The organism is Kribbella sp. NPDC026611 (assembly GCF_040638345.1).
Classification (GTDB): domain Bacteria; phylum Actinomycetota; class Actinomycetes; order Propionibacteriales; family Kribbellaceae; genus Kribbella.
This window is the reverse complement of record NZ_JBEZYC010000003.1, coordinates 987,537-1,039,384: the sequence shown is the minus strand read 5'-3', so window position 1 is coordinate 1,039,384 and position 51,848 is coordinate 987,537. Positions and strand designations below refer to the sequence as shown.

Here is a 51,848-nt window from a genome sequence, read left to right as displayed (position 1 = left end):
GCGCAGGTGGTGGCGCAGGTGGTGGCGCAGGTGGTGGCGCAGGTGGTGGCGCAGGTGGTGGCGCAGGTGGTGGCGCAGGTGGTGGCGCAGGTGGTGGCGCAGGTGGTGCGGACGGCGCCGGCGGTAGCGGTGCGGGCGGCGGTGCCCGCGGCGAGGACGGGGTCGCGGGCGGTGCCAGCGAGGCGGGCGGTGGCGCAGGCAGTGGTGGCGGTGTGAGCGGTGCCGCAGGCGGCGCGGGTGGGGGGTGGCCGACGATCGTTTGTGCGCAGGTGGGGAATGTTAATACTGGGGCGTTTGATCCGGTGCGGGAAGTTTGTGAGGTGGCGCATGCGCGGGGGGCGTGGGTGCATCTGGACGGGGCGTTTGGGCTTTGGGCGAGGGTTAGTTCGGCGCTCGGGCAGCTGGCTGATGGGGTTGAGTTGGCGGACTCGTGGGCTACTGATGCGCATAAGTGGCTCAATGTGCCGTATGACTCGGGGCTGGTGTTCTGCCGGCATCCGGAGGCTCATCGGGCGGCTATGTCGATCAGGGCGGCGTATCTGATTCAGGATGAGGATGGGGAGCGGGACAGTCTCGACTACAACCCGGAGTTCTCCAGGAGAGCTCGCGGGATTCCCGTGTACGCCGCGATTCGGGCGTTGGGGCGGGAGGGGATCGCGGACATCGTGGATCGGGGGCATGCGATGGCGCAGCGGTTCAAAGACAAGCTGACCAGCCACGGCGTCGAGGTGCTCAACGACGTGGTGCTCAATCAGGTGTTGGTCAGGTTCGGTAATGACGCGCGGACCAGGGACGTGGTCAAGGCGGTGCAGCAGGAAGGGACCTGCTGGATGTCCGGGACCACCTGGCAGGGCAAGGCCGCGATGCGGATCTCGGTCTCGAACTGGACCACCGACGAGGACGACGTCGACCGCTCGGTCGCCGCGATCCTCAAGATCCTCGAGAGCCGCGACCCGTCCTAGCTTGCAGGTCGTCGATCAGCTTCGACGCGTCCGCCTTCGACAAGTTGTCCGGTACGCCGACGCCCGCCTCCTGCGCCAGCGTGTGCAGGTACGACGCCTGTGGTCCGGTCATCGGCTCGTCGCCCGTCGTCCACTCCGCCGGGTCCTTCTCCGGTACCGGCTGCACGTCAGCCATGATTCCTCCTATCGAACGTCTGCTCGATTATACCTCGGCCAGCTACCCTGTCGATTTCGCCCAACCTCGTTCGACGCCCAGGCAACGGACCAAAGGAGACCGACATGTCCTTCCAGGCGTATCTGGACAAGATCGAAGAGAAGACCGGCAAGACCCCCCGGCAGCTGGTCGACGAAGCCAAGACCAAGGGGTACGACGCGCCAGCGATCAAGTCCGGCGTCATCCTCGACTGGCTCAAGGAGGACTACGAGCTCGGCCGCGGTCATGGGATGGCGCTCGTGCACGTGATCAAGAACGGCCCGCAGATCAGCGACAAGCACGTCGGCAGCGGTGGTACGCACGCGGACCCGAGCAACATGCTGTGGCTGGACGGCAAGGCCACCAATCCACTCGCGTAGTGTCGGGCGGGTGGAAGGAAAGAAGTCGCCGCGGGACAAGTGGATCACCGTCTACGGGCGGAAGCCGGTGCTCGAGGCGTTGCAGGATCCCAAGCTGTCGGTGGCGAAGGTCGTCGTCGCGGACAACGCGACCGGCGGCTCGCTACACGAGATCCTGCGCGCCGCCGAGCAGGACGGCACCCCGGTCGAGCGGGCCACCGCGAGCCGGGTGAAGTGGCTGGCGGGCAACGGCAAGCACGACCAGGGTGTGGTCGCGGACGTCAACGCGCCGCGGATGACGCCGCTCGAGGAGTTCATCCGCGAACGCGGCAAGCGCCCGACGAACGTGTTCCTGCTCGACGGCGTCACCAACCCCGGCAACGTCGGCATGATCCTCCGGACCGCGACCGGCGCCGGCTTCGACGGCGTGATCCTCCCCCGCGCCGGTACGCCGCACGTCGGTCCGCTGGTCATCAAGGCGTCCGCCGGCATCGCGTTCCAGGCGCCGATCGTGAACACCTCGACGGCCAAGGCCGCGGTCGACCTGCTGCGTACGGCGGGCTACCACGTGTACGGGCTGTCCGCCCGCTCCCAGGACTCGCTCTTCAAGACCGAGCTCGCCCCGCGCGCCGTCTACGTGCTCGGCGGCGAGACCAACGGCATCACCGTGAAGACCGACTCCGACCTGCAGATCCCGCTGCAGGCGGGCGTCGAGTCGCTCAACGTCGCGGTCGCAGCGGCGATCGTCGCTTTCGAGGTCACCAACCGCTGATGCAACCGAACCCGCGCCGGGCACGTTTATTGCCCAGCGCGACGGTGAGGAGGCAGGCGTGGACAGTAACGCGGAGAGCGAGTACGTCGCCTTCGTGACCCATCAAGCCGACGCGATGTGGCGGACGGCGTACCTGCTCTGCGGTGACCGCCGCCGGGCCGAGGACGCGACCCAGGACGCGCTGCTGCGGCTGTACCGGCGCTGGCCGAAGCTGCACGGCACCGGCCTGAATACGTATGCACGCAAGGCGGTCGTCTCGGCCACCCTGGACGGGCTCCGGAAGAGGTCCAGCACGGAGGTCGTCGGCGGCGAGTCGTACTTCGCTACCGAGGCCGACCCGACCGACCACCTGGGCCGGGCCGAGCGCCGGCTCGCGATCACGCAGGCGCTGGCGGAGCTCCCCGATCGCCAGCGGGCCTGCGTCGTACTGCGGTACTTCGACGACCTGTCCGTCGACGAGACCGCCGATGTCCTGGGGTGCCGGCCCGGGACCGTGAAGAGCCAGACGTTGCGCGCGCTCGAGAAGCTGCGCCGGCACCCTGCGCTCGCCGGATTCGACCTCGCCGGACTGGGAGGCTGACGTGACGAACCAGCTCAAGGAACTGATGACGGACGCGCTCGAGCACGAGGCACCGTACGCCCCCGACCTGACCGCCCTCGTGAGCACCGGCCGCCGGCAGGTACGGCGCCGCCGGCTGGTGACAGCAACCGCGACCGCGGCCGCGATCTGTGTCGTGGCAGCCTCGACCGTGGTTGCGTTCAAGACAATGGACCGCGCTGACGAAGCACCGGTCGCGCCCGCCCCGACGACGTTGCCGTGGGGGCTGCCCTCGATGCCGCCGGGCGGCAGCACCGGCGTCTGTACGACGGCGGACGGCGCGACCGCGTCCGCCTGGAACTGGCCGCTCGTCGTCTCGGTCAACGACACCTTCGGCTACGCGATGGTGCGAAAGCTGCCCACCGGACCAGCCGCGTTCTGCACGACCGAGTGGGGCAATGGCGCGCGGCTTTCCGTCGTACCTGGCCGCTCCCCCGCCCTCGTGCTGCGGAAGAGCGCAGCCGAGGGCCGTGGAGCAGCCCCAAGGTCAAGCGTGACCTCGGTGTTCGGCCCAGCACCCAAGGGACGCGCGCCGAAGGTGACCGTACAGACGGCCGACGGGTACGTCGGCGTAGCCACCGTACGCAACGGGTACTTCGTCTACCGCCGGGTCGAGCACTCCCCGTGGCCCGGGCAGGCGCCGCATGCGATCGTGCGGTTCCAGTACCCGGGTCAGCACCCGTACGTCGCAGCTAGCCGGTGATTTTCGCGGCGAGGTCTTCGGCCTGCTGCTTCGTGTAGTTGCCGGAGATCTCCAGCTGGCTGCCCGTGATCGGCGAGCTGATCGTCGGCGCGGTGACGACTTGGTTGCCGACGACAATGGCCAGTTGATTGGCCGGCGGTTGTTTACCGGCCAATGACGTCGTCAGCTTGGTGAACAGATTGGTGCCCTCGGCATCTAGTTTCAGACCGACGTACCAGGTGGTGTCCCGCTGCTGCGCGCGAGCTTCGGAGATGTGGCTGCCGTCGAGCTCCACGGGCCCGAGCAGGTACGCCGTCCCGTCGGTACCGCAGACCATCTGCGGCGCCGGCGTACTGCACGTGCCCGCCGTCGCCTTCAGCACCCGCCTGAATTGGACCACCTGCGCGGTGTGCGGCTGCGCCGGCTTGTGGTCGTCGCGCTTCAGAACGAGGACGACACCCGTTGCCACCAACGCGATCAGCACCACGACGAGCGCGATCACCACGACCAGCGGCCCTCGTCCGCGGTTCGGCGCCGGCGGCGTGTCCCACGGCTGCTGCGTCATACCAACCGATCCTACGTACCCGCGGAGTCACGCAGCCGAACCGCGAGCTCGGCGTTGCGTTGGGCGAACTCGCGCCACAGCTCCGGCGTACCCTCCACCCGCTCCCGCGCGGTCGTCTCCGACGCCGCCCGCTGCGACCACGTACACATCCGGCCGGCGCGCATCTCGAAGTGCACGAGTACGCCGTCCGCCCAGCCCCACACGTCCAAGTCCTGCGGCTCCAGCCGCGCCACCTTCTGCTCGGCGACCAACCATTCCAACGCCTCGAGCTCCCCCTGCACCTTCGCCGCGAACTCGTACCGCAGCTGGCCGGCCGCCAGGTCCCGCCGCCGGACAAGCTCGCCGCGCAACGCCGCGACCGCCGATGGATCCCGCGAGAGCACAGCCATCGCGGTCTGCACCAGCCCGTCACGATCCGCCGGCCCGACGCCGAACAGCCGCCCGAACTCCTGCGCCGACGAGTCCCCCTCGACCGCGTACTGCAAGGGCAGCACCCGCTGCAGCCCCGAGATCGCCTGCCGGATCCGCAGCCCACCCAAGTACGGCCCGAAGTGCCGCGAAGCACCGCTGACCGTGTGCTCGAACCGCAGCCCCGGCTTGACTCCGTCCTCGAACCGGATGTACCCGACGACCTCGGCCCCACCCTCGGTCCGGTTCCAGCGCGGCTTGGTGTGCTCGAGCAGATTCCGCTCCAGGAACGCGGCCTCGTGCTCGGAGTCGCACCAAACCCCTTCCACCCGGGCGATCCGCCGTACCATCCGGGCCAGGTGCGGACGGTCACCGAGGTTGACCCAGTAGGACTGGACGCGCCGGCGCAGGTTCCGGGCCCGGCCGATGTAGAGCACGCGGCCGTCACCGTCACGGAAGCGGTACACGCCCGGACCACCGGGTAACGCTCGGACGCTCGAAATCACTAGCCCAGTGTGCACAGGTGAATCGGGTAGGTGACGACCGGTCGCGTGTTTGAAACGAATGTCGGATTGGTCTTGCGCGGGCGCCGGAGCGGAAGTCATGCTGGCGGGCGTTCCGGTGCCTGTGGGGGCTTGTGAGGGCAGGGCACCGGCTTCTTTGCCTGGGGGCATCATGAAGGTTTCCGCCACGCTGGTGCGTCGTGTGCTGGCCGCGTTCTGTGCGTTGATCCTGCTGCCACTGGTGGTGATCGACTCGGCACGGGCCGCGGTCACACCGCCCGGATTCAGCGAGCAGGTCGTGTTCAGCGGTCTGACCAATCCGACGAACGTCGCGTTCTCGCCGGACGGCCGGGTGTTCGTGGCCGAGAAGAGCGGCCTGATCAAGGTCTTCGACTCGCTCGACGACCCGACGCCGAGCGTGTACGCCGACCTGCGCACCGAGGTCTACAACTACTGGGACCGCGGCCTCCTCGGCATCGCGCTGCACCCGAACTTTCCCACGGACCCGCGGATCTACGTGCTCTACACGCACGACGGCCTGATCGGCGGCCCGACGCCCAAGTGGGGTACGGCGAACACGAACGACGACCCGTGCCCGTCGCCACCCGGTCCGACCGGCGACGGCTGCCAGGCCAGCGCGCGACTCTCGGTGATCAACCGCAACGGTGCCGAGCAGGTCCTGGTCGAGGACTGGTGCCAGGTGTACCCGAGCCACTCGATCGGCTCGATCGAGTTCGGTCCCGACGGCATGCTCTACGCCGGCGGCGGCGACGGCGGCAGCTTCAACTACGTCGACTACGGCCAGGACAGCTACCCGGCGTCCGACGAAACCCCCGACAATCCGTGCGGCGACGGTACGACGCCGGTCGGCACGGCTCCCACCCTCCCGACCGCCGAAGGCGGCGCGCTCCGCGCCCAGGACGTCCGTACCACCTCCGACCCGACCGGTCTGGATGGCTCGATCATCCGCATCGACCCGGACACCGGCCAGGCCGCGCCGAACAACCCGCTCGCCGCGAGCACCGACCCGAACGCCCGCCGGATCGTCGCCCACGGCCTACGGAACCCGATGCGGTTCGCGTTCCGCCCGGGCACCAACGAGCTGTGGATCGGCGATGTCGGCTACTCCACCTGGGAAGAGATCGACCGCGTCGTCAACCCGACCGCGGCGGTCACGAACTTCGGCTGGCCCTGCTACGAGGGGCCCAACCGCCAACCCGGGTACGACTCCCTCAACGCCGGCATCTGCGAGTCCCTGTACGCCGCCGGCTCGTCCGCGGTCGCCATGCCGTACTACGCCTACAACCACGCCGATCACGTCGTACTGAACGAGACCTGCACGGTCGGCAGCTCGTCGATCGCCGGCATGTCGTTCTACCACGGCGGTAACTACCCCGCGGAGTACGACGGCGCGCTCTTCTTCTCCGACTACAGCCGCCGCTGTGTGTGGGCGATGATGCCCGGCTCGAACGGGCTGCCGGACCCGGCGAAGATCCAGGTCATCGCGTCCGGGTACGGCTCGACGCGGTTGCAGAGCGGTCCGGGCGGCGACCTGTTCACGGTCGACTACGACAACGGCCGCATCTGCGCTACGTGTACGACGCCACGAACAACCCGCCGACCGCGGTGATCCAGGCCGACCCGTCGAGCGGTCCGACGCCGCTGACGGTGACGTTCGACGGGACCGCATCCAACGACGCCGACGGTGATCCGCTGACGTACGCGTGGGACCTCGACGGCGACGGCCAGTACGACGACTCGACCGCGGCGACGGTCCAGCACACGTACACGACGGCCGGCGAGGTGATGGCCCGGCTCAAGGTGTCGGACGGGCACACCACCGGTACGACCTCGATGCAGATCAACGTGGCGAACACCGCGCCGACCGCGCTGATCACGTCACCCGGTCCGGTGACCACGTGGAAGGTCGGCGACAAGATCAGCTTCTCCGGCTCGGCCACGGACCCGGAGCAGGGCACGCTGCCGGGTTCGGCGCTGACGTGGACGCTGATCATGCACCACTGCCCGAGCGACTGCCACACGCATACGATCACGTCGATGACCGGGGCGAGTGGCTCGTTCACCGCGCCGGACCACGAGTATCCGTCGTACCTCGAGCTGAAGCTGACCGCGACGGACGCGCAGGGGCTGACGGACGTCAAGAGCGTGCGGCTGGACCCGAAGACGGTGGCGCTGACGTTCGCGAGCCAGCCGTCGGGGCTGCAGGTGACGTACTTCAACAAGACCGTGAAGGCGCCCGCGGTCGGTACGACGATTGTCGGCTCGAGCACCTCGGTGTCGGCGGATCCGTTCCAGGCCTCGGCCAACCTGCTGTACCGGTTCGCGTCCTGGTCGGACGGTGGCGCGCGAAGCCACAACCTCATCGCGCCGGCGACGCCGACAACGTACACAGCGACGTACGGCGTGAAGCGCAATCTCGCCCGTGGCAGACCGGCCGTTGCCTCGAGCGTCTACCTCGCCGGGCGGGAGGCGGCGAAGGCTGTGGACGGGTCGATGTCGACGGCGTGGTCCAGCGCGCGGCGGGATCCGCAGTGGTTGCAGGTCGACCTCGGGTCGGTTCAGGTGGTCAACCAGGTGCTGCTGAACTGGCTGTCGACCTCGTACGCGAAGGCGTATCAAATCCAGGTGTCCGGGTCCGGCCGCACGTGGAAGACGGTCTACTCGACGGCCGCTGGTGACGGCGGGACGGACAGCCTGCTGTTCAGTCCCAACTACGCGCGCTACGTACGGATCAACGCGACGGCGCGTGGCGTTGCGGGGTCGTACTACTCGCTGTGGGAGTTCGGGATCTTCCAGGACACCGGCGCGGTGACCGGGATCGCCAACCAGTGCATGGACGTCTACCAGGCTGCTACCGCGGACGGGACGCCGGCGATTCTCTATACCTGCAAGGGATCGGCGAACCAGCTGTGGACCCCGTCGCCCGAGGACGGGACCGTGCGGACGCTGGGGAAGTGCCTGGACGCGCGGGGTACGGCGGCGACGCTGTGGACCTGTGACGGGAGCATGCCGCAGAAGTGGACTCCGCGGACGGACGGCACGTTGGTGAACCGGGCCACGGGGCTGTGCCTGACGCCCACGGGTGGGGCGAGCGCCAACGGCACTAGGCTCATCGTCGCCACCTGCTCGACGGCCGTCAGCCAGAAGTGGGTGCTGCCGTAATTCGGTCGTGCTCATCGGTGGGCGCCGCTTAGGCTGCCCACCATGGGCGGTTGGGTGGACGAGGGGTTCGGCGCGGTCGCGGACACCTTCAAGGAGAACTTCTCGCTGTTCCCAGAGGTCGGCGCCGCGGTCACGGTGTACTCCGGTGGTCGCAAGGTGGTCGAGCTGTGGGACGGGCAGGCCGCACCGGGACGTACGTGGTCGGCGGAGACCGTCGTACCAGTGTTCTCGTGTGCCAAGGGGCTGGTGAGCGTTGTCATTCACCTGCTCGCGCAGTCGGGGCAGCTGGACCTGGACGCGCCGATCGGCACCTACTGGCCGTCGTTTGTTGCTGAGGGCAAGGACGAGATCAGCTGCCGGATGGTGCTCGGGCACCGCGCGGGGATCCCGGTGCTGGACCGGACAGTGCCGTTCGCGGAGATCGCTCGCTGGACGCCGGTGGTGGCGGCCGTCGAGGCGCAGAAGCCGTTGTGGGAGCCGGGTACGGCGTACGAGTACCACGGTCACGTCTTCGGCTTCGTGCTCGGCGAGGTCGTCCGGCGGATCACCGGCCAGTTACCGGGGGCGTACTTCCGTTCTGTCGTTGGCGATCCGCTCGGGCTGCGGGCGTGGATCGGTCTGCCGGCCGACGAGCTCCCGACGCTGGCCTGGCTGGAGGAGGCCGAAGGGCGGCCGCAGTTGCCGCCCGATCACCTGCTGACCCGCATCGTCACGATGAACGGCGTGCTGGACTTCCCGGGTCTCGATTCGCCGCACGGCTGGAACTCCTTCGACCTGCTGGGCATGGAGCTTCCCGGCGCCGGAGCCGTGGCTTCCGCGACCGGCCTCGCCGGTGTGTACGCCGCTGCGTTCACCGGCATCGACGACACCCCGCGGCTCCTGACGCCGGACACCGCCACCGATGCAGCCCGGGAGATCTCCGCAGGCAAGGGCTACCTGGGGTTCGACGCGGGCGCGCGCTGGGGGTCAGGTTTCCTGCTCAACTCCGAGAGCTTCCGGCCGACGCTCGGTCCGCGCTCACTGGCCAACGACGGCGCCGGCGGCCAGTTCGCGTTCGGCGACGACGAGCACGGGATCGCGTTCGCCTACACGACCAACAAGATGATCGGCCACGGCGACGCCCGCGCCACCCGCCTGGTGTCGGCCCTGCTGAAGTCCCTCAAGATGGGTGGATGACGATCGAGGATCAGGTGCGGGCGGTTGCCGCTGAGTGGGATCGGGTGCTGATCGGCAACGACGCCGAGCAGGTCGGGCGGTTCATGACCGACGACTGGGTGTACGTCGGACCGACCGGTGTGGTGACGCGAGCCGAGATCCTGGAGTGGATCGCGGACGGGCGGCTGGCGCATCACAGCATGCGGGTGGTCGGCGGCGAGCGGGTGGCCGTCGCCGGGGATGCCGTCGTACTCACGGCACGGAAGGCGAGCACGGGTTCCTGGGAGGGTGCGTCGTACGCCGCCGACGAGTGGATCAGCCAGGTCTACGTACCGACGCCGGCCGGGTGGCGGTGTGCGTTCAGCCAGAAGACGGATGTGACCTGAGTCACGTCACACATCAGGCCGCGGCACCGTCAGGTGTTTGTCGAACAGAGGCGAACACAAAGGACGAATGATGAGCGCAACGCTTGAGGGGTTTGGTGGCGAGGTCGTTCGGCCCGGCGACGAGGGGTACGACGTTGCCGGCCGGACCGTGCTGGTGGGTGGGAGCCCGGCGTACGTGCTGCGGCCGGTGAGCGTCGAGGACGTGCGGGCGGCGGTGCGGTTCGCTCGCGACGAGGGCCTGCCGCTGGCGGTCCGGGGTGGCGGGCACAGCTTCCCGGGGTTCGGGACGAATGACGGCGGGGTCGTGATCGATCTCAGCCGGCTGACCGCGGTCGAGGTCGTCGACAAGGACAAGCACTTGGTGCGGATCGGCGGCGGCGCGACGTGGGGGCAGGTCGCGACCGCGCTGGCGCCGCACGGGCTGGCGATCTCGTCGGGTGACACCCGGAGCGTCGGCGTCGGCGGGCTGACGCTGAGCGGCGGGATCGGCTGGAAGGTCCGCAAGTACGGGCTTGCGATGGACAGCCTGGTCGCGGCCGAGCTGGTGACGGCGGCGGGTGACGTCGTACGGGCGAGCGCCGACGAGCACCCGGAGCTGTTCTGGGCGCTGCGGGGTGGCGGCGGGAACTTCGGGATCGTCACTGCGTTCGAGTTCACCGCGCACCCGACAACGGACGTGTTCTTCGGCAAGGTCGCGTTCCCGGCGGCCGAGGCGGCCACGGTGCTGGCCGGCTGGGGCGAGTACATGCGGACCGCGCCGGAAGAGCTCACGACGATCGCGAACCTGGCCAACCCGTTCGCGGGCGGCCCGAACGCGCCGGTCGAGATCCACCTCGCGTACGACGGCGACGACCTCGACGCCGCGAACCGCGCGATCGACCCGATCCGCGCGCTCGGCACGGTGATCGCCGACGACGTCGCGCTCAAGCCGTACGCCGACGTCCTGGTCGACGGGATGACTCCCCCGCCGGGCATCCAGCTGACGACCCGCAGCGGTTTCGCCAACGCCGATTCAGTGGCCGACGTACTGCGGATTCTCGCCGGGACGGCTGTCACCGAGGCCACGCCGATCATCGCGATCCGCAGCGTCGGCGGCGCGGTGTCCCGGGTCGCCGGAGACGCCACGGCGTACGCGCATCGCGAGGCGGAGCTGATGTTCGCGACCACCAAGATCGGCCCGCCGCCGGTCATCGCGGCCGCGAAGCCGGATCTGGACGCGCTGTGGGCGGAGCTCGCTCCGTACGCTGTTGGTGCCTACGCCAACTTCCTGGCCACCGCGACCGACGACGATGTCGCGGCGGTCTACCCGGCCGCGACGTACGAGCGGCTCGCTTCGGTCAAGGCGGAGTACGACCCGACCAACCTGTTCGCGGGTAATCACAACGTGAGGTGACCCGGCTACTCGGAATACTGCGGCCATGCGACGTTCTGGATTGCTGGCCGCAGTAGCCGGGTGTCTGTTACTGGTGGTGGCTCCGCTCACCGCCCAGGCGCAGGTAAGTTCTCAGGTGGTGAAGACGCTCACGTTCAACATCCACCATGGCGCCGGGACCGACGGCAAGCTGGATCTCGAGCGGGTGGCGCAAACGATCGAGGCATCCGGCGCCGAGATCGTCGGCCTGCAGGAGGTCGACCGGTACTTCGATGCCCGCAGCAACTGGGCGGACCAGCCGGCGCTGCTCGCGGCGCGGTTGAAGATGAACTACGTGTTCGCCGCGAACCTCGACTGGGACCCGCCGGCGCCGGGCCGGCCGCGGCGGCAGTACGGGACGATGGTGCTCTCGAAGTACCCGATCGTCGACTCGCGGAACACGCTGCTGCCGCTGCACCCGAACAGCGAGCAGCGCGGGCTCCTCGAGGCTTTGATCGACGTGAACGGTACGCCGTTGCGCTTCGCCGACACGCACCTGACCACGATCAACGACGGCGAGCGGGTCGAGCAGGTGAACGCGATCGTCGGGCTGCTCGCGGGCGCGTCCGAGGCGACGCTGCTGGTCGGCGACATGAACGCCGTACCGACGTCGGCAGAGATGAAGACGCTGACGGCGCACTGGACCGACACCTGGCCGCAGAAGGGCCTCGGGCTTGGGCTGACCAGCCCGGCGCCGCTGCCGACCAAGCGGATCGACCACCAGCTGCACACTCCGCAGCTGGTGCCGACCGCGGCGTCCGTACCGATCAGCTTCGCCTCCGACCACTGGCCGGTGGCGGCGACCTACACGTTGTCCTGATCCAGAAGGCGTTCGTAGACGTCCGGCGACCAGCTGGCCGCGGTCTTCGTGACCAGCTTGGCGCCGAGACGTTCGTAGAAGCGGTAGCCGGCGGTGTTGTCGATCTTCAGTCCCCAGCCGATCGGGAGCCGGTCGGGCAGCGCTTCCTTCGCCAGTGCGAGCATCAGCTGCCGACCGACGCCGCCGTCGCGGTACTGCTCTCTTACGTAGAGGTCGTCGAGGGCCAACTGGTCCCCACCGACCCAGAGGTATGGGCGTCGCAACGAGGAGACGTAGCCGGCTGGCTCACCGTCTACTTCGGCCAGTAGGACTAGGACCTCCGGTTGGGCGAGGAAGCGTTGCCAGTCCTCGGCTGTCGACTGCACGTACTGTTGCTGGTCCTGGTACGTCGCCAGCTCGAGCAGCAACGTCAGAACGGTCTCGGCGTCGGCGACGGTCGCTCGCCGGATCTCAGTGGACATGAGCTGCTCCTGTCGAAGGCTTGAGCGCCGGTACGACGATCAGCGCGAGGACGGCCGCGATTGCGGCGGTGATCGCGGCGAACGTGAATCCCCTGGTGAACCCGGTACTCACCGTCCCGGCCAGGCTCGCCGCCGCCACGCTCGACACCACGGCGACCCCGATTGACGCACCGAACTCGTGGAACGTGCTCAGGATCCCGGACGCCAGCCCGGCCTCGCGGTAGTCGATCTGCGCGAACGTCGTCGTCGAGGACGCGACGAACGCGGCTCCGACCCCGATCGTCCCCACGGTCATCCCGATCACGATCACGGTTGCACCTTCCCAGATCGCGGGAGCAGCCAGGCCGAGCGCGGCGATCGCGAATCCGGCCATCGCGATCGGCCTTGCCCCGAGCTTTCCGACCAGGCGGCCGGCGGTCTGGGCGCCGACGATCGCGGCGACCGCGACCGGGAGGAACAGCAGGCCGGTGCGCAGAGCGCCGTACCGCTGGAAGTGCTGGAGGTAGAAGGAGCCGAGGAAGAACATCGCGATCATCAGCGCGGTCGCGACCAGGATCATGAAGGTGCCGGCGGCAACGGTTCGGCGGGCGAGGATGCGGAGGTCCATCAGCGGGGACTTCACGGTGCGCTGGACCGCGGCGAAGACGCCGTACAGGGCGATCGCGCCGGCCAGCGTGCCGAGGGTCGCGACGGAGAGCCAGCCGCGGTCGCCGGCGTTGATGAGCGCGTAGATCGCCGTACCGGTGCCGGCGGTGACGAGGAGGGCGCCTGGTACGTCCAGTCGGCCTTGCTGCGTGGTCGGGCGGTCCTTTGGCAGCATGCGGAGCAGGAGGGCGAACACGATCAGGCCGATGGGGACATTGACGTAGAAGACCCACGGCCAGCCGGGGCCGGCGGTGAGCAGACCGCCGAGGAGTACACCGATGGCGGAACCGCCACCGCCCATCGCGGACCAGATGCCGAGGGCTTTGTTGCGCTCTTCGCCGTCGAAGGTCTTGGTGACGACGGACAAGGCAGCCGGGGACAGCATCGCGGCGCCGATGCCTTGCGCGACACGACCGGCGATCAGCAGCTCGGGACCGTTGGCGAGGCCTGTCGTGAGCGAGGCCGCGGTGAACACGAGCAGACCGGTCAGCACGACGCGACGCGAGCCGAACAGGTCCGCGGCGCGACCACCGAGCAGCATCAGGCCGCCGAACATCAGCGTGTAGGCACTCACGACCCAGGTCAGCGTCTCGCGCCGGAGCCCGAGATCGGTCTCGATGTTCGGCAGCGCGATCGCCACCACGGTGACATCCAGAATCAACATGAACTGCGCAACAGCAAGCAACCCCAGCAACCGCCACCGCCGGGGGTCGGGTTCAGTCATGAGCCTCATCCTTAAGTCGAACAGCCATGTACGGGTTATGCTCGCCACCGTAACTCGTACACTGATGTTCAACAAGAGGAGGTCTCGTGGGTGTGACGAGAGTCAAACGGGACGACGCACCGGGGACGACCACCGGTGCGAGGCCGGCGGACGCGGCGGGGAAGCGCACTGGGACGAAGCCGTCGGACGCGGAGGACAAGCGCGCCGAGGAAAAGCCAACGGGCACCGGGCCGAACCCGTCGAACGCCGAGGGGAAGCGCGGCGAGGGGAAGCGCGGCGAGGGGAAGCCGCCCGGGGCGCCGGGGAAGAGCACCGGGGGCAAGCCGACGGACCCGCAGCGGAAGAACGCTGGGGCGCAGCCGTCGGACGCCGGGGCGAAGCCGGCGGATGTGCCGGGGGCGCAAACCGGGACGAAGCCGGCAGACACTCGAGCGAGGCCCGCGGATAAGCGGGGGAAGAGCGCCGGGTCGCAGTCGGCGGACGCGGGGGCGAACCCGTCGGGCGCGGCGGGAGAGGAGAAGCGCGTGGATGTGCCGGGGACTAGCGCGGTGGAGAAGCCGACGGATGCGCGGCGGAAGAGCGCTCGAGCGAATCCGGTGGACGCCGCGGGAGAGAACACCGAGGGGAAGCCGGCGGACGCCACGGGGAAGGACGGTGGGGCGAAGGCGTCGGATGCGGAGGGGAAGGACGGTGGGGCGAAGGCGTTGGACGCGGTGGGGAAGGGTGGGGGTGGGGGGAAGCGGGCGGATGCGCAGCGGAGTATTGCGGCGATTTTGAGGGCGGCGGCGGAGTGCTTGAGTCGGGATCCGGGGGCGAGTACGTCGGAGATCGCGAAGGCGGCCGGGGTCGGGCGCGTGACGCTGTACGGTCACTTCCCGTCGCGGGCCGAGCTGGTCGACGCCGTGGTCGTGTCGGCGATCGAGCTCGGGGAGGAACGGCTCTCAACCCTCGACCTGACCGGCGATCCGCGGGACGCGCTGGCGCGGTTGATCGAGTCGAGCTGGCAGTTGGTGGATCAGTTCGCCGCCCTGCTCCTCGCGGCACAGGACGCGCTGCCGCCGGGGCGCGTACAGGAGTTGCACGCCGACCCGATGGCGCGCGTGGAGAAACTGTTGGAGCGCGGGCGGGCCGAGGGCGTGTTCCGCTCGGACCTGCCGACGTCATGGCTCGTCAGCGTCATGCACAACGTCATGCACGGCGCCGCGGGCGAGATCCACGCGGGCCGGCTCACGTCGGACAAGGCCGCGGCGTACATCACCGCGACCCTCCTGTCCGCGTTCACCCCAGCCTGATCACGCCGCCTGGTACTCCGGCCTGATCACGCGGCCGGATCACTCCAGCCAGATGGTTTCGAACGTCGGGTTGGCGTGAATATGAATCGCCTCGTACCCCTCGGGCCCGGTGCGGAACTTGTGCGGGGTGTCGGCCGGAACCACCAGGATCTGGCCCGCCGTACCCACGATCTCGTCCGTACCGACAGTGAACGTCGCCGACCCGCGCCGGATGATGAAGGTCTCGGCGTACGGATGCTTGTGCAACCGCGGCCCCGCGCCCTCCTTAGTCGTCGACTCGAGAATCAACGAAACCCCGGCACCGCCGGGCAACTCCGTGTAATTCTCAGTCCACTCCTCCCCGTCCTCACGGCCGTCGGCCCGCTTGATCACCACAGCCCCAGACCCAGCAACCTCAACCATTCCCACACCCCTTTCCTCGCATCCCCGCCACCGTAACCTCCCCCCAGGTCCACCCCACCAGCCCCGCAGCCGCCCCACGCGTGCTACGCAGTCGCTCTGTCGTCGCTCCGCTCCTCCTACGCGCCCACTACGCCCGCTCCCACCCACCCTCCGGCTGGCGCCGGCTTGCTGCCAGCTGCCGCTGGCGGGTTGCGAGCTACCGCTCGCGGGTGACTACCGCGGGCTGGCGTACTACTCGTCGTACTGCTGTTACCGGGTGCTGCTGGTAGTCCGACCGCGGTGCTACGCACGGCTCCTTCGTCGCCGAGCTACGCGCCGCCCCACCCACCCTGTTTGTTCGGGGCGGGCGCCCCGGTGTTCCCGGCTGGCGCCGGGGGTTCGCTCGCTACGCTCGCGGAATTGCTCGCTGCGCTCGCTGTTGCGAGCTGCCGCTCGCGAGCTTCCGGCTACCGCCGGGACTTGCTCGCTGCGCTCGCGGTGACTACCCCGGGCTGGCGTCCCTCCGTAAACGAGTGCTGTTACGGGTGCCGTTGACAGCCCGACCGCGGTGATTCCCGACACCCGGCTGGTCTGGGCCTGGATACGCACGGCTCCTTCGTTGCCGAGCTACGCGCTACCCCGTCCACCCCTGTTTGTTCGGAGATCGCGCCCGTGTTCCCGGCTGGCGCCGGGGTTCGCTCGCGGGCTTCCGGCTGTCGCCGGGTTCGCGGCTGGCGTCGCGGAGTTGCTCGCTGGGCTCGTGGGTCACCACTCGGGGCGGGCGTTGGTTCGTGAACGGACTGCTGGTGCTGGATGTTGCTGGTCGTCCCATCGCTCGCTGGCTGTCCAGGGCTACGAGGTGGTCAAGCTGGCGGGGGCTGCAAGTGGTCAGGCTGGGTTCACGGGTGGGGTGGCCGGCCCGGCGCTGCGCTCTGATGCCGCGTGAGCGTGTGGCGCGGCGGGTCGTCGAGTACGTGGCTTATGTCCTCAAGTGCACCGGGTCCGGTCTGTTGGGGGCCGGGTGCACGAGGGATGAATTGGTTGTGTGGGTTGGGGTACGTGGGGTGGGACGGGTTGAGCAGATAGCCCTAGCCGGCCTTCGGTGCGGTTCTGCCGGAGGCCGCCCGTCACCCGTCGCGCAATCGACCACCTCGGACCCGAAGCACCCACCTCAGCCGTGACGGCCACCCCGGTCCTCTCGACGTCCGAGTACGCCACCACCAGTCGCCGGCTGTCCGACACCCCTTACCCAGGCACCCCTCTCCCCGCATCCAGCACCCTTACCCCGGGCAGCCAGCACCAGGGCAGCCCCGGCAACCCGTGGCACCCGTCACCCCGGCCACCCGCTCACCCCGGCACCCCCCTCACCCGGCAGGGTCGGGTTTAGAACGGGCTGGCGGCCTTCAGTTTCTGGGCGACTGGGGTTAGGTCGGCTATTAGTTGGTCGATTTCGTGGGGTTCTAGGCATTCGTACGCCGGTGCCGCGAGTGTGTCGGTCAATGTTTCTATTTCGGTTCTCAGGGTTCGGCCTGCCGGGGTGAATTGGGCTTCGTTGTCTACCAGGCCGCGGATTCGGAGGCCGTTGATGACCTCTTCTAGCTGGGCGTCGGTGAGGGGATCCAGGCGGCCGAATTCCCGCGGCTTCATGCCCGAGTACAACGCCTGGAGGACGTGTGATTCCTGGCCGTCGATGCCTGCCGCGACCAGCGCGGTGGTGTGGCCGTCGCCGCGGTGTTCGCGGAGGAGGGTGGCTGCGTGCCAGAGGCGGGCCAGGGGTTCTTCGGGTACGGGGAGGGAGCGGAGGCCGGCGTACAGGAAGCGGCCCTCCATCGGCGCGTACAACGCAGCTCTCATGGCGAGCTCGGCGGAGCGGGCGATCGCGGGGGTGTCCGCCAGGTCGCCGAGGATTCGGCGGAGGGCGGTGACGCAGCCGCGCTCGCGGGCGGCGAGGACGGCTTCGGGAGTGGCGGTCTCCCACACGCTCGGGATGCACGCCGCGACCTCGCCGGGGACGAAGTTGTAGAAGAGCGCGTCCACGACCTCGGCCGGTACATTCCCGAGCGGCGCGGACCGTGCGGCGAAGTACCCCGGCCAGTAGCCCTCGTACCCGAGTGCCTGCAGCTCCTCGGTCGGCTCGTCGGCCATGTACGCGACCTCGTGGATCGGTACGAACAGCTCCTTGAGTCGGCGCGCGACGCTTTCCATCGAAGTACTCCTAGTGGTCGAACCGGCCGGTCACCGGTCTCTCACTGTGGCTACGATCGGGCCGGTCACGTTTCGACATCACGCTCGGGAGTTTCTTCGACCAGCTCGACCGTGGCCGCGTGCCGCTCGGCCAGGGCGTGGTAGACGGCGGCGTTGTGATCGACGAACAGCTTCGCCATACCCTCCAGCGGCACGATCTTCTTCGCCGGCGACCCCATCGCGACGGACTCCGGCGGGATCACCGCACCGGGAGTGACAGTCGAGCCGGCGGCGACCAGCGCGCGCTTGCCGACGACGGCACCGTCCAGCACGATCGCGCCGTTCCCAACCAGTGCCTGCTCGCCGATCGTGCAGTCGTGCACGAGGCACTGGTGACCGACTGTTGCATTCGGCCCGATGTCGCAGCCGTTGTGGCCTACGTGGATGACGGTGTTGTCCTGGATGTTCGCCCCGGCCCGGATCGTGATCGTCCCGAGGTCCGCCCGGATCACCGCGCCGTACCAGATCGACGCCCCGGCCTCGACGACCACGTCCCCGACCAGCGTGGCCGTCGGCGCGATCCACGCGTCGGGGTGCACGCTCGGCGCCTTACCTTCAAACGAGTACATCGGCATACGCCGCACCCTATGCCCATTGCAACTAGTTGCAATGTGACTTCTGTACGACGGCCTTCGTACGCTAGGTTGCCCTTCGACGTACCGACAGCGCCGGGGGGCGCGTTCTTATCTGGGGGTTCGATGCGCAGGACGCTTGTCGCGCTGACCGCTGGTCTCCTTCTGCTCGGCGGGAGTCAGCTGCCCGCGTCGGCCGCGGCACCGGCCGCGCCGACGGATCTGCAGCTCAGCTGGATCAACACCGCGGTGGTCAAGGTCAGCTGGACCGACGCCGGCGAGGCGAACATCGTGCGCGTCGAGACCGACAGCGGCAGCAGCTACACGTTGCGAACCACCAAGGCCGGTGCCCTGAACGAGTTCACCAAAGCGGGGAGCAACCTGGCCCCCGTGGACCGGGTGGTCCGGATCAGCGTGGCCTCGGTCGACGACGCCGGCGTCGAGAGCGCGCCGCTGGTCTCGCCGTGGTTCGACACGATCGGGGCGCCGCGGCCGACGTTCACTGCCGGTACGCCGCTGGCCGACGGTTCGATCAAGCTGGACTGGACGCTGGACCCCGTACCCGCGGACACAACCCCGAACGACCCGCTCGACCGGCCGTCGACGAACGAGCATGTCGACGTACAGGTCGTCGAGAGCCCTACCGTGAAGGGCCAGTCCTTCATCCTGCCGGCGGGCACGACCACGGTGACGGTGCCGCCGCTGCCACGCCCGTACGCGATCAACATCCTCACGCTCAACGAGTGGATCCTGCGCGGCGGCGCGACGGGCCAGTCGAGCATGGTCTTCACGGCGATGACCGCCGGGCTCACGCTGCCCGGCACCGCCGTGTACTCGAACCCGGTGCAGCTCACCGCCATCGCGGGCGCCCGGCTGTGCCCCAACCCGACCGTGAACTGCCCCGACCCGTCGAACCCGTTCGTCGCCAACCCCGGGATCGTCACCGAACTCCAGTCGCGCCCGGACGCCGCGCACCCGTGGAAGACGATCGGGCGGTACAGCAACCAGGCGCTCAAGTTCCTGGTCAACTTCCGGGTGTACGGCGGAAGCCAGTACCGGCTGTTCGTCCCGGCCTGGTCGCACCTCAATGGCAAGGAACTCACCGTCGCACCGGCAATCTCCACGTCGGTGCGGACGACGACAGTCCAGACGAGGTACGTCGCGGTCGGCTTCAACACGTCTGTCGCGCAGGTCGGCCAACCGGTCACGACCACGGTCAGCATCCAGCCCGCCGCGACGGTCCGCGCCGACCTCCAGTGGTACGACGGCAAACTCTGGCGCCACGCCACGTACATCCCCCTCACCAACGGCAAGGGCACCTTCACCTTCAAGGCGGCGGGCCGGGGGACGACGCGGTCGTGGCGGGTAATCACCCCGGCCATGACGATGAACGGCCAGCCGATCGCCGCCACCACCAGCCCGATCTTCAAACTGACGGTCCGGTAGAGGGTCGCTGGGTTGGTGGGGGGCGGTTTGCGGAGCAAAAGTGCCAGCAGGTGACACTTTTCCTCCGGAAAGGCGGGGCGACGTCCACGAACATGCGCGTTCGGCCCGACGGGCCGACGGATGAGGTCAACCGCAGCACTGCACGAGCTGAACCACCAGCAGCCCTGGGTAAACCACCTCAACCCGTCACCAGCAGGACGCCGGGTAGGACGCCAGCCCGGGGTAGTCACCCGCGAGCGCAGCGAGCGAGCCCGGGCGTCAGCCGGATGCACCGGGGCGGCAGCCCCGAACGACCGGGCGGGTGGGGCGGCGCGGAGCACGGCGACGAATGAGCCGCGCGCAGCACGGCGATGGGTTACCAGCAGGGGCCGTCAACAGCAGTACGACGAGTAGTGCGGCGGGCAGGGGGTACGACGCGGTCGTGGTGAGTAATCACCCCCGGCTATGACGCTGAACGGCCAGCCGATCGTCGCCACCGCCGGCCCGGTCTTCATGACGGTCCGATTGAGGGTCGCCGGGCTGGTGGGGTGGGTTTGCGGAACATAAGTGCCACCAGGCGACATTTTTCCTCCGGAAATCGGGGTCGCACGCCCGAAGCATCCCTGAACACGCAGTGGGTATGGCGGCGCGTAGCCGGGCGACGAACGAGCCATGCGTACATGGCACTGCGTTGAACACTCGGCCCGACACCAGCAGTACGACGGGTACTGCGCCAGCCCGTGGTAGTCGCCCGCGAGCGCAGCGAGCAACCCCGCGGCGGCAGCCGCGAACCGGAGAGCGCAGCGAGCGAACCCCCGGCACTCGCCGGAAACACCGGGGCCGCTCGCCCCGAACAACAGGGTGGGTGGGGCGGCGCGTAGCTCGGCGACGAAGGAGCCGTGCATAGCACCGCGATGGGATCACCAGCAGCAGCCGTAACAGCAGTACGACAAGTAGTACGCCAGCCCGGGGTAGTCACCGCGAGCGGCAGCTGGCAGGAAAGCCGGCGCCAGCCGGAGGGTGGGTGGGAGCGCGCGTAGCGGCTGCGGCGGAGGAGCGCAGCGACGACAGAGCGGCCGCGGAGCACCGCGTGGGGCGTACTACTTCCACCTGTAACGGCGTTCCGGCCGGCCGGTGGTCCCGTAGCGGAGGGTTACTTCTGCCTGGGATCGGGTGCAGAAGAATTCCAGGTAGCGGCGGGCGGAGACGCGGGAGATGCCTACCTTTTCGGCGCATTCGGCGGCGGAGAGGGAGTCGGGGTGGGTGCGGAGGGCGGTTGCCACCAGCGCGGCGGTTTCCTGGCTGAGGCCTTTGGGGAGGCGGTTGGTGGCGGGGCGGGCGGGTGAGAGGACGCGGTCGACGTCGGCCTGGGTGGTGACCTGGTCGGGGACGCTGGCCCGGCGCCGGGCGTACTCCTCGAGCCGCCCCCGCAGGTCCTCGAAACCAAACGGTTTCAGCAGGTAGTTGACGACACCCTGACGAACGGCACCCCGTACGGCGTCCGCCTCCCGCGCGGCCGTGATGACGAGAATGTCCACCTCAGGCTGTACGGCGCGCATCCGCGCGATCAGGTCGAGACCGAACCCGTCTGGCAGGTAGAGATCCAGCAGCACTAGATCGGGCCGCAACGACCGCAACGAATCCAGCGCCGCGTCACCGGAGTTCGCCGTACCCACGACCTCGAAACCGGGCACCCGCGACACGAAGCCGTGGTGGATCCGCGCCACCATGAAGTCGTCGTCCACGACGAGGACCGTGATCATCGAGCCCCCACCGACATCCGCGCGACGAACGCCGCTCCGCCGTCCTCGATGTTGGTCACCGCCACCTCGCCACCACGCCGCCGGCAGATCAACCGGGTCATCGCCAGCCCGATCCCCCGCTCACCTTCCGCCGCGGCCTTGGTCGTGAACCCGTGCGCGAACACCTCCGCCGCCAACTCCGGCGCGATCCCCGGCCCGGAGTCGCGGACCACGATCTCCACACTCGTCGCGTCCTGCCGCAGCTCGACCTCGACCCAGGCCGGCGACAACGGCGTACCGGACTGCGCGGCCGCATCGATCGCGTTGTCGACCAGGTTGCCGACCACGGTCCCCACATCCGCCGACACCGACGGATCCAGCCGCAGCAGCGTCGTCTTCTCCGACACCCGAAGCTCCACCCGCCGCTCAGCCGCCACAGACGACTTCGCCATCAGCAACGCAGCAACAGCCGTGTCGTGCACCCGCCGCGTCAGCGTGAGATCGAGCGATTCCCGGTACCGGTTGAGTGCACCGACATACGCCACCACCTCGTCGTACTCCCCGATCTGGATCAGCCCCGAGATCGTGTGCAGCTGATTCGCGAACTCATGCGTCTGCGCCCGCAACAACTCCGCCGACGAACGGAACGACCCCAGCTCCCGCTCCAGCTGCGCCAGCTCGGTCCGATCCCGCAACGTCGTCACCGATCCCAGCGACCGTCCGTCCTTCGTCACACTCATCCGGTTCATCACCAGTACCCGTCCACGCCGTACGACGACCGCGTCGCGCGCCTCGTCCGCACCGGACAGCACCTCGCGCAGCCGCCCCTCGATCCCGAGCTCGTCGAGGCTCCGGCCGACCGCGCCGGCCGGCAGGTCGAGCAGCCGTCGCCCGACGTCGTTCACCAGCGTCACCCGCGAATGCGGGTCCAAGGCAACAACCCCCTCCGCCAGCCCGTAGAGCATCGCCTCCCGGTGTTCAGCGAGCCCGGCGATCTCCCGCGGCTCGAGCCCGAGCGTCTGCCGCTTGATCCGGCGCGCCAGCAGCCACGACCCGAGCAGGCCGAGCACGCACGCGATCCCCAGATAAATCGCGAGGTACGACGAGGCGCCGCGCAGCCGCTGCCAGATCGACGGCATCCGCTCGCCGACCATCACCGTGCCGAGCTGGGCGCCCAACGTCCCGCCGTTCTGGCCGTCGCTCAGCACCGGGACCTGCGCCACGAGCTCCTTCGACCCATCGACTCGCAACGACCCCGACCACCCACGACCATTCGCAACCCCCGGATCACCGAGCGTGAGCGAACTGCCGATCAGGGTCGGATTGGTCGCCGCGATCACCCGGCCGGACGGGTCCGCGACGGTGATCGAGGTGACGCCGGACTGCGCCAGGCTGTTCTGCAGGGCCGGCGCCAGCATCTCCGCCGGCACCGGGTTCCGGATGCCGAACCGGAGCGTCGGGCTCGAGGACAGCTGCTCGGCCAGCAGCGTCACCCGCCGCCCTTCGACCCGGTTGAACGTGGCCGCGGACTGGGCGAGCGAGACCGCGGCGACGGCGACGAGCACCACCACCACGATCGCCAGCTGCAGCACCAGCAGCTGGCCGGCCAGGGTCGGCCGCCGTTTCAGTCCCAAGTTCCGCAAGGTCACCGCCGCATGATCACTGCTCGAACACGTCCTGGGCCACAGTTCGACCGGCAAGAGCTTGTGACCACAATGAACTCAACCACCGCTGCGGCCAGAACGCAGACGTCCCGACCGCGAGAGGGCCACGATCGTCGCCACCTGAGACGAAAGGACTCCGCCGATGAGGTCCAAGCTCCTCGCAGTGCTCGCACTCCTCAGTCTGACAGCATGTGGCGCGACCGCCGAGAAGAACGGCGACACCGGCGCCAAGGACGGCAAACCGGCCACCGGCCTGCGGCTGATGGTGCCGAACACGGCCGGCGGCGGGTACGACACCACCGCCCGGGTCGCCGCGAAGGTGATGGAGGACGCCAAGATCGCCACCGGCGTCCAGGTCTTCAACCTGCCCGGCGCCGGCGGCACGGTCGGCCTGCAGCGGACCGTGAACGAGAAGGGCAACGGCAAGCTGGCGATGCAGATGGGCCTCGGCGTGGTCGGCGCGACGTACACGTCGAAGTCGAAGGCGACGCTGACCCAGACCACCCCGCTGGCGAAGCTGATCGAGGAGGCCGGCGCGATCGTCGTCCCGAAGAACTCGCCGTACCGGACGATCCAGGACCTGGTCACCGCCTGGAAGGCGAACCCGAAGGGTCTGGCGGTCGGTGGCGGTTCGTCGGCGGGCGGCCCGGACCACCTGCTCCCGATGCAGCTCGCGCAAGCGGTCGGCATCAACCCGAAGGACGTCAACTTCGTCTCGTACGACGGTGGCGGCGAACTGCTCCCCGCGCTGCTCGGCAGCAAGATCGCCTTCGGAGCCAGCGGGTTCGGCGAGTTCCTCGACCAGGTGCAGAGCGGCCAGGTGCGGGTCCTCGCGGTGACCAGCGAGCAGCCGGTCGAGGCGCTCAAGGAGGTGCCGACACTCAAGTCGTCCGGGATCGACCTGGTCTTCACCAACTGGCGCGGGATCGTCGCACCGCCGGGGATCAGCGACGCGGACAAGAAGGTCTGGATCGACGCGCTGACCAAGATGCACGACTCCGCGGAGTGGAAGACCGAGCTGACCAAGCACGGCTGGACCGACGCGTTCGTGACCGGTGACGCGTTCGGCAAGTTCCTCACCGACCAGGACCGGGCGGTGGCCGACGTACTCACCAAGCTCGGGCTCGGCGCGTGACCGGCGCAGACGAGCCCGCGACCGGCCCAGGCACAGTCAAGAAGGACACCGCGCAGTACGGGATGTGTGCGCTGCTGGCGGTCGTCGGTGGTCTGGTGATCACCGACGCCCTCCGGCTCCGGCACATTGCCAACAGCAACGACCCGATCGGCCCGAAGCCGGTCCCGGTCGTGCTCGGGGTGCTGCTGCTGGTGGTCGCCGTGCTGTACGCCGTCGACGTCGCGCGCGGTGGGTCCGGCGAGGCGGAGGCCGGTGAGGACGTCGACCCGACGTCGCCGATCGACTGGCGGACCGTGCTGCTGCTGATCGGGTCGTTCGTGCTCAACCTGGCCCTGATCGAGCCGCTCGGCTGGGTGTTCAGCGGCGCGATCCTGTTCTGGGGATCGGCGTTCGCGCTGGGCAGCCGGCATCACGTCCGCAACCTGTTCATCGCGGGCGCGCTGTCGCTGACCACGTTCTACGCGTTCGCGATCGGTCTCGGCGTCAACCTGCCGGCCGGCGTACTGCAAGGGATCCTCTGATGGAACTGCTGCAAGGATTCGCGGATGTGCTGACTCCGCTCAACCTGCTGCTCGCCCTGCTCGGCGTGACCGTCGGTACGGCGGTCGGCGTGCTGCCCGGGATCGGTCCGGCGATGACGGTCGCGCTGCTGCTGCCGATCACGTACGGGCTGGAACCGATCCAGGCGTTCATCCTGTTCGCCGGCATCTTCTACGGCGGCATGTACGGCGGTTCGACCACGTCGATCCTGCTGAACACGCCCGGCGAGTCGTCATCGGTGGTGACGGCGATCGAGGGCAACAAGATGGCGCGCGCCGGGCGGGCCGCGCAGGCGCTGGCGACGGCGGCGATCGGGTCGTTCGTGGCCGGCACGATCGGGACGTTGCTGCTGGTCCTGGTCGCGCCGCAGGTGGTGAAGTTCGCGATCAGCCTGGGCGCACCGGACTACCTGGCGATCATGCTGCTCGCGTTCGCTGGTGCGACCACCGTTCTCGGCTCGTCGCGGGTGCGCGGGTTCGCCGCGTTGCTGCTCGGTCTGGTCATCGGCCTGGTCGGCATCGACAAGGTGACCGGGCAGGAGCGGTTGACGTTCGGCATCCCGCAGCTTGCCGACGGCATCGATGTGGTCGTGGTTGCCGTCGGCATCTTCGCGGTCGGCGAGGCGTTGTGGGTCGCGGCTCACCTGCGCCGGAATCCGGGCACCGTAATCCCGGTCGGACGGCCGTGGATGGGCAAGTCCGACTGGCGGCGGTCGTGGAAGCCGTGGTTGCGCGGTACGGCGTTCGGTTTCCCGATCGGGGCGCTGCCGGCCGGTGGCGCGGAGATCCCGACGTTCCTGTCGTACGCGACGGAGAAGAAGCTGTCCAAGCACCCAGAGGAGTTCGGGCACGGCGCGATCGAGGGCGTGGCCGGTCCGGAGGCGGCGAACAACGCGTCCGCCGCGGGGACGCTGGTGCCGATGCTGGCGTTGGGCCTGCCAACGAATGCGACCGCGGCGGTGATGCTCGCCGCGTTCACGTCGTACGGGATCCAGCCTGGCCCGCTGCTGTTCCAGCGGGAGCCGCGGCTGGTCTGGGCGCTGATCGCGAGCCTGTTCATCGGCAACTTGATGCTGCTCCTGCTCAACCTGCCGCTCGCACCGGCCTGGGCGAAGCTCCTGCAGATCCCGCGGCCCTACCTGTACGCCGGCATCGTCTTCTTCGCGTCGATGGGCGCGTACGCCGTCAACGCGCAGCCGCTCGACCTCCTGCTGCTCCTGCTCCTCGGTCTGCTCGGCTTCGCGATGCGCCGCTTCGGCCTGCCGGTGCTGCCGCTGATCATCGGCGTCATCCTCGGCCCGATCGCCGAGCGCCAGGCCCGGATGTCGCTGCAACTCTCCAACGGCGACGCGTCCGGCCTGGTCGGCGGCCCGATCGCCTACCTGATCTACGCCGTCATCCTGGTGATGGTCGCCTGGCCGCTGATCGCGAAGCTCCGGCGCAAAATCATGACGAAAGATGTCGTATATACCGGCTGACAGTAGGTGCATGACACAGATTCAGCAGGCCTGGCTGGGGGTGGTCTCCGCCGACCACAGCCGGCGGGCCGTCGAGGGCGGCTTCATCCAGCTCAACCACGGCAAGCGGTACGGCGTCGCCCGGCTGCGCAAGGGCGACGGGTTCGCGATCTACTCCCCGACCGAGCAGTACGGCGAGAAGCGCCCGCTCCGGGCGTTTACCGCGCTCGGGATCGTCGCCGACGAGGCGCCGTACCAGGCGGAGCCGATGAGCATGGGCCGCCGCGGCACGGTCGAGCCGTGGCGGCGCCGGATCGAGTTCCTGCCGGTCCGCCGGGCGGACGTGCACGCACTGGACCTCCACCTGACCCGCGAGGCCAACTGGGGGTACCAGCTCCGCCGCGGGCTGGTGCCGCTCGCTCCCGAGGACTTCGAAGTACTACGGAGCGTGATGTCAAAAACGTGAGGGCGTCTTCGACGAAGAAGTATGAACACCACATTCCGGCGGCTTCTGATCAACACCCTGGTGGCGAACGTGACGACCACGTTCCTGAGCTTCGGGTTCGCGTTCTGGGTCTACCTGGAGACACACTCGGTGCTGGCGGCGTCGGTGGTGTCCGGGCTCTCGATGCTGATCGGCGCCGCGTTCGGCACCGTGTTCGGGGCGATCGTGGACTCGCACCGCAAGAAGACCGCGATGGCGCTCTCCACGTCGATCACCGGAGTCGCGTTCGTCCTCGCCGGAGTGGTGTACGGCCAGGTCGGCGACTGGCACGGAGCTTGGTTCTGGGTGTTCGCCCTCCTGGTGCTGGTCGGCAGCACCGCTGGGCAACTCCGAAGCATCGCGCTCTCGACCGCCGTCACGCTGCTCGTGCCCGCGGACCGGCGGGACAAGGCCAACGGTCTGGTCGGCACGGTGAACGGGATGGCGCACCTGGTCACCAGCATCCTCAGCGGGCTCTCGGTCGGCTTGGTCGGCATGGGCGGGACGATCGCGATCGCGGTCGTCTTCACCGTTGGCGTCCTCGTCCACCTGCTCGTCGCCATCCACCTCGACGAGCCGCGGCCGGAACGCCACCAGAAGACCGGCATGGACCTCCGCACCGCCTGGGAGACGCTGCGCAACGTCCCCGGTCTGTTCCCGCTGGTCCTGTTCAGCACGTTCAACAACCTGATCATGGGCGTCTACATGGCCCTGATGGATCCCTACGGCCTGAACCTCTTCTCGGTCCAGTCCTGGGGTCTGGTGCTCGGCATCACCAGCGTCGGCTTCATCGCGGGCAGCGCTCTCGTCGCCCGCTTCGGCCTCGGCCGCTCTCCGCTGCGGGTGCTGATGCTCGCCAACATCGGCATCGCGATCGTCGGCATGGGTACGGCGGTCCGCGAGTGGCAGTCGCTGCTCGTCATCGGGATGTTCGGGTTCATGCTGATCGTCCCGGTCGCCGAGGCTGCTGAGCAAACCATCCTGCAGCGGCTGGTCCCGTTCGAGCAGCAGGGCCGGGTGTTCGGCTTCGCGCAGAGCATCGAGACCGCGTCCACCCCGATCGCCGCCTTCGCGGTCGGACCGCTCGCGCAGTTCGTGCTCATCCCGTACATGAACACCGCGTCGGGCCGCTCGACGTTCGGTTGGCTGCTCGGTGAGGGCCAGGCCCGCGGCATCGCGCTCACCTTCGTCGCCGCGAGCTTGTTGCTGCTGGTCGTCGTACTGCTCGCCTTCCTGAGCACGAGTTACCGGCGGCTGAACCTCAGCTACGGCGCGGAATTGGTCCCCGCCTAGGAGTAAGTTCGGCGCATGGCGGCTGTTGGGGACGAGATCTCGCTGGCGAGCGCGCGCCGGATCGCGCTCGCGGCCCAAGGTTTCGGGGACCCGAAGCCTGCCAAGGCCGACGCGCGCCGGATGCGTAAGGCGATCGGACGGGCCGGGGTGCTGCAGCTCGACTCGGTCAACGTGCTGTGCCGCTCGCACTACCTGCCGGTGTTCGCGCGAGTAGGCAACTATTCACGGAGCACGCTCGACCGGATGAGCTGGGAGCCGGGTCGCGAGCTGTTCGAGTACTTCTGGGGCCACAAGGCCGCCCTCATCCCGCTCACGGCGTACCCGCTGCTCCGCTGGCGGATGCGCGCCGCGGCCCGGCAGGTCTGGGCCGAGGACCCCAGTCCCGACGTCACCGCGCCGTGGTCGGTGGTCGCCGGCATGCGCCGCCTCACCGCCGAGAAGCCCGGGTACGTCGACCAGGTGCTCGAGCTGGTCACCGAGAAGGGCCCACTGACCGCGGGCGCGGCCGACCCGGCTGGGGTACGGCGGAAGCGCACCGACCCGGACCCGGATCCGACCACCGGCTCGATGTGGAACTGGCAGGACGCCAAGATCGCGATCGAGTACCTCTTCTGCGCCGGCAAGGTGGCGATCGCCGGCCGCCGGCACTTCGAGCGGATCTACGACCTGACCGAACGCGTCATCCCGGCTCCCGTCCTGGAAGCCACCGAACCGACGGCCGACGAGGCCCGCCGCGAGCTGGTCCGCATCGCCGCCCGCGGCCTCGGTGTCGGCACCGCCAAAGACCTCTGCGGCTCCGGGCAAGGCCACTTCCCGTTGCCAACGGCAACAGCTCGCCAGGTCATCGGCGAGCTGGTCGAGGCGGGCGACCTGATCCCGGTCCGCGTCGAAGGCGTGAAGCAGCAGAGCTATCGCTGGCACGAAGCCAAGGACCAGCCGATCGACGCCCGGGCGCTGCTCTCACCGTTCGATCCGCTGATCTGGAACCGGGACCGCACGCACCACCTGTTCGACTTCTTCTACCGGATCAGCATCTACACCCCCGCGCCGCAACGCGTCCACGGGTACTACGTGCTGCCGTTCCTGCTCGGCGACCGCCTGGTGGCTCGTGTCGACCTCAAGGCCGATCGAAAGACCTCGACGTTGGTTGTCCCCACGCTCACGGCCGAGCCGTCAGCACCCGACTTCCTCGAGCCGTTGGCGGCCGAGCTCAAGACGATGGCGACCTGGCTGGACCTCGACAGCATCGAGGTCACAGCAGATACCCCGCTCAAGGACTTGGTCTAAGCAGCAGCCCGCTGCGCGATCTGCTCGACAGCCGCGACCGCCCGGTCCAGCTCGGCCGTCGTGTTGTAGTAATGCGGAGACAACCGCACCAACGGGTGTACGCCGCGATCCTCGGTGTCGAACTGGTTCGCCTCCGCCTCGGTCGCCGTCACGTTGATATCGACGTCCGCGAGCCGCCGTACGACGTCCTCGCTCTGCACGCCATCGACCTTCATCGTGACAATCCCGCAGCGCACCCGGCCGAGGTCGTGCGTCTTCACCCCGCGCAGTCCGTCGAGCCGCTCCCGCAACTCGGCGCCCAAGGCGAACGTGCGCTTGGCGATCTCTGACAGCCCCAGCTCGAGCGCCTGGTCGACCGCCGCACCGAGACCGAGGACGTTGCTGTAGCTGCGCTCCCAGGTCTCGAACCGCGTGGCCCCGTCCTTCCAGGTGAAGCCCCGCTCACCGTCCCAGACCGACGCGGCGATCTCGTTCACGTGCGGGTCGAGCCGGTCGAGCATCGCCGTCCGCACCCACAGGAACCCGGTCCCGCGCGGCCCGCGCAGGAACTTGCGACCGGTGCCGGTGAGGAAGTCGGCACCGATCGCCTCGACGTCGACCGGGAACTGCCCGACCGACTGCGTGCCGTCCAGCAGATAGGGAACCTCAGCGGCGCGTGCGATCCGCCCCACCTCGGCGGCCGGGTTCACCAGCCCACCGCCCGTTGGCACGTGCGCAACGCCGATCAGCTTGGTCCGCTCGTCGATCAGGCTCTCCAGCGCCGCGGTGTCGATCTGCCCGGACTCGTCGTTGGGTACGACGACCACCTCGACCCCGTACCGCTGCGCGATCTGCAAGTAGGCGAGCACGTTGGACCCGTACTCCGCTCGCCCGGTCAGAATCCGATCGCCCTCGGCCCACCGCATCGAGTAGAAGGCCGCGTTGAAGGCACGCGACGAGTTGTCGAACAGCGCGATCTCCGACCGCTGCCCGCCCACCAGCCGAGCGAGCGACGCATACGTCTGCTCGACCGCGTCCCGTCGTACGTCGGCCGCCTCGTACCCGCCGATGTCCGCCTCGAGCCGCAACTGCCGGACCATGACCTCGAGCGTCCGGTCGCTCAGCAGTCCGGCGCCGGCGTTGTTGAGGTGCGTCCGGTGCGCAACCCCGCGAGTACCCTTCCGAAGAGCTTCGACGTCCATGCCCTGCCGGTACCCAGGTGTCAGGCGACCGAACGGATCTTGGTCACCAGCACGCCGGCGAGGAGCGTGACGGCCGAGGCGAGCAGGTAGAGGACCGGGTAGCCGCCGAGATGCTTGACGATCGGCGCGGCGATGGCCGGCGCGAGGACCTGCGGAAGCGAGTTCGCGATGTTGATCACGCCCAGGTCCTTGGCGCGGTCGCGGGCGTTCGGGATCACCTGCGTGAGCAGCGCGAAGTCGACCGCCAGGTACACCCCGAACCCGATGCCGAGCACGATCGCGCCGAGGATCGCGCCCGGCCAGGTCGGCCAGAACCCCAGCACGACGCCGGCGGCGGCCATCACCCACCCGGACCCGGTGACAAAGATCTTGCGGCGGCCGGACCGGTCGGACCAGCGGCCGAACGAGATCGCGGTGGTCAGCACGCAGACGCTGTAGATCGCCGTCAGGATCAGTACGGCGGTGCTCGCGTCGGCGACGCCGACCTTGTCCTGGAGGTAGTAGAACAGGTAGAGCGTGCCGAGCGCGTTGCCGACGTTGAACAGGAAGCGCGTCAGCCAGGCCCAGCCGAAGTCGGGGTACCGGCGCGGGCTGATCCAGAAGCTCTTCACGAACGAGCTCAGGACGAAGGTGGGTCGCTCGATCAGCTGGGTGTCGTGGCTGCGCAGCAGGTACGGGACGACCGACAGCAGCAGGAAGGCGGCGCAGGCGACGTACCCGAGCGCGTAGTTGTCGAAGGCCGCCGCGAGCGCGGTACCGACGAGTGCGCCGAGGACCTGGGAGATCGCCACCCAGCCGCCCACGACTCCGCGCTGGCTGACGGGGACGCGGTCCGGGACAACGGCGGTGGCGGCAGCGAGGAGAGCGTTGCCGAAGAGCTGCATCAGGCACCAGCCGAGCAGCATCAGCGCGATCAAGTGCGCGCCGGACAAGATGAAAAGGCCGACGGCTCCGCCCACCGCGCCGGCCACCACCCACGGGACCCGGCGGCCGAAGCGCGACGCCGTACGGTCGGAGATCGCGCCGAAGGCCGGGTTGGCGAAGACCGAGACCGCCGCGCCGACACCGGTCACCAGCCCGTAGACGAACTCCTTGTTGCTCGGGGCAACAGCCTCCGACTGCCTGGCCAGCAGCACCTGGATCGGTCCGAGCCAGGCGGCGAACACCCCGACGTTGGCGAGGACGACGGCCGCCGCCCAGCCACCCCGCACCCGAACCGTCGGCTCGCCCAGCGCCGACGGCACCACCCCCGGCTCCGGAATCATCGCCGGTTCTGCGCGATGAGAGCCTGCAACCAGCGGTACGACGCTTTCGGCGTCCGCTCCTGGGTCTCGAAATCGACGTGCACGAGCCCGAACCGCTGCGAGTACCCGGCGGCCCACTCGAAGTTGTCGAGCAGCGACCACTGGAAGTACCCGCGGACGTCGATCCCGTCGTCCATCGCGGCCTTCAACGAGCGCAGGTACCCGTCCAGGTAGTCGATCCGGCGCTGGTCGTCGACGCCGTCGTTGATCGCGCACCCGTTCTCGGTGATGTAGATCGGCGGCAGGCGGTCGCCGTACCGGTCCTTGAAGATCCGCAGGATCTCGCCGAACGCTTCCGGCACGATCGGCCAGTTGAAGTCGGTGGTCGGGTAGCCGGTCAGCTCCCGCGGCTCGAACGGCAGGCCCGGCGGGAGCTGGATGCCGTCGGTGGCGGCGGTCGACGCCTGACCGGTCGCGACGCCGACGGAGACCGGCGCGTAGTGGTTGATCCCGAAGAAGTCGAGCGGCGTCGAGATCACCGCCAGATCCTCGTCGACCGGTCCCGGCATCGCGGCCTCGAAACCGGCCGGGTACGAACCGAGCAGGATCGGGTCGGCGAACATCCAGTTGATCAGGTTGTCGTACAGCGTCGCCGCTTCCTTGTCCTCGACGCTGTCGCCGGCCGGCCAGGTCGGCGCGTGGTTCGACGCGATCCCGACGTTGGTCGCACCCGCCGCGCGCAGCGCCTGCACCGCGCGACCGTGGGCGAGCAGCTGGTGATGCGCCACCGGGAGGGCGTCGAAGAGCAGCTCCTTGCCGGGAGCGTGCGCACCGAGCGAGTAGCCCATCAGCGTGAGCACCATCGGCTCGTTGATGGTGATCCACATCGGCACCCGGTCCGCGAACCGCGCGCCGAGCAGCGCGGCGTACTCCGCGAACCGGTCGGTGATGTCGCGGGACAGCCAGCCGCCCGCATCCTCGAGGGGTTGCGGGGTGTCCCAGTGGAAGAGCGTCGGCGCCGGCTGGATCCCGGCGCCGAGCAGCGTGTCGATCAGCCGGTCGTAGAAGTCCAGCCCCAACGCGTTCCCCGGGCCGGCTCCGTCGGGCTGGATCCGCGACCAGGAGAACGAGAACCGGTACGTGTCCACGCCCAGCTCTCGCATCAGCGCGACGTCCTCGGCGTACCGGTGGTAGTGGTCGCAGGCCACCGCGCCGGTGTCGCCGTTCAGGATCCGGCCGGGCTCCGCGCAGAACGTGTCCCAGGTGGAGGGGCCGCGGCCGTCCTCGACCACGGCCCCCTCGATCTGGTACGCCGAGGTCGAGACTCCCCACCTGAACCCCGGCGGGAACACGATCGGGTCGCTCGCTGCGCTCGCTCCGTGCAGGTCAGCTGTCATTCGCATCGTCCTCGTCGGGGGTGCTGTCCTGCACCCGGGGCGGCTCGTTCTGCCGGACGATGACCGCCGTTCCGTAGGCGGCCACCTCGCTCATCGTCTGCGCGATCTCGTTGCAGTCGAACCGCATCGCGAGGATCGCGTTGGCGCCCATCTGCTGCGCCATCTGGCACATCCGCATCACCGCGACGTGCCGCGACTCGGCCAGCATCTGGGTGTACTCCGGCACCTCACCACCGCCGAGCGACCGGAAGCTCGCGGTGAAGTTCGATCCGAAGTCGCGGGTCCGGACGGTCAGCCCGAAGACCTCGCCGAAGACCTTCTCCGCGGTGAAACCCGGCAGGTCGTTCATGGTCGAGACCAGCACCGGGTACGGCGAACCCTGCGGAGCCACGTGCGGCGCGCTCTGCTGCACGGGCTGGTAGTTCCCGGGCGCCTGGCCGTACCCGGGCTGCCCGTACCCCTGCGGCGGCGGACCCGGCTGGTACCCGGGCGGCGGGCCCTGGTAGCCGGGCGGCGGCCCCTGCTGGTAGCCCTGCGGCGGGTACGGCGGCTGGTTCGGGTTCGGAGGAAAGTTCTGGTTCATGCCCTCATCCTGGCATCACCATCTGAACACTTGCAGCTCATACAGCGAATACCCGTACGACGTCGCGCGCTGCGTCCCGGTGACGCGGACGTACCGCGCCGGCGTCGGCGCGAACCGCGCCACATCCGTTCCGCCGTCGCCCGCCGTCGTGGCGTAGACCTGCTGCCACGACGTACCGTCGCGCGACACCTCGACGCGGTACGCCTTCCCGTACGCCGCCTCCCAGCGGAGCACCACCCGGCTCACGGTCTGCTCGTTGCCGAGATCAACCTTCAGCCACTGCGGGTCGGACCAGTCGCTCGCCCAGCGGGTGTCCAGCTTCCCGTCGACCGCGTTCGCCGGCGGCGAGTTGAACAGCCCCCGCTCGTAGCTGCTCGCACTCGCCGTCTTCCCGCCTGCGAGGTTGCTGACGTCGTCACCGCGCCGCGCCGGGAACTCGACCACCTGCTGGTACGTCGGCCGGTTGACCCACGCGATCCGGTCCTGCGTGATGCCGCCCATCGGCTGGTGCACGATCTGGTCGGCGCAGAACTGGTCCCCCGCCGCACAGTCCGCGGTCGCGGGGTACGTCGTACTCGCGGGCACCTTGGTTGCTGCCAGCAAGCTCTCCGTCAGCACCGACCTGCAGGCTGCCAACGACCCGCTGCCGCAGAAGGTCACCGGCTGTTCCGCTTTGACCGGATCGCCCAGGACCTTCCTCAGGTCCCGCTGCACGAAGCCCCACCAACCGCTCTGGAACGCCGAACCCTGCGCACTGGGACGCTCGTCGATCTTCAGGTTGGCGATCAGTGCGTTGTAGAGATCCGGTCCGAGGTCCCCGAACTGGGCCGGGACAAGCAGCGGCCACCAGGCATCCAGGATCCGGATCGCGTCCGCGTTGGTGTAGGTCTTCGAGCCAGCGTTGGGGGTCTTGCGGTGGGCGCCTGCTTCCTGCCAGATCGTAAGTTTGGCGACCGCATCGGCCACCGCAGGGTCGGTGATCGGCGCAGACTTGAGAACTCTAAGTAAGTAAGGCAGGACCTGGTCGCCGCGGAGGTCGACCGTAGCCGCGTCCTCCATCGCCTCGACCAGCCTGCCGCGGGTGAACTTGCCGCCGCCGTTGATGACCGCCTTGATCCGGTCGTCGAGCGGCTGGCTGCGGTAGACCGCGTTGTAGCCGAACTGCCCGTCCGAGGCGGAGTACCCGGGCGCTTGCTTGTTGTTCCAGCTGGTCAGGTAGTCCTGGTTGACGACCTGCGGGTGCTGCGCGGGCGGGGTGTAACTGGCCCGGTTCGTGGCCGGGTTCCAGCCCTGCCACTCGTACGAGCTCCAGGTCGGCAGGTTCGGGTCGGCGCCGGCGGCCCTGACCGGGTTGTCACCGGAGTTGAAGTACGCGATCGAGTCCTTGTCGGTGTAGAACCAGTTGAAGGTGTACCCGATGTTCGCGGCTGCCTTCTGGAAGTCGGCGGCCGAGTGGATCCGGTCCGGGTCGTTGAACTGCATGAACCCGAGCGCCGAGCCCGCCTCGTTACCGTACGTCGACCGGTTCTTGGTGAACAGCACCGGCCTGCCCGCGACCGTCCCGCGGTGCGTGACGATGCCGAACTTGGTGCGCAGCGCAACCAGCGTGTACGACCCGGCGGGTTCGGACGAGCCGAGGCTGGCGTACCAGGCGTTGTGCCGCTCGAGCCGCTCGATCGGCAGGCACTGACCGCGGAACTCGTAGTACTGCGAGCTCTTCGTCGGCGTCCCGCCGCCCGGTTCGCACAGCGGTACGGCGAACGTGTCGGTGATGTCCTGGCCCGCCGACGTCGCGCTCCAGGAGTAGTCGGGGCCGCGGCCGATCAGCGTGTAGAAGTTCAGGCCGGCGAACGCGATCCCGCGCGAGCTGATCCCCGGACCCTGCAGCTCCTGGCGCATCAGGAGCTGCGGGGCGAAGTACCCGGTCTGCGGGCCGTAGACCGCGACCGGGTGGCCGCTCTGGGTGTGGGCGCCGGAGACGAGCAGTGCGTTGGACATCCCCTTGGTGCCGAAACCCTTGGGGAACATACCGTCGTCGAAGATCCCCTTCAAGGCCTCCGAGCCGGGCGGCGCGGGTTTGACGGCGGCGGCCTTGTTCGCGGTCTGGTCGATGACCTCGGGCTCCGCGGTGACCGAGCCGCGGTCCGGCATGGCCCGCCCGGCCGGGTTCGGACCGGTCGTTCCGTACGGGAACGTCGTCCCGTTGTGCACCGTGGTACTGGCCTCTGGATCGTTCTGCGAGCGGAACGATTCCCACACCTTGGTGCCCTGGGCAACGCCGTACTTCGCTTGCGCCTCGAGCAGCGCCAGCGCCGACGCGACCTCGGAGCCGCCGCCGGTGCCAAAGATACCGGCCACCACGGCCGCGGTGGCGACGACGTCGGTGACCTTCCACTTCGGGGTCGGCCACTGCAGGCCGAGGGCGACGTACTCACCGGGATAGGCGATGCCGACCGTGTCGATGTAGCTGTTCACGCCGTCGACCCAGGCCTGGATGTCCTGCTGCATCTTCACGCCGTCGGCGCCGTACAGGTCGTCGGCGTCGTCGAACTGGCGCTGCAGATCGGCCTCGGTGTACGGCGCGGTCCGCCAGAACTCCTGCTCGAACTCGCGGTTCGCCGCCGCCCCACCCGCGAACGGCGTCAGCTGGCCGCGGCCGAGATGCCGGAAGACGTCCATCACGAACAGCCGGTCCTGGGCACCGGCGTACCCGGCACCGAACATCGTGCCGAGCCGGGTGGTGCCGGTGATGTGCGGGATGCCGCGCGACTTGTCCCGGACGATCGTGACGTCGGAGCGCGGGTGGACAGTGCTTGCCACGTCGTCCGGTTTCACTCCGAACGACGAGTCGTCGTAGTACGGCGAGAGGCCGTCGTCGGTGATGCCCTGGGAGTTCCAGACGAGGTCCTGGTAGGGCTTGACGGTGTCGCTGAAGTGCGGCGGGCGGATCCCCAACGCCTTGAAAGCAAGGAGATCCGTGAAGGTCGCGTTGCCGTTCTGGCCCGGCGGCAGGATGTCGCGGCATTGCTCGAGGCAATAGTCCGTGGGGGCGGCGGCAACGGTCGTCTGGGCTCGGCTCGGGACCGGCAAGGTCGCCAGCACGGCGGTGGCCGCGGCGATACTGATCGTCGTACGCAGGTGGGTTCGGAGTGCGGGGCGGGGCACGGGTTCCCTCCTCAGGTCGCGTAAAAGTGAGAATGACTCATGAGTAGCATCGGGTCAAGAACTCACGTCCAGACTCTCGCCAATTGCTGTCCGTGACCACTACGCTCGGCTACACCATGAGCCTTCACGATCGATATCGGCTGAGTGTGGTGATCAACGCCAGGGGCACCTACAGCCCGCTCGGGGTGTCCCGGAGTTCCCATGGGGTCGCGGCCGCCGTCGCCCAGGCGCTGCCCGAGTTCTTCGTGATGGACGAGCTCGGCGACCGGGCCAGCGAAGCCATCGCGCAGGTGACCGGCGCCCAGGCGGGCGCCGTCGTGCACTGCACCGCGGCCGGGCTCACCCTTGCCGTCGCGGCCACGATGACCGGCAACGATCCGCGCCGGATCGCCGCGTTGCCGAACGCAACGGACATGCACAACCGCGTGGTGATGCCGGCCTGCCACGTGATCGACTACGGGCACTCCAACCTGCAGGGCATCCGGCTGGCCGGCGCGTTCGTCGACCTGGCCGGCGACGAGAACCGTTGCACCATTGACGATCTGAACGAGGAGCTCGACGGCCCGGACATCGCCTGCCTGGTGCTGGTGTCGTCCCGGCTGGCCGCGGACTCGCCGCTGGACCTGGTGGCCGCCGTACGGGCTGCGCATCGGCGCGGCGTACCGGCGATCATCGACGGGGCCGCGCAGTTCCCGCGGATCGCGGACCTGTTGTCGACGGGCGCCGACCTGGTGCTGGTGAGCGGGCAGAAGTACCTCGGCTCGCCGACGGCCGGGATGGTGGCGGGCGCCTGGCCGCTGGTCCAGGCGGTGCGGGCGCAGGAGAAGGGCATCGGCCGGGTGATGAAGCCGACGAAGGAGGCCATCGTCGGCGTCCTGTCGGCGCTCGAGGAGTGGCAGGCGTTCGACCGGATGAAGTGGGAGGCCGACGAGCTCGCCAAGGTGGACTCGTTCGCCGCCGCGGCCGCCCGGATCCCCGGCGTCACGGCTGACGTGGTGCGGGACCCGACCGGGTTGCAGGTGTCGCGGGTCCGGCTGCAGGTGCCGGACGCGAAGCGGGTCGCGACCGAGCTCGAGGCGGGGACACCGCCGATCTACGTGATGACGGACCGGATGGCCGAAGGTGAGCTGCTGCTCGAGCTGGTCCCGCTGGACGCCGACGAGATCGCGATGGTGCTCGCGCGGCTCTGGTCGATCCTGACATGAGTCGGCCCTGATCCCCCATGGTTTCCTGGGGAATCAGGGCCGCTGTACTCAGTGCTGGTAGGACTTCCCGCGCGGGCCACCGTTGTTGGTGCGGCGCGGTCCGCGGCTGTCGTGGCCGCGGCCCGGACGGCTGCCGCCGTACCGACGGCCGCCCTTCGAGTTGTTCCGCGGCTTCGGCGCCGGCAGCTTCACCGGGTACCCGGACGGCTTGCTGCCGCCGGTCAGCTCGGTGATCAGCTCGTCGCCCGGACGCGCGCGCACCGGCTCGGTGTCGACACCGGCCGACTCCGCCATCTTGACCATGCCACGCCGCTGGTGCGGCAGGACCAGGGTGACAACCGCACCCGTACCACCGGCGCGAGCCGTCCGGCCGGCGCGGTGCAGGTAGTCCTTGTGCTCGGCCGGCGGGTCCGCCTGGACGACCAGACCGACGTCGTCGACGTGGATACCGCGGGCGGCGACGTCGGTTGCCACGAGCACCGGTACCGAGCCGTCCTTGAACTGCTCGAGGGTCCGGTTCCGGGCGCCCTGGGTGAGGCCGCCGTGCAGGGCTGCGGCCATCACGCCGCGGTCACGCAGCTGGGTGGCGACGCGGTCGGCGCCCAGCTTGGTGCGGACGAACACGATGGTCCGGCCTTCGCGGCTGGCGAGCTCGGCCGTCAGCGACTGCTTGTGCCCCGGCTCGATCACCAGCAGGTGGTGCGCCATCGTGGTCACGGTCGCCTGGCCGGAGTCGGTCGAGTGCTGCACCGGGTCCTTCAGGTACGTCTTCACGATCTTGTCGACGTCGTTGTCGAGCGTCGCGGAGAACAGCAGCCGCTGGCCCTCGGGCGGGGTCATGTCGAGCAGCGTGGTGACGGCCGGCATGAAGCCCATGTCGCACATGTGGTCAGCCTCGTCGAGCACCGCGATCTCCACAGCACCGAGGTCGGCAGCGCCCTGCTCGCACAGGTCGATCAGCCGGCCCGGGGTGGCGATCAGCAGGTCGACGCCACGACGGAGCGCGTCGATCTGCTTCGGGTACGGGAGCCCGCCCGCGATCAGCTTGAGCGACACGTTCATCACGTGCGCCAGCGGCTCGAGCGCGTCGTGCACCTGCATCGCGAGCTCACGCGTCGGCACCAGGATCATGCCGCGCGGCCGGCGCGACTCGGTCCGGCCACCGGCGAGCCGCATCAGGGTCGGCAGGCCGAACCCGAGCGTCTTGCCGGAGCCGGTCTGCCCGCGCCCGAGCACGTCCCGGCCGGCCAGTGCGTCCGGGATGGTCGCTTCCTGGATCGGGAACGGGCTGGTGATCCCGTCCCGCGCCATCCGCTGCACCAACCGCGGCGACAACCCGAGCTGAGCGAACTTGTTGTCCTCAGCAACCGTCCCCAGATCCACCGGTACCTGCTCTTCCTGCTTGGTCTGCTGATAGTCCCGCTCCGGCCGCCGGTCGTCCCGACGATCCCGCCACGCATTCCGGTCCGTCCGCTCGAACCGCGGCCGCTCATCCCGGTTGAACTGCGGACGGTCGTCGCGGTTGAACTGCGGGCGGTCGTCGCGGTTGAACTGCGGGCGGTCGTCGCGGTTGAACTGCGGCCGGTCGTCGCGGCGGTACTGCGGACGCTCGTCCCGCCGGAACTGCGGACGCTCGTCGTTGCTCCGGTACTGCGGCCGGTCGTTGTTGCTGTACTTCGGCCGCTCGCCGTTGCCGTACTTCGGGCGGTCGTTGTTGTTGTACTTGGGCCGCTCGTTGCTGTACTGCGGACGCTCGTCGCGGTCGGAGCGCGAACGGTCGCCGCGGGCGCGGTCGCCGTACCGCGGGCGGTCGTCGAACCGGCCACGGTCGTCGCCGGCGCGCTGGCCGCGATCCGGGCGTGGCTGCTCGGAGCGGTAGCCCTTGACCGGCTTGTCGTCGGTCGCGGGTGCTTCGTATGCGGCGTTCGCTGCGGCGCGCTCGCCGTAAGACTGGTTCTGGAACTTCTTGTGTCGTGGCTTCCGGGCCGGCTCGGCGGCAGACTCGGAATGGTCCTGGTGGTGCTGGGTCACGCAATCTCTCTCTCGTCACGGACGATTTGCCGGATCGCAGCCGCACGCCGGAGCGCCGGTCACGAAACATGACCGGACTGGGCATACTCAGCAGGAGACGGGCATCGACCTGCGGGTGCTTATCGCGGTGCACCCATGTCGCCGGGAAACTTCAGCCGGATGCTGAAACCGACGGGTCGGAGCGCCTGGGAAATGCTCTGGTGACGCGACGCGCGCACCGACACGAGAAAAGTATAACCGACGGTGAGGGGCGCACTGACCACTTCCTGGCTCCGCGAGGTGGAGCAGACCGGTACTGCGGGGTTGTCGAGCAGACCACTTCATCCAGTGGTGTTCCAACTGCAGTTAAAGCGAGCTTGAGCATTTGGGCCGCCGTCCTAGGGTGGCTGTATGGGAGAGGAGAACGTCCCGAGCAAGGACCACTGGCTCTCGATCGGGGAGATCGCACACCGGTCCGGCGTGGCGGCATCGGCGTTGCGGTTCTACGAGGACCAGGGGCTGATCCAGTCCCGGCGTACGGCAGGCAACCAGCGGCAGTACCAGCGGAGCACGCTGCGGCGGATCGCGTTCGTCCAGGCGGCCCAGCGGGTCGGCCTCGCACTGTCCGAGATCAAGGCCGCGCTGGACTCGCTCCCGGAGGACCGTACGCCGACCCGCGCCGACTGGAGCAAACTCTCCAAGTCCTGGCGCAGCCGCCTGGACGACCGCATCGCGGAGCTTGAACGTCTCCGGGACGACCTGGACAGCTGCATAGGCTGCGGCTGCCTGAGCCTCCAGCGCTGCAACCTCTACAACAAATCCGACCGCCTCTCCACCCGCGGGCCTGGCGCCCACCTACTCAACGTCGGGATCCCGGGGGAATAACCCCCCGCGGGTAACCCCACGCGGGCTACGCGGCCGCTCTGTCGTCGCTCCGCTCCTCCGCCGCGACCACTACGCGCGCTCCCACCCACCCGTTTCTTCCGGGCTGGCGCCCGGGTGCACCCGGCTGCCGCCGGGGGGTTTGCTCGCTTGCGCTCGCGGTTCGCGGCTGCCGCCGCCGGGGTTGCTCGCTGACGCTCGCGGGTGAATGCCCTGGGCCCGCGCACTACTAGTCGTACTGCTGGTGAGTGGTGCAGGTGGTAGTCCCATCGCGGTGCTACGCACGGCTCCTTCGTCGCCGAGCTACGCGCCGCCCCACCCACCCCGTTTGTTCGGGGGCGAGCGCCCCGGAGTTCCCGGCGAGTGCCGGGGTTCGCTTGCTGCGCTCGCGGTGTTGCGAGCTGGCGCTCGCGGGTTCGCGGCTACCGCCGCGGAGTTGCTCGCTTCGCTCGCCGAGTTGCTCGCTTCGCTCGCTGGTTGCGAGCTGCCGCTCGCGGTTTCCGGCTGCGCCGGAGTCCCCGGCGAGTGCCGGGGGCTCGCTCGCTGCGCTCGCGGAGTTGCTCGCTACCGCTCGCGAGTGACTGCGCCGGGTCGGCGCACTACCTGTCGTACTCGTGGTGAGTGGTGCAGGTTGCCAACCCAGCGAGCTGGTTCAGGCGAGGTTTCCGGAGGATTTGTGCCACTCCGTGGCACTTTCCTTCCGGAAATCGGGCATGCCCTCAGCTACGAGTTAGCTCCAGGACTGGGATTGTGCGGATGCCGGCCGTCTTCACCTCATATTCAGCGAAGCCTGGGTAGCGCCGGGCCTGTTCCGCATAGATCACGTCGCGCTCCTCACCCGTGAGCTCGCGGACCGTGACCTTGAAGGTTTCGGTGCCTACCTCGACGGTGGTGGTGCCGGCGGAGGTGAGGTTGTGGTACCAGTCGGGGCTGGTGGGGGCGCCGCCCTTGGAGGCGAAGACGTAGAGCTTGTCGGGGTCTGTCGCGTGTGGGAGGTACATCACGGGGGCGACGAACTCGCGGCCGCTCTTCCGGCCGGTGTGGTGGATCAGGATCATGGGGGCGCCGGCGAAGTGGCCGCCGACCTTGCCCTGGTTGGCGCGAAACTCGTCGATGATGGTGTCGTTCCAATCGCTCATGGTGACTGTAACCGTCATAGGCCTCGAGTTATGCCGGGCATAGAGTCGGGATCGGAAAACGAGGGATACCCCCTGTGTTTGCTCTGATCCGGTGCGTAACGGGCTTGTCCTTGGCAGCATCCGGTGGTGTAGCGATCGGTGATCCGCCCGTCGCTTTCCGCCCCGATGGAGTGAGGCCCTCCTATGTCTTACCGCCGTGTGTTCTCTGCTGTCGCCGGGCTTGCTGCTGCCGCCCTGGCTGTGCCCGCACTCTCCACCGCCGCGCCGGCGGTCGACTCCCAGCGTTCGACCGCGGCTACCCGCGCGGCGTACGTCGGGTCGCCGCAGGACGAGGCTGCCACGAAGGCGTTCTACGACGCCGTGATGAAGTCGGCGCGGGCCAAGCAGGCCGCGCAGGCGAAGTCCGGCCGCAAGGTCACCGCGGTGACCGTCACGTACGCCGTGGACGCGCCGTCCTTCGCATCCCAGATCGCCTCGAGTACGTCGATCTGGAACTCGTCGGTCAGCAACGTGAAGCTTGCCGAGGGCAGCAACTACGACTTCTACTACACCGAGGGCAACGACCCGCGGGGCTCGTACGCGTCGACCGACGGGCACGGTAGCGGCTACGTCTTCATCGACTACGCGCAGTCCGAGCAGTACGACAAGACCCGGATCGTGGCCCACGAGACCGGGCACGTACTCGGCCTGCCGGACCACTACTCCGGCCCGTGCTCCGAGCTGATGTCCGGTGGCGGCCCCGGCCCGTCCTGCACCAACCCGTACCCGAACTCGACCGAGCGGTCCAAGGTCAACCAGCTCTGGGTCAACGGCAAGACCAGCCTCCCGTCGGCGGCCTTCCACACCTCCAAGTAACCCGAACCTCCGGCCCGGACCGTCCGGCAGGGGAAGGTCCGGGCCGGAGCACCGCCCGTACGGCGAAAGTGGCCCGCGAGAACCGGTGATAGCTCTAACCTGACGACATGCTGAGGTGGGTGGGGGCAGCGGCCGTAGGGCTGCTGGTGCTGACGGGATGCACGGTCCCGATCGGTGGCGTGTCCGGCGTGACCGTGGACGCGAACGGCAAACCGGTGATCGTGATCCAGATGTGCGAGGGGCACGTCGACACCGCGGTCCTCTACCTGCCGGATCCCGACCCGGACCGGGCGTTCCCGAAGGACAAGACGATCGGGCACTGGGAGACGGACGCCGCCGTGACGGGGTTCTCGCAGTTCTCCGTGGAGACGGGCGGGAACGGGTGGCGACCGGTTGGTCAGCTGGCGCCGCGCGAGCTGGATGCGAAGTACTCGGCGTACGGCGGCACGAAGGACAACAGTTGGTCGACTGGGTACATCGACTTCAGCATCCGTGACCTGGCGACGCTCAAACCAGGCACCGTGCGCGTGCTCGATCCGCACAGCGGCGACCCCAAGCTGAAGTCGCTCGAGGACTTCAAACAGAAGTCCTGCGAGAACTGGGATCAGTAAAGGGACCGGTGGAGCCGCGGACGACGAGTTCGGGGCGGAACAGGAACTCCGTGTGCGGGGTGGCGTGGCCGCGGACCTCTTCCAGCAGGGACTGTACGGCGGCCAGTCCCATCGCCTGCACCGGTTGGCGGATCGTGGTCATCGGCGGATCGGTGAACTCCATCATCGGCGCGTCGTCGTACCCGACCACCGAAATGTCCCCCGGCACCGACAATCCACGCTGACGCGCCGCCCGGATCACCCCGAGCGCCATCATGTCCGACCCGCACACGACCGCGCTCACCGACGCGTCCAGCAACTGTCGCCCGGCCGCCTCGCCGCCCTCCACCCCGAACATGCTCAGGGCAACCAACTCGCCCAAGGAGTCGTCCGACAGACCGAGCTGGGCTTTCATCGAGATCTTGTACCCGGCCAGCTTCCGCTGGACGACGATGAACCGCTCCGGCCCCGACGCGAACCCGATCCGCCGGTGGCCGAGAGCAACCAGGTGCGAGACGGCCAGCTCCATCGCGGCGTACTCGTCCGACGACACGAACGGCGCCTCGACCGCCGGCAGCCACCCGTTCACGAACACCACCGGCAGCCGCCGGTCGACCAGCGCCTGGTACCGCTCGTGATCGGTCCCGGTGTCCGCATGCAGACCCGAGACGAAGATGATTCCGGAGACGCCGCGCTCGAGCAGCATCTCGACGTACTCCTCCTCCGTCGCGCCGGACGGCGACTGCGTGCACAGCACCGGCGTGAACCCGCGCTGCGACAGCGCCGACTCGATCACCTGGGCGAACGCGGGAAAGATCGGGTTGACCAGCTCCGGCATCACCAGCCCGATCAGCCCCGCCGACCGGCGCCGCAGCCGGGTCGGCCGCTCGAAGCCGAGGACGTCGAGCGCTGTCAGCACCGACTGCTTCGTCTCGTCCGCCACCCCCGGCTTGCCGTTCAGCACCCGCGAGACCGTCGCCTCACTGACCCCCGCCTTGGCCGCGATGTCCGCCAGCCGTGCTCTGCTGCTCACGCCCGGCACTGTACCCAGCCGCCGCCTGAGATTGCAGCAAGATCCTGCAAGAACTTGCAGGATGCGCACAGGTGTCCACTACGTGAACAGAATGGACACGTCACACGCGGTAAAGCTTGTCAGGACGAGCGGGCCACGCGAGGATAGGCGGACTCCCCCGCCCAGGGGGCCTTTACTCGGATCGTCCGGCACGTTCCTGCCGGTGAAGGGAAGAAATCGTCATGGCTACTGTCTCTTTCAAGGCGGCAACCCGGGTCTACCCGGGCTCTGACACCCCCGCCGTCGACAAGCTCAACCTCGAGATCGAGGACGGCGAGTTCATGGTGCTCGTCGGCCCGTCGGGGTGCGGCAAGTCCACCTCGCTCCGGATGCTCGCCGGCCTCGAAGAGGTCAACGAGGGTTCCATCTACATCGGCGACCGCGACGTCACGCACCGTCCGCCGAAGGAGCGGGACATCGCGATGGTGTTCCAGAACTACGCGCTCTACCCGCACATGTCGGTCGCCGACAACATGGGCTTCGCGCTGAAGATGCAGGGCGTCTCCAAGGAGGACCGGGCGAAGCGGGTCGGCGAGGCCGCCAAGCTGCTCGGCCTGGAGGAGTACCTGGACCGCAAGCCGAAGGCCCTGTCCGGTGGTCAGCGCCAGCGCGTCGCGATGGGCCGCGCGATCGTCCGTAACCCGCAGGTCTTCCTGATGGACGAGCCGCTGTCCAACCTCGACGCCAAGCTGCGCGTGCAGACCCGTACCCAGATCGCCGAGCTGCAGCAGCGTCTCGGCGTCACCACGGTGTACGTGACCCACGACCAGGTCGAGGCCATGACGATGGGCGACCGGGTGGCCGTCCTCAAGGACGGTCTGCTCCAGCAGGTCGACACCCCGCTGAACCTGTACGACAACCCGAAGAACAAGTTCGTGGCCGGCTTCATCGGCTCGCCCGCGATGAACCTGCTCGAGGCGGACATCACCGAGACCGGCGCCAAGGTCGGCGACTACGTGATCCCGATCGAGCGCGCGGTGCTGGCCAAGGCCGGCAGCGACAAGACCCTGACCGTGGGCGTTCGCCCGGAGGCATTCAAGGTTTCCGACGAGGGTCTGCCGGTGAAGGTCGCCGTGGTCGAGGAGCTCGGCGCCGACGCGTACCTGTACGGGACCGCGGAGCACAACAACGAGCACCAGCAGATCGTGGCCCGCATCGACGCCCGGATGCCGGTCGAGAAGGGCTCCACGATCCGCCTCGCGGCGGTGCCGGACAAGCTGCACCTGTTCAGCACCTCCACCGAGGAGCGTCTCACCGCCTGACCAAGGCAGCAGCGGTAACTACCGGCCCCGGGTGTGTTCGCCCGGGGCCGGTGGCTTTTCCAGACCGTCGAGCTTCTTCAGCTGGTTCAGCTCCGCCGGATCCACGTTGGTCTGCTTCAGCAGGTAGTGCGGCCGCTGCTTGGTCTCGTAGTACACCCGGCCGATGTACTCGCCGATCACGCCGAGCATCACCATCTGCAGCCCGCCGAGGCCGGTGATGGCCGCGATCAGCGTGACGTACCCGGGCATCTCGACCCCATGCACCAGCGCCGCCACGATCACCCACACGGCGTACCCCGCGGCGACTGCCGTGAGCAGCAGGCCGACGTAGATCGCCAGCCGGAGCGGCTTGTTGTTGAACGACAGCAGCCCGTCCAGCCCGTACTCGAGCAGCCGGCGGAAGGTCCACCGGCTCTTCCGGTCCGGCGCGGCCTTCACGTTGTCGTACTCGAACAGGATCGACTCGAACCCGATCCAGGCGAACAGCCCCTTCGAGAACCGGTTGTACTCGTTCAGCTCGAGCAGCCCGTCGACCGCGCGCCGGGACAGCAGCCGGAAGTCGCCGACCCCGTCCATCAGCTCGACGTCGGCCCACTTGTTGATCAGCCAGTAGTACGCCCGCGCGAACAGGGTCCGGGTGGCCGGGTCGCCGGTCCGGTTCCGCCGCGCGATCACCTGGTCGAAACCGCGCCCGTACTCCGTCAGCATCCGGCCGATCAGCTCCGGCGGGTGCTGCAGGTCGGCGTCCATGATCACCACCGCGTCACCGGTCGCGTACCGCAGGCCGGCCAGCATCGCGGCCTCCTTGCCGAAGTTCCGGCTGAAGGACAGGTACCGGACCGATTCGTCCACGGCGGCCAACCCGACGAGCGCGTCGAGCGTCCCATCAGAGCTGCCGTCGTCGACGTACACGATCTCGTACGGCCGGCCGGTGGCGGTCAGCTCGCGGGTCACGGCCTGATGGAACCGCGCGATGACCTCGACCTCGTTGTAACACGGCACCACCAGACTCAACCGCATCGTCGACCCCATCCGCCCCAGCTGTTGACCATGATGCGATTCTTGTCCAGACCAGAACCACCCGTTAGCTTGGGCGACCGGGTGACCACAAGGGAGGGGCGGCTCATGGCTACCGAGGACGCGGCGGTTCGCCGACGATCGGCGGTACTGCCGGCTGTCGTCGCCGGTGTCATGGTGGCGGCGGTCTTCGCCGCCTCCGGAATCATCCGCGGTACCTTCCCCTTCGGTTCGTCGTCCCGCAGTACCAACGATCTTGGCACGCAGTACATCCCTTTCTTCGCCCACCTCTGGGACGTCGTGCACGGTCAGGCACAGGGCGACCTGTTCTTCAACTGGCAGAGTGCGTTCGGCGTCGGGTTCCTGGCCGACCTCGGAGTCGACCTCGGCAGCCCGCTGTCGTTGCTGGTCGCCCTCTTTCCCCGGGACCAGATCGACCTCGCCGTCTACATCATCACCACCCTGAAGCTCAGTCTTGCCGCTGCAGCGATGGCGACCCTACTTCTCAAGATGCACCGAGGACCCCGTTGGGTTGCCGCGATTCTCGGATTGTCGTACGGCGTCTGCGGCTGGGCGCTCGACGACGGGGCGTACGTCCCGATGTGGCTGGACGGCCTGATCGCGCTGCCGATGTACTTCCTGGTGGCGGAATGGTCACTGCGGCGACAGCACCGGGTGCTCAGCGTGCTCGTGGTCGCCGTCTTCTGGCTGTCCAACTTCTACACCGCCTACATGGCCACGATCGGGGCCGGGCTGTACCTGATCGCCCGCCTGCTGACCAGCAACGAGTTCGGCTGGTGGCACCGGCTGCAGGCACTGGTCCGGCACGGCGTCTCGTTCGTGCTCGGGATGGCTCTGGTCGCGCCCATCCTGCTACCGATCATCACCACCAACGACGCCGCAACGCCGTCACCGTCCGGAGTCTTCCGCCCCTCTGCCCTGGACATCTTCCTGTCCAGGCTGCTGCCGCTGTCCGAAGGCGTGGGCCGGACCGCCAGCCTGTACGTCGGAACCGTTGCCCTCCTGCTGGCCCTGACGCTCCCGTTCAACCGGTTCGTGCCCTGGGTGACCAAGATCGTCTGGGTGATCACCACCGCCGCGGTCGCGCTGTCGTTCCGGTGGGCACCGACGCAGTCGATGTGGCACGGCTTCGACACTCCGAACGGCAGCCAGTACCGCGAGGCGTTCGTGCTCTGCGGCGTGATCGTCGTGATCGCCTGGATCTCGGTCGCGCACCGCCTGCCCGGCCCGATCGCGCTGGTCCTCGCCGCCGGGCTGCTCGCCGTCATCGTGGTGCTGTCGGACGGCAGCCCGCTCCTGACCGAGCACTGGCTGACCCCGCTGATCACATCCGGCGCTGTCGTAGTGGTTGCGTTCGGCATCATCTGGATCCTGCGCCGGTTTCCGGCCACCCGGCGGCTGCGGTTGCCGGTCGCGGTCGCGTTCGGTCTGGTCCTGCTGGTCGTCGGGCTCGAGACCACCTGGTCCGCGGTCGTCGTCGACGAGTACCGCTCCAAGTCCCTCGGCGCCTCGGCCGGCCCGTGGGACGACAGGCAGCAGGCCCGGTACGACGCGATCCGCGCCGCCGGCGACTGGCCGTCGTACCGCACCGATCCGGGGACGTCGGTGGTGCCGAACGACCCGATCCTGCTCGGCGGGCAGGGCGCGGGGCTGTACAGCAGCCTGCTGCCGTACTCGCTCAACAAGACCTTCACCGGCCTCGGCTTCGGCTGGTCCGGGTACGGCCGGGCGAACCACTCGCTCGACAACCCGGTCACGGATGCGATCTTCTCGGTCGGCGCCCGGATGCGGCTGATCGGCGACGGCGTACCCCAGATCACGAAGTCCGAGGCGCCGCCGCTGATCACGGTCCGGCGCAACCTCGGCGACAGCAACACTCCGGACGCGTACACCGCGCAGGAGCGGCTGCTCGGCTACACCGTCTATCAAGTGCCGGACTACAAGGGCACGCGGTTCGCCAGCGGTGACGTGCGGCTGGTGTCGCGCTGCGAGGCGGGCACGACGGCGTACCTGCACATGCCGCGGGTGGAAGGGCGAGCGCGTCTCGAGGGCGGCGACTGGCACGACCTGGGCGCGACCCGGCGGCCGGGGATCAACACCCGCAGCTCGATGGTCGGCCTCGGCACGGTGCCCGCGAACGGCGTGATCCGGATCGAGGTCAACTTCGGCGAGGACCCGCAGGGCATCCCGCCGCACGGCGCGATCGGTTGCCTCAACCATCAAGCCCTGGGGAAGGCGGTACGGCGGTTGCGCGAGAGCGGAGCCACCGACGTCCAGGCCGGCGGCCACTCGATCCGCGCGAAGCTGCCGACCGGCAGCAAGGGCTGGGCTGTCCTCGCCGTACCGAAGCTGCCGGGCTGGACGTGCAAGGTCGGCAACGGCAAGGCACAGACGCCGCGCGACTTCGGCGGCCTGATGGCAGTGCCGCTGACCGGCGACCCACAGCAGATCGCCTGCTCCTACACGCCGCCCGGGTTGCGCCGCGGTCTCGCCGCCGCGGGTGCCGCCGCCGTGCTCCTGCTCGGGATCGTGCTGATCGGAGCGGCACGACGACGGCGAATCACCAGACACGACCTAACTAAGAGTTGATGTCGCGGCGGTGGAAGACCCAGCCGCCGATCCCGATCATCAGCACGGCCAGGACGGCCAGGTACCAGGCGCCGTGCTCGAAGGTGAGCGTCTTCTCGACGTAGTTGCAGTTGTACCCACCGTCGCTGCTCGCGCTGCACTCGTTGAGGTAGTACTGCGTGTCGTGCTTCACGAAGGCGTCGAAGTTCAGCCGGACCAGCCACGGCTGGGCCTTCTGCAGGAACGAGCCGAACACGCCCTCGACCAGCACGAGGTACCCCATCACGACACCGATCGCGGCCGCGGTGTGCCGGAGCAGCAGACCGACGACGCTGCCGAGCGCGGCGGCCAGCGCGGTCGTCACGACGGCCCGGCCACCGGTCGCGGTCAGGTTGCCCCAGACCTTGCCGGTCGTGTGGGCGTCGCCAAGCGCGTGGACGATCAGGTAGACCCCGAGCAGCACGATCGCGAGGATCACCGCCGCGATCGGCACGAATCCGCTCGCGGCCGCGAGCAGCTTGCTCCCGTACACCCGGAGCCGGCGCGGCTCGAAGGTCAGCCAGTTGCCGATGGCACCGGTACTGAACTCCGCGCCGAAGAAGCTCGCCCCGATCAGGAACGCCGCGAACGCCAGGAAGTACGACGAACCCTGGAGCAGCTCCGGCATGATCGTGGCGAACACGGTCCGCGGCTTGCCGAAATCCTCGAGCTTGGGCTCGGAGTAGTTGCACATGTCCTCGAGCTTGGGCTTCGGGTCCGGCTGGCTGTTCCAGTCGGCCTCGCACTGCCTGAGGTTCTCGGCGGCGTGGTCGACCCAGTCCTGGTGCGCGACCTCGAACTGCCGCTGGGCCTGCTGCTGCTCGGCGGCGGTCATCGGCCGCGCGTCGGCCCAGGTGGCGACCAGCAGCAGCGCACTGATCAGGAGCAGGCCGGCAGCACCGACAATGGTCAACCGGCGGGAGATCAAGCGACGGAGCTCGACCTTGGTCAGGCGGATCACTGCAACCCCTCACCCTCGGTCAGCTCGAGGAACACGGACTCCAGGTCGGCACGGACCGGGGTCAGCTCGGACACGTACAGCTCCTGCTGCGCCAGCCGGCGCGTGACGTCGGCCGGGTCGGTCGCGCCGTCGACGAGCAGGTGGTTGCCGTCGGCGCGGACGGTCAGACCGGCCGCGGTCAGGATCCGGGTCGCCGCCTCGTGGTTGTCCACGGCAACCTTGACCGTGGTCGCCGTACCGCCACCGATGACCTCGGCGACGGTCCCCGAGGCGAGCAGCCGGCCGTGGCCGATGATCGACACGGTGTCCGCGACCTGCTCGACCTCGGCGAGGATGTGGCTGCTGACCAGCACGGTCTTGCCCTCGTCGCCGAGGCTGCGCATGGTCTCGCGGATCTCCCGGATGCCGGCCGGGTCGAGGCCGTTGGTCGGCTCGTCGAAGATCAGCAGGTCGGGCTGCTTCAGCAGCGTGGCCGCGATCGCGAGCCGTTGCTTCATGCCCAGCGAGTACCCGCGGAACCGGTCGTCGCCGCGGTCGCCGAGCGAGGTCTGCTCGAGCACCTCGCCCACCCGGCCACGCGGGGCTCCGATTGCCTCGGCCAGCAGCTCGAGGTTCTTGGTGCCCGAAAAGGCCGGAAAGAACTTCGGCGACTCGACGATCGCGCCGACCCGGCCGACCACCTCCGGCAGCTGGGCCGGCACCGGCTTGCCGAACACGGTCATCGAGCCGGCGTCGGCCCGGACCAGCCCGAGCAGCATCCGGATCGAGGTGGTCTTCCCGGAGCCGTTCGGCCCGAGGAAGCCGTGCACTCCGCCGGTCGGGACGTCCAGGTCCAGACCCTGCACCGCGACCACCTTGCGCCCCCGGCGGGTGCGGTACGTCTTGCGCAGTCCGCGCGTACTCACTGCCAAGTCAGGCATCGTGCCCCTCTCACTCTGCAGGCGCAGACGCACAGAGTGTCAGTTTTGTTCGTGCGGTGCATTTCCCCCCGCCTGTGCAGCGGTGTGACCTATACCCCCTCCAGGTATCTGGCGCGGACTTGCGCTGGATACCTGGAGGGGGTACTTTTCTGAGTGTCGACATACCCCCGAGGGGTAGCTGGAGGAGCCGGAAATGACTGATGCAGACCACGTTCACGGGTACACCGCGGAGAAGAGCAGCCACCTCAAGCGGCTGCGCCGGATCGAGGGCCAGATCCGTGGCCTGCAGCGGATGGTCGAGGAGGACAAGTACTGCATCGACATCCTGACCCAGGTGTCGGCGGCCACCAAGGCACTGCAGTCGTTCTCGCTGGAGCTGCTCGACGAGCACCTCT

The 51,848-nt window shown here is 68.8% G+C and carries 48 protein-coding genes (1 of these 48 only partly in view); 27 read left to right on the top strand and 21 right to left on the bottom strand.

Going from position 1 to position 51,848, the window contains the following annotated elements; genetic code table 11:
- Together AB0E69_RS16930 and AB0E69_RS16925 are read left to right on the top strand one after the other, a co-directional pair.
- The coding region (locus tag AB0E69_RS16930) for a hypothetical protein (protein WP_360145772.1) at positions 1-216 on the top strand (216 nt) is incomplete at its 5' end.
- The gene (locus AB0E69_RS16925) at positions 213-962 is read left to right on the top strand and encodes a pyridoxal-dependent decarboxylase (protein WP_360145769.1); all 750 of its coding nucleotides are present in this window, start codon (positions 213-215) and stop codon (positions 960-962) included. The genes AB0E69_RS16930 and AB0E69_RS16925, both read left to right, overlap by 4 nt.
- On the opposite strand, the gene AB0E69_RS16920 is transcribed toward AB0E69_RS16925, so the two are convergent.
- On the bottom strand, positions 931-1,137 hold the full coding sequence (locus tag AB0E69_RS16920; RefSeq protein WP_360145766.1) for a DUF3072 domain-containing protein: 207 nt from the start codon (positions 1,135-1,137) through the stop codon (positions 931-933). The genes AB0E69_RS16925 and AB0E69_RS16920 overlap by 32 nt on opposite strands.
- Positions 1,138-1,241: 104 nt before the next feature.
- Here AB0E69_RS16920 and AB0E69_RS16915 point away from each other — a divergent pair, with 104 nt between their 5' ends.
- From AB0E69_RS16915 to AB0E69_RS16900, 4 genes are read left to right on the top strand one after another with little or no spacing between them, the layout of a single operon-like run.
- Complete coding sequence (locus tag AB0E69_RS16915; protein WP_360145763.1) at positions 1,242-1,535, top strand: DUF4287 domain-containing protein; 294 nt, start codon at positions 1,242-1,244, stop codon at positions 1,533-1,535.
- A 10-nt stretch (positions 1,536-1,545) separates the two neighbouring features.
- Positions 1,546-2,286: an RNA methyltransferase gene (locus tag AB0E69_RS16910; RefSeq protein WP_360145760.1), complete on the top strand. Its 741-nt coding sequence runs from the start codon at positions 1,546-1,548 to the stop codon at positions 2,284-2,286.
- A 58-nt stretch (positions 2,287-2,344) separates the two neighbouring features.
- A complete protein-coding gene (locus AB0E69_RS16905; RefSeq protein ID WP_360145757.1) occupies positions 2,345-2,866 on the top strand; it encodes a SigE family RNA polymerase sigma factor in 522 nt (173 codons plus the stop codon).
- Between the two features lies 1 nt (position 2,867).
- Positions 2,868-3,587 (top strand): hypothetical protein, encoded by a 720-nt coding sequence (locus tag AB0E69_RS16900; RefSeq protein ID WP_360145754.1) that lies wholly within the window; start codon positions 2,868-2,870, stop codon positions 3,585-3,587.
- Here AB0E69_RS16900 and AB0E69_RS16895 read toward each other — a convergent pair.
- Positions 3,577-4,131, bottom strand: a complete 555-nt coding sequence (locus tag AB0E69_RS16895) for a hypothetical protein (RefSeq protein WP_360145751.1) — start codon at positions 4,129-4,131, stop codon at positions 3,577-3,579. The genes AB0E69_RS16900 and AB0E69_RS16895 overlap by 11 nt on opposite strands.
- A gap of 11 nt (positions 4,132-4,142) precedes the next feature.
- Entirely contained in the window at positions 4,143-5,006 is an 864-nt protein-coding gene (locus AB0E69_RS16890; protein WP_360145748.1) for a GIY-YIG nuclease family protein, read from the bottom strand.
- A 208-nt stretch (positions 5,007-5,214) separates the two neighbouring features.
- Here AB0E69_RS16890 and AB0E69_RS16885 point away from each other — a divergent pair, with 208 nt between their 5' ends.
- From AB0E69_RS16885 to AB0E69_RS16860, 6 genes are all read left to right on the top strand, one after another.
- Positions 5,215-6,672 carry a PQQ-dependent sugar dehydrogenase gene (locus tag AB0E69_RS16885; protein WP_360145745.1) on the top strand — a complete coding sequence of 486 codons (1,458 nt, stop codon included), beginning with the start codon at positions 5,215-5,217 and terminating at the stop codon, positions 6,670-6,672.
- Positions 6,636-8,225 (top strand): ricin-type beta-trefoil lectin domain protein, encoded by a 1,590-nt coding sequence (locus AB0E69_RS16880; protein WP_360145742.1) that lies wholly within the window; start codon positions 6,636-6,638, stop codon positions 8,223-8,225. Before AB0E69_RS16885 ends, AB0E69_RS16880 begins: the two co-directional genes overlap by 37 nt.
- 42 nt (positions 8,226-8,267) lie before the next feature.
- Positions 8,268-9,401, top strand: a complete 1,134-nt coding sequence (locus AB0E69_RS16875) for a serine hydrolase domain-containing protein (RefSeq protein ID WP_360145739.1) — start codon at positions 8,268-8,270, stop codon at positions 9,399-9,401.
- Positions 9,398-9,766, top strand: coding sequence for a nuclear transport factor 2 family protein (locus tag AB0E69_RS16870; protein ID WP_360145736.1), 369 nt, complete (start codon positions 9,398-9,400; stop codon positions 9,764-9,766). Before AB0E69_RS16875 ends, AB0E69_RS16870 begins: the two co-directional genes overlap by 4 nt.
- A 70-nt stretch (positions 9,767-9,836) precedes the next feature.
- Positions 9,837-11,159: an FAD-binding oxidoreductase gene (locus AB0E69_RS16865; protein ID WP_360145733.1), complete on the top strand. Its 1,323-nt coding sequence runs from the start codon at positions 9,837-9,839 to the stop codon at positions 11,157-11,159.
- A 118-nt stretch (positions 11,160-11,277) separates the two neighbouring features.
- Positions 11,278-11,997, top strand: a complete 720-nt coding sequence (locus AB0E69_RS16860; protein ID WP_360145730.1) for an endonuclease/exonuclease/phosphatase family protein — start codon at positions 11,278-11,280, stop codon at positions 11,995-11,997.
- Here the strand turns inward: AB0E69_RS16860 and AB0E69_RS16855 are convergent.
- Both AB0E69_RS16855 and AB0E69_RS16850 read right to left on the bottom strand, forming a co-directional pair.
- Positions 11,982-12,458, bottom strand: a complete 477-nt coding sequence (locus AB0E69_RS16855; protein WP_360145727.1) for a GNAT family N-acetyltransferase — start codon at positions 12,456-12,458, stop codon at positions 11,982-11,984. The genes AB0E69_RS16860 and AB0E69_RS16855 overlap by 16 nt on opposite strands.
- Positions 12,448-13,827, bottom strand: coding sequence for an MFS transporter (locus AB0E69_RS16850; protein WP_360145724.1), 1,380 nt, complete (start codon positions 13,825-13,827; stop codon positions 12,448-12,450). Before AB0E69_RS16850 ends, AB0E69_RS16855 begins: the two co-directional genes overlap by 11 nt.
- Before the next feature lie 92 nt (positions 13,828-13,919).
- Between AB0E69_RS16850 and AB0E69_RS16845 the strand changes: the two genes are divergently transcribed.
- A complete protein-coding gene (locus tag AB0E69_RS16845) occupies positions 13,920-15,119 on the top strand; it encodes a TetR family transcriptional regulator (protein WP_360145721.1) in 1,200 nt (399 codons plus the stop codon).
- Between the two features lie 39 nt (positions 15,120-15,158).
- Here the strand turns inward: AB0E69_RS16845 and AB0E69_RS16840 are convergent, their stop codons facing one another.
- The 3 genes from AB0E69_RS16840 to AB0E69_RS16830 form a co-directional block, all read right to left on the bottom strand.
- On the bottom strand, positions 15,159-15,521 hold the full coding sequence (locus AB0E69_RS16840) for a cupin domain-containing protein (protein WP_360145718.1): 363 nt from the start codon (positions 15,519-15,521) through the stop codon (positions 15,159-15,161).
- Positions 15,522-16,883: 1,362 nt separating this feature from the next.
- The gene (locus tag AB0E69_RS16835; RefSeq protein WP_360145715.1) at positions 16,884-17,705 is read right to left on the bottom strand and encodes a MarR family transcriptional regulator; all 822 of its coding nucleotides are present in this window, start codon (positions 17,703-17,705) and stop codon (positions 16,884-16,886) included.
- A 65-nt stretch (positions 17,706-17,770) separates the two neighbouring features.
- Entirely contained in the window at positions 17,771-18,319 is a 549-nt protein-coding gene (locus tag AB0E69_RS16830; RefSeq protein ID WP_360145712.1) for a gamma carbonic anhydrase family protein, read from the bottom strand.
- A gap of 123 nt (positions 18,320-18,442) precedes the next feature.
- Between AB0E69_RS16830 and AB0E69_RS16825 the strand changes: the two genes are divergently transcribed.
- The gene (locus tag AB0E69_RS16825) at positions 18,443-19,762 is read left to right on the top strand and encodes a hypothetical protein (RefSeq protein ID WP_360145709.1); all 1,320 of its coding nucleotides are present in this window, start codon (positions 18,443-18,445) and stop codon (positions 19,760-19,762) included.
- A 1,079-nt stretch (positions 19,763-20,841) separates the two neighbouring features.
- On the opposite strand, the gene AB0E69_RS16820 is transcribed toward AB0E69_RS16825, so the two are convergent.
- Positions 20,842-21,504, bottom strand: coding sequence for a response regulator (locus AB0E69_RS16820; RefSeq protein WP_360145706.1), 663 nt, complete (start codon positions 21,502-21,504; stop codon positions 20,842-20,844).
- Positions 21,501-23,132, bottom strand: coding sequence for an ATP-binding protein (locus AB0E69_RS16815; RefSeq protein ID WP_360145703.1), 1,632 nt, complete (start codon positions 23,130-23,132; stop codon positions 21,501-21,503). Before AB0E69_RS16815 ends, AB0E69_RS16820 begins: the two co-directional genes overlap by 4 nt.
- 157 nt (positions 23,133-23,289) lie before the next feature.
- Here AB0E69_RS16815 and AB0E69_RS16810 point away from each other — a divergent pair, with 157 nt between their 5' ends.
- Genes AB0E69_RS16810 through AB0E69_RS16785 form a run of 6 tightly spaced genes read left to right on the top strand, consistent with a single transcriptional unit; the run spans position 23,290 to position 29,342 of the window.
- Entirely contained in the window at positions 23,290-24,282 is a 993-nt protein-coding gene (locus AB0E69_RS16810) for a tripartite tricarboxylate transporter substrate binding protein (RefSeq protein WP_360145700.1), read from the top strand.
- Positions 24,279-24,803 carry a tripartite tricarboxylate transporter TctB family protein gene (locus AB0E69_RS16805; protein WP_360145697.1) on the top strand — a complete coding sequence of 175 codons (525 nt, stop codon included), beginning with the start codon at positions 24,279-24,281 and terminating at the stop codon, positions 24,801-24,803. The genes AB0E69_RS16810 and AB0E69_RS16805 overlap by 4 nt, the downstream gene beginning before the upstream one ends.
- Positions 24,803-26,299 carry a tripartite tricarboxylate transporter permease gene (locus AB0E69_RS16800; protein ID WP_360145694.1) on the top strand — a complete coding sequence of 499 codons (1,497 nt, stop codon included), beginning with the start codon at positions 24,803-24,805 and terminating at the stop codon, positions 26,297-26,299. Before AB0E69_RS16805 ends, AB0E69_RS16800 begins: the two co-directional genes overlap by 1 nt.
- 10 nt (positions 26,300-26,309) lie before the next feature.
- The gene (locus AB0E69_RS16795; RefSeq protein WP_360145691.1) at positions 26,310-26,744 is read left to right on the top strand and encodes an EVE domain-containing protein; all 435 of its coding nucleotides are present in this window, start codon (positions 26,310-26,312) and stop codon (positions 26,742-26,744) included.
- A gap of 21 nt (positions 26,745-26,765) precedes the next feature.
- On the top strand, positions 26,766-28,055 hold the full coding sequence (locus tag AB0E69_RS16790) for an MFS transporter (RefSeq protein ID WP_360145688.1): 1,290 nt from the start codon (positions 26,766-26,768) through the stop codon (positions 28,053-28,055).
- A gap of 15 nt (positions 28,056-28,070) precedes the next feature.
- On the top strand, positions 28,071-29,342 hold the full coding sequence (locus tag AB0E69_RS16785) for a crosslink repair DNA glycosylase YcaQ family protein (protein WP_360145685.1): 1,272 nt from the start codon (positions 28,071-28,073) through the stop codon (positions 29,340-29,342).
- Here the strand turns inward: AB0E69_RS16785 and AB0E69_RS16780 are convergent.
- Genes AB0E69_RS16780 through AB0E69_RS16760 form a run of 5 tightly spaced genes read right to left on the bottom strand, consistent with a single transcriptional unit; the run spans position 29,339 to position 36,912 of the window.
- Positions 29,339-30,523, bottom strand: coding sequence for an aminotransferase class V-fold PLP-dependent enzyme (locus AB0E69_RS16780; protein ID WP_360145682.1), 1,185 nt, complete (start codon positions 30,521-30,523; stop codon positions 29,339-29,341). The genes AB0E69_RS16785 and AB0E69_RS16780 overlap by 4 nt on opposite strands.
- A gap of 20 nt (positions 30,524-30,543) precedes the next feature.
- A complete protein-coding gene (locus tag AB0E69_RS16775; protein ID WP_360145679.1) occupies positions 30,544-31,788 on the bottom strand; it encodes an MFS transporter in 1,245 nt (414 codons plus the stop codon).
- Complete coding sequence (locus AB0E69_RS16770) at positions 31,785-33,164, bottom strand: GH1 family beta-glucosidase (protein ID WP_360145676.1); 1,380 nt, start codon at positions 33,162-33,164, stop codon at positions 31,785-31,787. The genes AB0E69_RS16775 and AB0E69_RS16770 overlap by 4 nt, the downstream gene beginning before the upstream one ends.
- Positions 33,154-33,747 carry a YbjQ family protein gene (locus AB0E69_RS16765; RefSeq protein WP_360145673.1) on the bottom strand — a complete coding sequence of 198 codons (594 nt, stop codon included), beginning with the start codon at positions 33,745-33,747 and terminating at the stop codon, positions 33,154-33,156. Before AB0E69_RS16765 ends, AB0E69_RS16770 begins: the two co-directional genes overlap by 11 nt.
- A gap of 15 nt (positions 33,748-33,762) precedes the next feature.
- The gene (locus AB0E69_RS16760) at positions 33,763-36,912 is read right to left on the bottom strand and encodes a penicillin acylase family protein (RefSeq protein WP_360145670.1); all 3,150 of its coding nucleotides are present in this window, start codon (positions 36,910-36,912) and stop codon (positions 33,763-33,765) included.
- 116 nt (positions 36,913-37,028) lie between these two features.
- On the opposite strand from AB0E69_RS16760, the gene AB0E69_RS16755 reads away from it, so the two are divergent.
- Positions 37,029-38,117: a threonine aldolase gene (locus AB0E69_RS16755; protein WP_360145667.1), complete on the top strand. Its 1,089-nt coding sequence runs from the start codon at positions 37,029-37,031 to the stop codon at positions 38,115-38,117.
- A gap of 48 nt (positions 38,118-38,165) precedes the next feature.
- Here the strand turns inward: AB0E69_RS16755 and AB0E69_RS16750 are convergent, their stop codons facing one another.
- The gene (locus AB0E69_RS16750; protein WP_360145664.1) at positions 38,166-40,148 is read right to left on the bottom strand and encodes a DEAD/DEAH box helicase; all 1,983 of its coding nucleotides are present in this window, start codon (positions 40,146-40,148) and stop codon (positions 38,166-38,168) included.
- Between the two features lie 390 nt (positions 40,149-40,538).
- On the opposite strand from AB0E69_RS16750, the gene soxR reads away from it, so the two are divergent.
- Complete coding sequence (soxR, locus tag AB0E69_RS16745) at positions 40,539-41,012, top strand: redox-sensitive transcriptional activator SoxR (protein WP_360145661.1); 474 nt, start codon at positions 40,539-40,541, stop codon at positions 41,010-41,012.
- Between the two features lie 716 nt (positions 41,013-41,728).
- Here the strand turns inward: soxR and AB0E69_RS16740 are convergent.
- Positions 41,729-42,148: a nitroreductase family deazaflavin-dependent oxidoreductase gene (locus AB0E69_RS16740; protein ID WP_360145658.1), complete on the bottom strand. Its 420-nt coding sequence runs from the start codon at positions 42,146-42,148 to the stop codon at positions 41,729-41,731.
- 183 nt (positions 42,149-42,331) lie between these two features.
- On the opposite strand from AB0E69_RS16740, the gene snpA reads away from it, so the two are divergent.
- Both snpA and AB0E69_RS16730 read left to right on the top strand, forming a co-directional pair.
- Complete coding sequence (gene snpA / locus AB0E69_RS16735) at positions 42,332-43,003, top strand: snapalysin (RefSeq protein ID WP_360145655.1); 672 nt, start codon at positions 42,332-42,334, stop codon at positions 43,001-43,003.
- A gap of 107 nt (positions 43,004-43,110) precedes the next feature.
- The gene (locus tag AB0E69_RS16730) at positions 43,111-43,614 is read left to right on the top strand and encodes a hypothetical protein (RefSeq protein ID WP_360145652.1); all 504 of its coding nucleotides are present in this window, start codon (positions 43,111-43,113) and stop codon (positions 43,612-43,614) included.
- Here the strand turns inward: AB0E69_RS16730 and AB0E69_RS16725 are convergent.
- Positions 43,580-44,626 carry a LacI family DNA-binding transcriptional regulator gene (locus AB0E69_RS16725; RefSeq protein ID WP_360145649.1) on the bottom strand — a complete coding sequence of 349 codons (1,047 nt, stop codon included), beginning with the start codon at positions 44,624-44,626 and terminating at the stop codon, positions 43,580-43,582. The genes AB0E69_RS16730 and AB0E69_RS16725 overlap by 35 nt on opposite strands.
- Positions 44,627-44,847: 221 nt before the next feature.
- On the opposite strand from AB0E69_RS16725, the gene ugpC reads away from it, so the two are divergent.
- Positions 44,848-45,927, top strand: a complete 1,080-nt coding sequence (gene ugpC, locus AB0E69_RS16720; protein ID WP_360145646.1) for a sn-glycerol-3-phosphate ABC transporter ATP-binding protein UgpC — start codon at positions 44,848-44,850, stop codon at positions 45,925-45,927.
- A gap of 18 nt (positions 45,928-45,945) precedes the next feature.
- Here the strand turns inward: ugpC and AB0E69_RS16715 are convergent, their stop codons facing one another.
- Positions 45,946-46,959, bottom strand: coding sequence for a glycosyltransferase family 2 protein (locus AB0E69_RS16715; protein WP_360145643.1), 1,014 nt, complete (start codon positions 46,957-46,959; stop codon positions 45,946-45,948).
- A 93-nt stretch (positions 46,960-47,052) separates the two neighbouring features.
- Between AB0E69_RS16715 and AB0E69_RS16710 the strand changes: the two genes are divergently transcribed.
- Complete coding sequence (locus tag AB0E69_RS16710) at positions 47,053-49,554, top strand: YfhO family protein (RefSeq protein ID WP_360145640.1); 2,502 nt, start codon at positions 47,053-47,055, stop codon at positions 49,552-49,554.
- Here the strand turns inward: AB0E69_RS16710 and AB0E69_RS16705 are convergent.
- Entirely contained in the window at positions 49,544-50,533 is a 990-nt protein-coding gene (locus AB0E69_RS16705; protein ID WP_360145637.1) for an ABC transporter permease subunit, read from the bottom strand. The genes AB0E69_RS16710 and AB0E69_RS16705 overlap by 11 nt on opposite strands.
- Positions 50,530-51,453 (bottom strand): ATP-binding cassette domain-containing protein, encoded by a 924-nt coding sequence (locus AB0E69_RS16700; RefSeq protein ID WP_360145634.1) that lies wholly within the window; start codon positions 51,451-51,453, stop codon positions 50,530-50,532. The genes AB0E69_RS16705 and AB0E69_RS16700 overlap by 4 nt, the downstream gene beginning before the upstream one ends.
- A gap of 193 nt (positions 51,454-51,646) precedes the next feature.
- Between AB0E69_RS16700 and AB0E69_RS16695 the strand changes: the two genes are divergently transcribed.
- Positions 51,647-51,848, top strand: partial view of a metal-sensitive transcriptional regulator gene (locus AB0E69_RS16695; RefSeq protein WP_360145631.1) — the 5' portion only. It continues 98 nt past the right edge of the window; 202 of the gene's 300 nt are visible here — the first part of the coding sequence; its start codon is at positions 51,647-51,649; the stop codon falls past the right edge of the window.

Bases quoted from the DNA above. Each gene is read 5' to 3' on its own strand.
- AB0E69_RS16840 (WP_360145718.1), bottom strand. From the start codon at position 15,521: ATGGTTGAGGTTGCTGGGTCTGGGGCTGTGGTGATCAAGCGGGCCGAC.
- AB0E69_RS16855 (WP_360145727.1), bottom strand. From the start codon at position 12,458: ATGTCCACTGAGATCCGGCGAGCGACCGTCGCCGACGCCGAGACCGTT.
- AB0E69_RS16785 (WP_360145685.1), top strand. From the start codon at position 28,071: ATGGCGGCTGTTGGGGACGAGATCTCGCTGGCGAGCGCGCGCCGGATC.
- AB0E69_RS16775 (WP_360145679.1), bottom strand. From the start codon at position 31,788: ATGATTCCGGAGCCGGGGGTGGTGCCGTCGGCGCTGGGCGAGCCGACG.
- AB0E69_RS16715 (WP_360145643.1), bottom strand. From the start codon at position 46,959: ATGGGGTCGACGATGCGGTTGAGTCTGGTGGTGCCGTGTTACAACGAG.
- AB0E69_RS16740 (WP_360145658.1), bottom strand. From the start codon at position 42,148: ATGAGCGATTGGAACGACACCATCATCGACGAGTTTCGCGCCAACCAG.
- AB0E69_RS16770 (WP_360145676.1), bottom strand. From the start codon at position 33,164: ATGACAGCTGACCTGCACGGAGCGAGCGCAGCGAGCGACCCGATCGTG.
- AB0E69_RS16795 (WP_360145691.1), top strand. From the start codon at position 26,310: ATGACACAGATTCAGCAGGCCTGGCTGGGGGTGGTCTCCGCCGACCAC.
- AB0E69_RS16730 (WP_360145652.1), top strand. From the start codon at position 43,111: ATGCTGAGGTGGGTGGGGGCAGCGGCCGTAGGGCTGCTGGTGCTGACG.
- AB0E69_RS16875 (WP_360145739.1), top strand. From the start codon at position 8,268: ATGGGCGGTTGGGTGGACGAGGGGTTCGGCGCGGTCGCGGACACCTTC.
- soxR (WP_360145661.1), top strand. From the start codon at position 40,539: ATGGGAGAGGAGAACGTCCCGAGCAAGGACCACTGGCTCTCGATCGGG.
- AB0E69_RS16915 (WP_360145763.1), top strand. From the start codon at position 1,242: ATGTCCTTCCAGGCGTATCTGGACAAGATCGAAGAGAAGACCGGCAAG.
- AB0E69_RS16810 (WP_360145700.1), top strand. From the start codon at position 23,290: ATGAGGTCCAAGCTCCTCGCAGTGCTCGCACTCCTCAGTCTGACAGCA.
- AB0E69_RS16830 (WP_360145712.1), bottom strand. From the start codon at position 18,319: ATGCCGATGTACTCGTTTGAAGGTAAGGCGCCGAGCGTGCACCCCGAC.
- AB0E69_RS16850 (WP_360145724.1), bottom strand. From the start codon at position 13,827: ATGACTGAACCCGACCCCCGGCGGTGGCGGTTGCTGGGGTTGCTTGCT.
- AB0E69_RS16790 (WP_360145688.1), top strand. From the start codon at position 26,766: ATGAACACCACATTCCGGCGGCTTCTGATCAACACCCTGGTGGCGAAC.
- AB0E69_RS16825 (WP_360145709.1), top strand. From the start codon at position 18,443: ATGCGCAGGACGCTTGTCGCGCTGACCGCTGGTCTCCTTCTGCTCGGC.
- AB0E69_RS16755 (WP_360145667.1), top strand. From the start codon at position 37,029: ATGAGCCTTCACGATCGATATCGGCTGAGTGTGGTGATCAACGCCAGG.
- AB0E69_RS16885 (WP_360145745.1), top strand. From the start codon at position 5,215: ATGAAGGTTTCCGCCACGCTGGTGCGTCGTGTGCTGGCCGCGTTCTGT.
- AB0E69_RS16780 (WP_360145682.1), bottom strand. From the start codon at position 30,523: ATGGACGTCGAAGCTCTTCGGAAGGGTACTCGCGGGGTTGCGCACCGG.
- AB0E69_RS16700 (WP_360145634.1), bottom strand. From the start codon at position 51,453: ATGCCTGACTTGGCAGTGAGTACGCGCGGACTGCGCAAGACGTACCGC.
- ugpC (WP_360145646.1), top strand. From the start codon at position 44,848: ATGGCTACTGTCTCTTTCAAGGCGGCAACCCGGGTCTACCCGGGCTCT.
- AB0E69_RS16895 (WP_360145751.1), bottom strand. From the start codon at position 4,131: ATGACGCAGCAGCCGTGGGACACGCCGCCGGCGCCGAACCGCGGACGA.
- AB0E69_RS16820 (WP_360145706.1), bottom strand. From the start codon at position 21,504: ATGATCACGGTCCTCGTCGTGGACGACGACTTCATGGTGGCGCGGATC.
- AB0E69_RS16920 (WP_360145766.1), bottom strand. From the start codon at position 1,137: ATGGCTGACGTGCAGCCGGTACCGGAGAAGGACCCGGCGGAGTGGACG.
- AB0E69_RS16865 (WP_360145733.1), top strand. From the start codon at position 9,837: ATGAGCGCAACGCTTGAGGGGTTTGGTGGCGAGGTCGTTCGGCCCGGC.
- AB0E69_RS16800 (WP_360145694.1), top strand. From the start codon at position 24,803: ATGGAACTGCTGCAAGGATTCGCGGATGTGCTGACTCCGCTCAACCTG.
- snpA (WP_360145655.1), top strand. From the start codon at position 42,332: ATGTCTTACCGCCGTGTGTTCTCTGCTGTCGCCGGGCTTGCTGCTGCC.
- AB0E69_RS16710 (WP_360145640.1), top strand. From the start codon at position 47,053: ATGGCTACCGAGGACGCGGCGGTTCGCCGACGATCGGCGGTACTGCCG.
- AB0E69_RS16870 (WP_360145736.1), top strand. From the start codon at position 9,398: ATGACGATCGAGGATCAGGTGCGGGCGGTTGCCGCTGAGTGGGATCGG.
- AB0E69_RS16835 (WP_360145715.1), bottom strand. From the start codon at position 17,705: ATGGAAAGCGTCGCGCGCCGACTCAAGGAGCTGTTCGTACCGATCCAC.
- AB0E69_RS16765 (WP_360145673.1), bottom strand. From the start codon at position 33,747: ATGAACCAGAACTTTCCTCCGAACCCGAACCAGCCGCCGTACCCGCCG.